Genomic DNA, 57,671 nt, shown 5'->3' with positions numbered 1-57,671 from the left:
AAAGCATGGGCCCCTGCCTTGTACGCTTGAAACGCTGGCAAATACCCTGAAAAAGCAGGGGCTCACCTATAAACGCACCCGTCTATCGCTTAAAAAAAGCGCAACGAAACGGAGTTTGCTAACAAATCCGCCTTGCTGAATAAAATTAAGGCTGGAGCACAGTTAGGCCATTACCGTTTGGTCTATTTTGATGAGGCGGGTTTTGCCGCATCTCCTCCGGTGCAATATGGATGGAGTCCACGGGGTAAGCCCCATGAAACTGAGCCTCAAGAGCATGACAGGCGGTCAGTTCTGGGGGCGTTAAATTACACGGATAACACGCTGTTTTACCAGACAACGTCAGGCAGTATCACGCGAGATGACGTGATTGATTTTTTAGAGCAGCTCGCCCAACAAGGGGACAACCGCCTGACATTTTTAGTGTTGGATAATGCGCGTATCCATCACGGGATTGAAGAAAAAATCAGAAATAGCTGGTTACGAGAACACAACCTGTTTTTATTCTACCTTCCCGCCTACAGCCCAGAGCTGAATTTGATTGAAATCGTCTGGAAACAAGCCAAATACCATTGGCGACGTTTTATCACTTGGACTCAGGAGACAATGGAGAATGAATTAAATACGTTATTGGGCGGTTATGGTAACCAATTTGCAATTAATTTCTCTTGAGTACTTAATAATGAATATTCAAGAAAGATTAAAAAACAAAATACAAACACAATTTATGGAAGCACATAATGGATTAAGTGCAAAAATTGTCGAACAGGCTGGCTTTGAAGCTATTTGGGCATCGGGACTTTCTATTAGCGCTTCAATGGGGCTTTCTGATCGTAATGAAGCATCGTGGACGCAAGTGCTCAGCGCATTGGAGCAAATGTCAGACAATGTTGATATTCCAATATTAGTCGACGGTGATTCAGGGTTTGGTAATTACCTAAATGTAATACGCCTTGTAAAAAAACTCAATCAAATTTCTATTAATGCCCTGTGTATTGAAGATAAACTTTTCCCCAAAATAAATTCTTTCATCGGTGAAAAACAAGAACTAGCACCTATTGAGGAATTTTGCAACAAAATAAAAGCAGCCAAAGATACAGGGGGAAGTAATTTTACTCTGGTCGCTAGAGTAGAGGCGTTAATTTCTGGTAAACCTATGACAGAAGCTTTGGAGAGAGCTGAAGCATACAGGCAAGCAGGTGCTGATGCTATTCTTATTCACTCAAAGAAAAATACTGCAACTGAAGTATTTGAATTTTCTCAACATTGGAAAGGAAAATTACCTCTATTTGCAGTTCCAACAAAATATTACAACACAAAATATTCAGAATTTATTTATTATGGTATTGACAATTTAATCTGGGCCAATCATCTTATAAGAAGCTCTATTTATAGCATGAAAAGAACCGCAGAAAGAATCTACAATGAAAAATCTCTTATAAATGTCGAACACAATGTTTCAACATTAGAGGAGTTATTTGAATTAACTAACGAAAGGAATATAAATAAATTGGAAAAATTATATAACCCTTCAAATTAAAAACAGAAATAGATTTAAAAAATCATTCACATTACATATCCTTTTTATCATGGGTATAACTTCTACACTCAACTAAAATATGGAAAATTAAATGACTAGAATTGCAATAATCGGTGGTGGTCCTAATAGTATGTACCTTCTTAATGGTCTATTAGGCGTACTAAGTGAAAATCCAAAACAAAGACTAAATATAACACTATTTGATAAATATGGTGACTTTGGTTCTGGTTGGGCTCATTCCCCACGGCAGCCTAAAACCAGCATGCTAAACCGTATCGTTGGCCAGCTTGCTTACGCTCCCGATAAATCTAATAATATATGTGGATTTTTTCCAAAATCAACCAATATAACGTTCAATGAGTGGTGTAAAAGAAAATATACTCTTACACAGGATGAAAGATATAATAAAAATCCAGATGAATTCCCTACGCGTGAATTATATGGAGAATCATTAAAAGAAATTTTCTATGCACTAGTCAATGAATTATTGGCGACTGGGGCTGATATAAAACTTATAAAAGATGAAGTCAATGGTATAAAAAAAGAATCCGGTAGTCTATACAAACTCAGTACAATGACCAACTCAAAAACTCACATTTTTGATATTGTAATTCTAGCCACTGGACATCAAGAATTGAAGGACAACCTAGTTCTGTCCAAGCAATTAAAAACATGCACAGAGTATTACAATTTTGCTTATCCTCTATTTGATGTGCCACAATGGCAAGAAAAACGAATTGGTATTATAGGAATGGGGCTTACGGCCATTGATATAATGCTTTACTATACCGAAAATAAAGGAGGGAAGTTTATCCGTGAAAATAATCAACTAAAATATAAGCCGTCAGGAGAAGAACCCAAAAAGATCTTCGCACTTAGCCGATCAGGATACTTCACCTACAGCCGTCCACATAATTTCAAAGAAATTGATTTACAAAAATATGAACACAACGGTTATTTTTACACGCGTCAACTTGTGGACAAACTTCGTGAACAATTAGGTGCTCCTTCCCACTCGGATAGTTCTCCCGTCAACCATTCGAAGCAGCTAGATTTTGATCGCCATATTTTTCCCGTACTGCTACTGGAACTCAAACTATGTTATTACCGAATTCTATTTGGTCAGGAAATATTAGAGCTCATGCTCGAACAAACTCGGCCATTAGTGGATAATTTTAGTTCTAGCCATAACCAACACAACATGCAAAAAGATACGGCAATTGAATTCTTAACTAAAGCTGTCGATATTTTGGCTAGAGAGACTGTTTTCAAGATTAGACGTTATCTTAATGATCAAACCACTACTTTTATCCAACATGTCACCATAGAATCCGCAGTTAAACGATTTGTCCATGTTGTTTATGGTCAGCAAGTTGCAGAAAGTGGCAATATTATTCAGGTAGTTCAACAACTCCCATCAATGGGCAGCCCTTGGGGACATAGTACCGAACCTGAAGCACATTTGTTCAATTGGGATTTCATTGTCGATCCCATTACACATATGAATTTTAGTCCGAATACACCGTACCGTGACAGACTTCTTCAGTTCATGGAATTAGATCGTCTACAGTCAGAACAAGGTAATCTAGATAATCCATATAAAGGCGCTTGTGATGACGTTTTCCGAGATTTGCGTCAATGTGTTGTTTATGCTGTTGACTTTGGGGGAATTACCCCTGCTTCTTATCACTGGATGCTGAAAGATTTCTATGCTGTACATAACCGTGCGGCCAACGGTAATTGCATTGAACTCATGGAAAAAATTGAAGCTCTTATTGAAGCAAATATTGTCGATGTCACTTATGCCAAATCAAATATCCAGATCGATGATAATATCGTCTATCTTCATAGCCTGAGTGATCCTGGAAATTTAACGACACTTGACACCATGATCGATGCTAAATTACATAATTTCGATGTCAAAAAAGCCAAAGGCCAACTATTTACCAATCTCCTTAACGAAGGCATAGCATCCTGCTGGATTCATAAGGATCAGAATGGCGTTGAATATCCCATATCAAGTTTTAATATCACACGTGAATTCCAGTTTATTAATTGTCATGGAGAAAAAGAGCTGGTGTTCTGTATAGGCCAACCCTCAGAAGGAATTATGTTCTTTCAAAATGGCTCTATTCGTCCAAATGTTAATCACCATGTCGCTAATGACGTGTTAGCCTGTATCAATGCAGTGAAACGGGAATTGAGCAATACCAACAAATTTGGTACAGAATCATCACTGAATAAGCAAAAAATAATCCCTTAACATAAAACCAAAATGTAAGCCTAGGCTACAGCTTTACAAGTGACAACATTATCCCATTGCCAACGTAGCGATGGGTATTTAACACTGAGGTTTATTATGAGCTATATGTACCCGTTTAAAGGATTTTCCCCAGATTTACCTAAAGTAGTTTCAGGAAAAGGAATATGGTTATTTGATGAAAATGGCAAGGGATACATTGATTCCTCGTCTGGCCCAATGACTGTCAACTTGGGCCATTGCCACCCAACAGTGATTGAAGCAATAAAAAATCAAGTTGAACGTCTTCATTTTGCATATCGTTTTCATTTTCGCAGTAATGAACCAGAAACTCTATCATTACGTTTAATCCTATTATCAGATGACAACAAACGCTATGCTTTTTTTCTCAACGGAGGTTCAGAAGCATCAGAAGCGGCATATCGTATTGCATTAGATTATTTTCGTTATAAAGGGCAAGAAGGCAAAATTTATGCACTGGGACGAGAAATAACCAATCATGGTAACACAATCCAATCTCTTAGCTATGGAGATGACCGAGCTCGCAGACATAATTTATTGGGCAATTCTCTTGACCCAGTAACCAGTAGCGTAAAATTGACACCCTGCTATTGCTTCCAATGCCCATTGAATAAGTTACCTGACAGCTGCCAACTTGAATGTGTTACTGAATCACTAAATACTATTGATAAATTCGGATCTGAACGTATTGCGTGTGTTTTTATTGAACCAATTACTGCATCATCCGGTGGAGCCTTGGTTCCACATAAAAAATATATGCAAGCACTGAAGAATGGCCTTCAAGAACGAAACATTCTCCTAATAGCTGATGAAATTGTCACTGGCTTGGGACGTACCGGAGAATGGTTTAATATGAAAACATGGGGCGTTGAATCAGATATTACGGTGATCGGGAAAGGCCTTGGCGCAGGTTTCTCCCCCATTTCAGGGCTATTGATCTCAGAAGAAATAGGCCACTTGCTAGCATCTCAATCAACTCCACATTTTATCGGTCATACCTATTCTGGTAACCCACTATCAACTGGTGTAGCTCTATCGGTTTTAGACGTATTAACAAACGAAATTGGCATGCATGATATCAAAACCAAAGGTGAATATTTCGGCTTATTACTGAATGAGATGTTATCCGATATTCCTTGTATTGTAGATATCCGTGGACAAGGGTTACTTTGGGCAATTGAAACAAACCTCCATCAAAGTATGAGCGCAAAATTCATACCATCAGGACACAAGCATAGCATTAACCTCTATGCTTGCCGCTCTTCTGGAAAACATAAAGATTCACTCACCTTACTGTTCACCCCACCATTTATCATTACCCAACATGAACTATACGAATTAGTATCCCGAGTTAGAAAAGTATTCAGAGATAACCTATGAAAAATAGAAACGTGATTTTGTATAGCGCTGGAATCAATATTGATGAAGGAGTGACATCTCATCCTCGCATTGATGAAGAAGTTAACTCTTTATTACCTTTATTAAATACAAATAAAGCTATTTCCCTCCTAAACCATCAAGGAGATTTTAAAAAAAATAGTGCTAAACAAACACCTTATATAGCCCAAATACTTTCCCAGAGGCTGCAACGAAAAGTTGACTATTTTGAACATTGCGTCGGCGAAGAGGCAATAAAACGTGCTAACCAGATGCAACCAGGAGATATTATCTTATTCAGCAATACCCGACTATATCCAGAAGAACAAGACAACAATATAAATTTCGCAAAACAATTATCTCAATTAGGTAATGAACTTATCATTGGTGGTTTTTGCAAGTTACACCGTGAAAACGCGTCAAATACCGCAATTAAAAATTTTTTACCCTGGAGTTACTCAGAAGGAATCCAGCAGGAGTTAAAAGGTTTGCAAACATGGCGTAAAAAACTTTTTTCTAACCAGAAAACGTTATTAATTCTAGGAGGAAATAAAATAGAAAAGGTTAAGTTCCTACTTTCTCATAAAGGTATTTCAAGCGTGTATAAGATTATTATTGGTGGCTTGGTTCTCAATAGTGTGTTAAAAACCATAGGGATAAATATTGGCAGATCCGCTTATTTTAATATTCAATTTCCTGCTACTTTATTGTCTAAAATATATATCCCAAGAAAACTAATTGTAGAAGATATGGAAGGAAGACGAAATTTACGCAATTTTACTGATATTAAATTACAAGAGAAAATTATAGATTTTATCTTTGAAAAAGAGTTTCTAAACAGTGTCTTTTTATCGCCTAACGATTATTCCTTCTTTGCCGCAGGTCCATTAAGTGTTGCTGATAGCTACTATGCAAGAGAATGTTACGATTCACTTCATAAAGCAGGTGTAGAAGGGTTATTTATGGGAGGCGATACACTAACCGAAATAGATACATTCTCCAACACCTCATCTGGTGGTGGAGCATCCCTCAAATTTTTTTCTACAGGATACCAGTAACTATAAAAAACGACTAGGAAATTTTTATTTGGTCGATTAGACTATTCTATGTGCGGTTCTTTCACAAAGAGTTAGACAGCATCGGGCTTTATGCTTGTAGCCTGATGCTTTCTATATATATCGGCATTAATTAGCAATGAATACCTGAGGAAACTATGTCTGAAGATCCAATATTAAAATTCAAGACTTGGTGGGATGAAGTCAAAAACAACCTGAATTTGAAACATCCCAATGCAGTTTGTGTATCTACTCTCGATGAAAAAGGCTTTCCTTCAGGACGTTTTGTTGACTTAAAAGCAGTAAACAATGGGGGGTTTATTTTCTGTACCTATTTGGATTCAAAAAAAGGGCAAGAACTGCAACGTAATCCAAAAATCTCCCTAACATTTTGGTGGGAAGGTGTTGGTTACCAAGTCCGAGTTACAGGCCTCGCCTTTGAAATATCAGAATCAGACGCAGAAAAATATTGGTACTCTCGTACCCGAGATGCCCAAATAACCACTCTAAGCTGTCAGCAAAGTCAATTATTATCCTCAGAGCAAAAATTACGTAAGCAAGTTGTTCAAGTTATAGGAACATTAAGTGATAATCCCATTCCAAAACCAAAAAATTGGGGAGGATATCGAGTAGAACCTAATACAATCGAGTTTTTAACTTTCAAAGAAGATCGGTTACATCTACGAGAACTCTATTTAGAGAAAAATGGTACTTGGCAAAAATATTTGTTACAACCTTAAAAATTTAGATACGATGCTGTAACTGATAAATGTTCACAACATGTTTATACTTTGTATTTATAGAACTTGGATTCGCATATTAAGCGCAACACCGTAATGAACGAAGTAAATGAGTTGGGGTTCCTGTAAATAACTCATTCGGTGTTTTATAATCTCGTGTCTTACGTGGTCGATTATTTAGTCGGTTTGCCACAAGGTTAACCTCCCGCTCTGATACCTTATTAAAATCGGTTCCTTTTGGGAAGTAATCTCTGATTAATCCATTTATGTTCTCATTTATCCCTCTTTCCCAAGGGGAATACGGATGAGCAAAATAAATTTTTGTCTCTAAATTTTTACCGATCCGTTCGTGTTCGGCAAATTCGAGTCCGTTATCAAAGGTAATTGTTTTAACTTTATGTTTTATCATCGATAAATGTCTTGTCGCCGCTTTGGCAACACCTTCTGCTGTTTTATCTTCAAGTTTAATGATGATCGTAAATAACGATTTTCGTTCAACTAAAGTCAATAAGGCACTTTTACGATCTTTGCCAACGATAGTATCCCCTTCCCAATCCCCAATACGCTGCTTTTTATCAACAATTTTTGGGCGCTTATCAATACTGACTCTGTTTTTAATTTTTCCTCTGTGCTCATGGCTTCCATAGCGTTTACGATACGGTTTTTTCGCTATCCTAAGATGTTGCCATAAATCACCGCCATTTATTTTATCTTTATAAATCAATCGATAAATTGTTTCATGATGTAAAGAGATTTTCGCTTCCCGCTTGAGATAACCCACAACTTGTTCCGGACTTAAATCTTGCCAAATTAACTGTTTTATCCACTTTGTTATCTCTGGCGTGATTTTTACGGCTTTTACCTTAGAATGACGGCGTTCTAATGCTTTACGCTGAGCTTGTTCAGGTTCATATTTCTCGGCTTCCCGGTTTCGTCTCAATTCCCGGCTAATTGTTGATGGGGCCCGATTAAGCGACGTTGCAATAAAACGTTGTGTAAAACCGGCTTCTTTTAAGCCGAAAATCTGGTATCTTTCTGTTTCGGTCAGTTGCGTATAGGCCATAGTGCATTTTCCTTTGGCGAGAAAGATGCCTACTATAGCAACTGACCGCCTTTCTTAGAAATTGCACTTACTATGCGAATCCAAGGAATAAAATTAATTAGTTAGTAAAATTTTTTCTAAAAGCCATTTAAAACATGTATGACTGTTAATTAAAAATATATAATCAACATGGATAAATTATTTATGATAGATACTAAAAAAAATGAAATTCTTGAAAAGAACTCCATGCATAACATTCTAAATATGTTAAAAATAGTTTTGTTTCGAAATAATAAACAGGTGATATTTTGAATATTTTCGGATTTATTCTTACCATATTACCTATTGCCTTATCCCCTGGTGCGAGTTTTACTCTCGGCATGACCAATGTGATGAATAGAGGAATAAAAGGTCTGCTTTCCATCATAATAGGGACATCCTTGGGGATTTACACTCACGCATTACTGGTTGGCTTAGGCGTTACAGGCATAGTGACAAAATATCCATTCATTATAAATATCATACAGATAATAGGAACTATCTATTTAATCTATCTCTCTTATACATTAATAAAAAATGGAATATACTCAGAAAAAAACAGTGCAAAAAAAGTAACAAAAAAAAATGCAACAATAAAAGATGCCTATATCGCTAATATTATGAATATAAAAGCAATTATACTATATCTTACTGTAGCTCCAAGTTATCTAACATCAAACCATATTAATGTGTCAAACTTCATTATTCTTGCTTCTATTCATATTATTATAATGACAATATGGTTATTAGTTTTTGGCTATGTAATTATATTTACTACAAAAAAAATGAATTTCAGTTCGGTAAGTCGTTTTATTAACATTATGGGTGGGGTCTGTTTATTATACTTTTCTCTTTCTCCGTACTTTTTATGATGTTCCTTTCCAGAATGAGAGACGAATGCTTGAATTATATCCAGATAGAGTTTTAATCAAACTTCATCGATATTACACTCATTGTTTTGTTTGAAAAACAATCTGCATTGGGGTGATTTTTAAACCACTGGTTTGTGAAAAGTTCACATTCAAGCCTTGGATAATAAACAAATACTCATGCTCTCGTCCTGTATCTCCTTTCAATCTATAACTGAGTTAGCTTTTCTAGTTTACTACAGCGATACCATACAAATCACTTTCACATTCCACAAAAAAATCTAATATATAGATTTTAGTAATGATACATGATAGCAAGCCATCTTCTATGACTCTCATCAGTAAATAACAAGTTAATTTTGGTTTAATGTTAATCAATTTGGTTTATTTGCAAGCATACAACCCCCATATTAATAATTTTTGATATTCATTTAGTGAATATTATGCCAAATATGGTATTACTTTTTTCGTTAGTGTGATCCACCGTTGAGAAGCTAGCATACTAGTATATTAACCTCCCTCGCTTCACGATCACCTTGAATAAATAAACAAAATCACAACCCGCGCGATACATTGTGTTACAGATATGTTAACAACAGTACAATCATCTGGATGTATTGCCAGCGAAATAATAGCTATATAGAGGCATTTATTATGAGTAAAACCGCTCCGGTCGGTTTATGGGATCAACCCAGACCCTTTTTTATGATCTTTTTTGTGGAATTATGGGAAAGATTTGGCTACTACGGTGTTCAAGGCATTCTTGCTGTTTACTTCGTTCAACAACTTGGATTTTCAGAAACACAATCATTTATTACTTTCGGTGCATTTACGGCACTGGTTTACGGCCTGATTTCCATCGGTGGCTATGTTGGTGATCACTTATTGGGGACAAAACGAACCATTGTTCTGGGCGCCATTGTACTGGCAATCGGCTATTTCATGATTGGACTTTCCATCATGGAGCCTGAGCTGATTTTTTATGCTTTGGGAACCGTTGCTGTCGGTAATGGCCTTTTCAAAGCTAATCCGGCCAGCCTGCTGGCAAAATGTTACCCGCCGCAAGACCCGCGTTTAGATGGCGCATTTACGCTGTTTTATATGTCCATCAACCTGGGTTCTCTGGTTTCTCTTTCGTTTGCCCCCGTCATTGCTGAAAAATATGGTTATGCCATCACCTATAATATCTGCGGGATTGGCTTGATTATCGCCCTGCTGGTTTATATTGCCTGCCGCCGCATGATACATAATATTGGTTCTGAACCCGACCATGCCCCTCTTAACTACGCAACCTTGTTTTTGGTTCTGATTGGTGCAGTGGTGATGATTGGTATCTGTGCATGGCTATTACACAACATCAAAATTGCTAATATTGCCCTGATGGCGATTTCGGTTATTGTAGTGATGATTTTCTTCTGGCAGGCATTCAAACAGGATAAGGTCGGCCGCAATAAGATGTTTGTGGCATTTATTTTGATGCTGCAAGCCATCGTGTTCTATATCCTGTATAACCAGATGCCGACTTCCCTCAACTTCTTTGCCATCAACAACGTTCACCATCAGATTCTGGGTTTTAATATCAATCCCATCAGTTTTCAGGCTCTGAACCCATTCTGGATCATTATCGTCAGCCCGATCTTGGCCGTGGTTTACACCAAACTGGGTGCCAAAGGTAAAGATTTTTCCATGCCAACCAAATTCACCTTCGGCATGTTTCTGTGCTCGCTGGGCTTCCTGACTGCTGCTGCCTCTGGTTTATTTGCTGATGAGCAGGGTATAACATCCCCGTGGTTTATCGTGCTGGTCTATCTGTTCCAGAGCGTCGGGGAGTTGATGATCAGTGCATTAGGGCTGGCAATGGTCGCGACGTTTGTGCCTAGCTACCTGACGGGTTTTATCCTCGGTATGTGGTTCCTGTCACAAGCCGCCGCATCCGTATTAGGTAGCTATGTGGCAACCTTTACTGCCGCACCAGAAGGCGTAACGAATCCACTGCAAACCCTGCCAATTTATATGGAAGTCTTTGGTAAAATCGGGATTGCCACTCTGATTGTCGCCGTGATTATGGCCTTTATGGTGCCGTGGCTGAACAGGATTATGAAAGCGTAAGTATCATTATCCTAATTCTGTTTGATTAAATAAATTTTCCGCTCGTTGGTAATTCAAATAACGGGCGGAAATTTTGCCTTTTTAAATTATAGAATATGATTCTTTATATAGGCGATAAATAACGATGGATTCGCATAAATAATACGTATAATGCCAATGTAAGAAGGAAATTATCCAATTTGTAGATAGAGAATTAGTGGTAGAATAGTATGAAAAAACTTATTGCACTTGCAATACTCTTTGTTCCCGGTATTTCCTTATCGTCAACAAACGACGATTTAGATTATTGTGCCACATCCCAATCCTGGATTGCTCAATATGTGATAAATAGATCTTTCGAGAAAAATAAACAGCTTGATCGAATGAAAGCAACCTCTTCCTTAATTGAAAGAAGAAAGTTAATAAAAGGAAAGAAACCCATCGTATTTAACGAGTGGGGGCAGTTGTATACTCAGACAACGGAAATTTCTATTCCTTATATCGATAATCACAAAAAACCAGTTATTTTAATTGCTTCATCGATTATATCAGCAGAAGAGTGTTCATTAACAGAACCCACTTATTTTGATATAACCCCAGAAAACGATTAGTTTTATTTTTTAGATCAAACTGGCTAATTCAAAAAGAATGTAGCCAGCTTTTACATTAGCTCAATAACGGCTTTCTGAATAACAACTTGTTATTACAGTACGTCAACCGCATTCAGTTCTTTGAAAGCCTGTTCCAGACGAACAATCATCGTCGCCTGACCCGCACGCAGCCAAACACGTGGATCATAGTATTTCTTGTTAGGCTTGTCCGCACCTTCCGGGTTACCCAACTGGCCTTGCAGGTAGCCTTCGTTCTTTTTGTAGTAGTTCAGAATACCTTCCCAAGTTGCCCACTGGGTATCGGTATCAATATTCATTTTTACTACACCGTAGCTAACCGCTTCCTGAATCTCTTCTGCGGTAGAACCGGAACCGCCGTGGAAGACAAAATCCAGGCTGTTGTGTGGCAGGTTGAATTTCTCAGACACGTACTCCTGCGAGTTGTGCAGGATTTTTGGCGTCAGTTTAACGTTACCGGGTTTGTAGACACCGTGAACATTACCGAAAGAAGCTGCGATGGTGAAACGTGGACTGATAGCATTGAGTTTCTCATACGCATAAGCCACGTCTTCCGGCTGAGTATACAGGGAAGAACTGTCCAGATGGCTGTTATCAACGCCGTCTTCCTCCCCACCCGTACAACCCAGTTCGATTTCCAGCGTCATGTCGATTTTCGCCATGCGTGCCAGATATTGGCTGCAAATTTCGATATTTTCTTCCAGCGATTCTTCTGACAGGTCGATCATATGGGAAGAGAACAGTGGCTTGCCGGTTTGCGCGTAGTGTTTCTCACCCGCGTCCAGCAGGCCGTCGATCCACGGCAGCAGTTTACGTGCACAGTGGTCGGTATGCAGAATAACCGGCACACCGTAATGTTCTGCCATTTGGTGAACGTGGTGAGCACCGGAAATAGCACCGATAATCGCGGCTTGCTGACCTTCTGCTTTCAGCCCCTTACCTGCAATGAAAGACGCACCGCCGTTAGAAAACTGGATAATGACCGGAGCACGTACTTTTGCCGCCGTTTCCAACACTGCGTTGATGGAATCAGTACCGACGCAGTTAACCGCAGGTAATGCGAAGTTATTTTCTTTAGCGACGGCAAAGACTTTTTGAACATCATCACCAGTGATGACACCCGGTTTTACGAAATCAAAAATTTTAGACATGTTACGTGGTCCTGTATTGACATTGAACAGGCAGTCAGTGCTGCCTGTTATCACAACTTAGTTACTGTTAGCACGTTCTTCCAGCATCACAACGGCGGGCAGCTTTTTGCCTTCAACAAACTCAAGGAAAGCACCACCACCCGTAGAGATGTAAGAGATCTTGTCAGCAATTTCGAACAAATCGATGGCTGCCAAGGTATCACCGCCACCTGCGATTGAGAAAGCCTCGCTCTCAGCAATGGCACGGGCAACAATTTCGGTTCCTTTACGGAAGTTAGGGAATTCAAAAACGCCTACCGGCCCATTCCACAGAATGGTCTTGGCGCTTTTCAGGATTTCAGCCAGACGTTCAGCAGACGCATCGCCCAAATCAAGGATCTGCTCTTCGTCTTTAATTTCGCTGGTGGATTTCAGTGTGGCATGTGCAGTTTCAGAAAATTCTGTCGCCACACGCACATCGGTAGGAACCGGGATATCACAGCTTTCCAGCAGTTTTTTCGCTTCTGGGATCAAATCATCTTCGTACAGTGAACGGCCAACGTTGTGCCCTTCCGCAGCAACGAAGGTATTGGCAATCCCGCCCCCCACGATCAGTTGATCGGCAATTTTAGACAGGGAATCAAGCACCGTCAGTTTGGTTGAAACCTTAGAACCACCCACAATCGCCACCATTGGACGAGCAGGCTTGTGCAGTGCCTTGGCCAAAGCCTCCAGTTCACCGGACAGCAGCGGACCCGCACAGGCAATTGGCGCGAATTTGGCAACGCCGTGGGTTGACGCTTGCGCACGGTGCGCTGTACCAAACGCATCCATTACGTACACATCACACAGTGCAGCATACTGCTTGGATAACGTTTCATCGTCTTTTTTCTCACCTTTGTTGAAGCGAACGTTTTCCAGAACCACTAATTCGCCTTCCGCCGCTTCAACACCCTCCAGGTAGTCTTTTTCCAGACGAACAGGAGAAGAAAGGGCTTCTTTCAGATAATCAACGACAGGTTGCAGTGAGAACTCTTCGTTGTATTCTCCCTCAGTCGGGCGTCCCAGGTGAGAAGTAACCATGACCTTGGCTCCCTGACTCAACGCAGCCTCAATCGTCGGCAAGGACGCACGGATACGTGCATCAGAGGTAACTTTGCCATCTTTTACCGGCACATTCAGATCAGCACGGATCAATACGCGTTTACCCGCCAGATTTAAATCAGTCATCTTAATTACAGACATGGTGAATCCTCTCATTGATTCTTTATAAATTACTCAATCTTCCGCTGTGTGCTGTTTGTGACACAACAAATGATTATTTGAAACCCGTTGCGGCCATTGCCAGTGTCGTATCAAGCATACGGTTGGCAAAGCCCCACTCATTATCACACCACACAAGCGTCTTAATCAGGTGATTACCGCTCACCCGCGTTTGTGTGCCATCCACAATAGCACTGTGGGGATCGTGGTTAAAATCCGTTGAAACCAACGGCAAATCGGTATAATCCACTATACCATGAAACTCTCTGACCGCTGATTTTTGCAGGATCTGGTTAACATCGTTAACATTCACTGACGTGCGGACTGTCACGCTCAAGTCAATGGCTGTCACATTGATAGTGGGTACTCGAACAGAAATCGCCTCAAACCGATCATTGAATTTCGGGAAAATACGTGTGATCCCCGCCGCCAGTTTTGTATCAACCGGAATGATGGATTGACTGGCCGCTCGGGTGCGACGTAAATCACGGTGATAAGCGTCAATCACAGGTTGATCATTCATTGATGCGTGAATGGTTGTCACTGTACCCGATTCAATATTGAACGCATCATCCAACACTTTAATGATGGGAATGATGCAGTTTGTGGTACAGGAGGCATTGGAAACAATGCAATCTTCGGCAACCAATTCATGATGATTGACACCATAGACCACGGTGGCATCCAGATCATTGCCTCCCGGATGCGCAAACAGGACTTTTTTGGCTCCGCTGGCAATATGAGACTCTCCGTCTGCCCGCTCACCATACTTGCCCGTACAGTCAAGCACGATATCAATACCCAGTTCTTTCCACGGCAGAGCTGAAATTTCCGGTTGATGGAACAGCCGGATACTGTCGTCTCCTACTTGCAATAAATCATTGTTCAGGCGTACATCCCATGCAAAACGCCCATGACTGGAATCGTATTTCAATAAGTGGGCAATGCCTTGTGCATCCGCCAACTCATTAATAGCGATCACTGAAATTTCAGCCCGACGCCCGGATTCGTAAAGGGCACGCAAGACGCTGCGCCCTATTCTCCCGAAACCGTTAATCGCTACCCTGATAGTCATGTTACTCCCTGAATGTCTCTGTAGTCATGCAACCGCTTAGAATAACTGAGCAACGTCGGCTTGTACGGATAATTCATCATAAAATTAATCAGATTGTGACAGACAAGACATTTTATTGTCTCATTTACGCATCAAACTGAAACGGTTCAGCTTTAATGAGAGCAGGTTACGAGAAAACAAACGTGATGGCAAGCGCCATTCGTCACATCATAGAGGAAAAGTTGAACAAAAAAAGAGCGCATTCGCTCTAAAATTGATGCGAATGCGCTTATCAGGATAATTTGTTGATTATTTCAGCAGAGCGGATGCCTTGGCGACAACATTTTCAACCGTGAAACCAAACGCTTTGAATAGCTCATCAGCCGGTGCAGATTCACCGAACGTATTCATGCCGACAACAGCGCCGTTAATACCTACGTATTTGAACCAGTAATCAGCAATACCTGCTTCGATGGCAACACGGGCAGAAACTGCCGCTGGCAGCACCGCTTCACGGTATGCCGCATCCTGCTTATCGAAAGCATCGGTGGATGGCATGGAAACCACGCGAACCTGACGACCTTCGGCAGTCAGTTGTTCAGCCGCTTTCACCGCCAGTTCGACTTCGGAACCTGTTGCAATCAAGATCAACTCAGGCTGACCGGCACAATCTTTCAGGATGTAAGCGCCTTTCTCGATATTCGCCAATTGTTCAGCCGTACGCGCCTGCTGTGCCAGATTTTGGCGGGAGAAGATCAGTGAAGTTGGGCCATCTTTGCGCTCAATGGCATATTTCCACGCCACCGCAGATTCAACCTGGTCACATGGGCGCCATGTGCTCATGTTTGGCGTGACGCGCAGGCTGGCAATCTGTTCTACTGGCTGGTGGGTCGGGCCATCTTCACCCAGGCCGATGGAATCGTGGGTATAAACGAAGATGCTGCGCACTTTCATCAGCGCCGCCATACGCACCGCGTTACGGGCATATTCGACGAACATTAGGAAGGTTGCGCCATAAGGTACAAAACCACCGTGCAGTGCGATACCGTTCATGATGGCAGACATGCCGAACTCACGTACACCATAGTGAATATAGTTACCGTCCTGAACGTCGTTCAGTGGCTTGGAGCCAGACCACATGGTCAGGTTACTCGGTGCTAAGTCAGCGGAGCCGCCCATAAATTCCGGCAGAACTTTACCGAATGCTTCCAGTGCATTTTGTGATGCTTTGCGGCTGGCAATGGAGGCGGGATTTTGTTGCAGGTTTTCAATGAATGCCTTGGATTCGGCTTCCCAGTTTGCCGGCAGTTCACCGTGGGTACGGCGAGTGAATTCAGCGGCCAGTTCTGGGTAAGCATTCGCATAGGCCGCAAATTTCTCGTCCCAAGCAGCTTCTTTAGTCTTACCTGATTCTTGCGCGTTCCAGCCAGCGTAAATGTCCTGAGGAATGTCAAACGCAGGATGTTCCCAACCCAGCGCCTTGCGGGTTGCTTCGATTTCAGCATCCCCCAGCGGAGCACCGTGACACTCTTCTTTACCGGCTTTGTTTGGTGAGCCAAAACCGATGATGGTTTTGCACATCAACAGGGAGGGTTTGCCTGTCTCTTGACGTGCGGCTTCAATCGCTGCTGCAATCGCCCCAGAGTCATGGCCATCTACGCCACGGATAACATGCCAGCCATAGGCTTCAAAGCGTGCTGCGGTGTCATCGGTGAACCAACCTTCTACTTCACCATCGATAGAGATGCCGTTGTCATCATAGAATGCAATTAATTTGCCCAGTTTCAGCGTACCGGCCAAAGAGCAAACTTCATGGGAGATCCCTTCCATCATGCAGCCGTCACCCATAAACACATAAGTGAAGTGATCGACGATATCATGGCCGGGACGGTTGAACTGCGCTGCCAGTGTGCGTTCTGCAATCGCAAAACCGACTGCATTGGCAATACCCTGCCCCAATGGGCCAGTGGTGGTTTCTACGCCTGGAGTATAGCCATATTCTGGATGGCCCGGCGTTTTAGAGTGCAATTGACGGAAATTTTTCAAATCATCAATAGAAACATCATAACCCGTCAGATGCAGAAGGCTGTATATCAGCATGGAGCCATGACCATTGGATAACACAAAACGGTCACGATCAACCCAGCTTGGATTAGAAGGGTTATGGTTCAAATAATCGCGCCACAGCACTTCGGCAATGTCGGCCATTCCCATTGGTGCGCCGGGATGCCCTGATTTTGCTTTCTGCACAGCGTCCATGCTCAAAAAGCGGATAGCATTAGCAAGGGTTTTACGAGTGGTCATTCTTTACTCCAAGTCGGATAAAAGCGTTTAGTGAACTAAGGACTAATTTTCGCAGCGCAGTATACAAACCGCAATCATTAATGTCAGATAATTAACGTCAGTTTAAGGAGGACTATCTTAATTTCTCCTTGGCAATAATTCTTTGATTTACCCCGTTGTTTTGCTGCTTTCTTGTGGCAATGCGTACAATCAGGGTATTTTTGCGCAAATAGGGAGTCATTTCCTAGCGTGATTTGCGCAATAGAAAGCCACGTATTAAACACGATACCCAATAGGTTAATCAAGGCCGAAAAGCCGCGTTTTTATGCCAAGTTATGAAGATGCGATAAACGTGATAACCTTCTTTGACTGGAAAAATTTACTGATTTAGAGAAAGGTAGATGTCAGAATTTTCATACTCAAAACACTTAAGATTCACTTGTAATATATTTTGACTAACGGATAAACCTGTACGAATTACAGCCAATCTAATTTCAGAAACCAATTGTTTCAGAGTAAGGTAGATACCTGAGCTAATATTGGAAAAAATAATATCGCTATAAAAAAGAAAAATCAAAATAAAATTTTTTTAATAAACCATTTATGACCAACTATCATTATTCTATTTTTGCCTCCAATAAATTATCACTAAATATAAAAATAACTCATAAAAACATGCCACAAACTCAATAAAATTTAATTATTAGATGATAAAAAAAAGGAATTTGAATTAATGATATAAAAAAGTGAACTTATAAGCTCAGCATCATTTAAATAGCGTTTAAAAATGATAGAAGTCAATCTTCTCCCGCGCATCGCGCGGGAGAAGATTGCAGATTATCACTATTATTAAATTTATTCAACTACATTCAAAAATTATTAAGGAAATAACATGAAAAGAATAATTATTTTTATTTCATTATATTTATTAGGGTTACAAATAGCTTTTGCTGACGTTAATTCAATAAATACACAGTCTGGTTACGATCTTGCGACAGAATTAACTCAGAGATACAACGATACTAGAAATGATTGTGGCGATGAAAATCGTCCTGCATTTTTATGTTCCGGAATTATGTTGAGAGGAACAGTTCCTTCAGATAATTATTATTCTTGGAATCCAAGTCCACATTCGCAACGTAGTGGTGGTGTTTCATTTTCTTACTTGAGAACAGATTCTAAGCTCATTACATTAGATGCTGGCTACACAAATGGGTTTATTTTTTCTCCTTATTTATCAACCTCAGCAAATAATAAAGAGCACCCTGAAGCGCTTTGCTATTTCCCCATCAATGCCGTTTCTGCAGACAGAAATGACAAAGGATGTGGTGCTATTCCCGGCATTCCTGGAAGTGCGCCTTGTCAACAACAAGGCATTACAACCGCCCAACAGTGGATAAACAATGGAAGCGATGAGGAGAATCAGTGTGGTTTTGATGTCAGCATTAAACCAGGGGCAAATCATGCTGATGCCTTTATACAGGGAATTAAAGCTCGTTTACAGCTCCCGTTGACAGTAAATAATGAATTAATATTAGCTACTTGGCCCCAAAATATTCCCCATGAATTACCTATCGAAGCCTTTTTTTATCTTCAGGAAGGGCTGGCAGGAGCACAACATGATCAACGAGATTTTCTTAACTCTACAGGGAAAATAATACCAATTGTACGGATAGAGCTTCCTTCTGACTACAGTCAAGATGCGACTTTCACTTATAACCCAGAGGATCAAATTATTCGCGATTAAAATAATAATCAGAAAATAAATCTAAAAACAGAAATTAGCTCCATAAAATATTACAACTAAGATTCAACAATAAGTGGAATGTGGCTATTTACGAAAAAATAAAGTTTCAAGCGTAAATAGCCACAATATAAAACGAAATCAAAAAACATCACAAGCCATAATAATATAATTACAAGGGGAGTTTTAGTTGACATTTTTATATACTAAATATTAAACTATCTATATTTTTTAAACCCTATTTTATTCTAACTCTTACTACAAATGACAAAATCCCTCCCTACATCTGCCCCAATATCCGCCCCAACCATCATGCAATTAAATTCCATCAAGCCAAAACGCGATGGGCTTATTCACTTACTGCATGATTGCGTCGAAAGTGATGCCTCCATCGGCTTTATTGCACCACTGGAAAAGAACGAAGCGGAGCAATATTGGCAGGATGTCGAAACAGATCTCACATCCGGTCATCGATTGCTGCTGGTCGCGCTAGAGGGTGAAAACATCGCAGGTTCAGTGCAACTTTCCCTCTGCAAGAAAAAGAACGGCCTGCATCGTGCTGATGTCGAAAAATTGATAGTACATACCGCTTATCGCCAGCGTGGGATTGGCAGGATGCTAATGAATGAACTGGAACGGCTGGCAAAGCAGCATCAACGCCGTTTGCTGGTCTTAGATACACGCACTCATGATCCAGCTTCAGCCCTGTATCGAAAATGTGGCTTTATTGAAGCCGGGCAGATCCCGAACTTTGCGCTTAATTCCACTGGGGAATTTTCAGGGACAACCTATTTTTATAAGTTGATTTGAATTCTTTAGAAAAAGAAAAAACCCTGAGTCAAAAACTCAGGGCTTATAGATTCTGGCGGTGCGGACGGGACTCGAACCCGCGACCCCCGGCGTGACAGGCCGGTATTCTAACCAACTGAACTACCGCACCGCATGGCGTTCTGGTTAAGAACGGGGTGGATAATACGGGCTACGGTAAATTCCGTCAATCGCTTTTTATAACAAAACGGTTCGTTTGCACATTTTTTCACCTTAATCATGCAGTTATCTCCATTTTGCCACGGCTTTTCAATGTAACTGTTCAGGTTTGGAACGCCAAAGGCAACTGCCTCCTTTCTTTTCCACCAGATCCAAACGAGATTCATGCTGAACTAATTCGTCATCAGAAGCATAAACCACTCTCAGCCCGGCCTGCGGGCGAGTGATCTGCTGGATTTCTGTAACCTGAGTCGTGCCTGACGTTTCCCCTTCCATCGAGAACGCTAATGATGTCTGGCCACCGGTCATTGCCAGATAAACATCAGACAGAATTTCGGCATCGAGCAATGCCCCGTGGAGAGTTCGTTTTGAGTTGTCGATCTGGTAACGGTCACACAACGCATCAAGGTTATTACGCTTGCCGGGGAAAAGTTGCCTTGCCAGCGTCAAGCTATCGGTAATGGTACAAAACTCAGCGGTAGGTGGAATGCCTCGATTCAGTTTACTGAATTCATAATCCATAAAACCGATATCAAACGTTGCGTTATGAATAATCAACTCAGCACCACGGATAAATTCAATGAATTCATCCGCGATATCCGCAAATTTTGGTTTATCCTGCAAAAATTCATCACTGATGCCGTGAACTTCAAAGGCTTCGGGGTCAACCAAACGTTCTGGTTTGATATAAAGATGAAAATGGCGCCCTGTCAGGCGACGGTTGATCACCTCCACAGCACCAATCTCAATGATATTGTGTCCCTCATAGTGAACACCCAACTTGTTCATACCGGTTGTTTCGGTATCGAGGACGATTTGGCGGGTAATAGCAGTGCTCATAGTGTTTTTTTGTGTCAGACTTAGAGTTTTGATTAAAGATGATATAGGAAGAGTCTACCAAAGATGAACAAACAGGTAGAAATTTTCACCGATGGTTCTTGCCTCGGCAATCCCGGCCCCGGCGGATATGGCATTTTACTCCGCTACCAACAGCAAGAAAAAACCTTGAGTGGGGGTTATTTTCGCACCACCAATAACCGCATGGAGTTAATGGCCGCCATCATCGGACTGGAAGCGCTTAAACGACCCTGTACTGTGATCTTGACGACGGACAGCCAATATGTGCGCCAAGGGATCACCCAATGGATCCATAACTGGAAAAAGCGCGGCTGGAGAAAAGCGGATAAATCCCCCGTCGTCAATGTCGATCTGTGGCAGCGACTCGATAACGCTATCTCGCTGCATGATATTGATTGGCGTTGGGTCAAAGGCCACGCCGGACATCGGGAGAATGAACAGTGTGATGAATTGGCTCGCACAGCCGCTAATAGCCCTACTCAAGCAGATAATGGTTATATCGAAAGCGAAAATTAACCTGTCAATTAATATCGTCGGTGAACATTTTTCGCCGCTCCCAACGCATTACTGAATTTCGGTTTCAACAATGTCGCCCGCATAGAGTTTAATGTTAATGGTATTGTCCGCTTGCGGGCAATAATCACATTCAAACAACCCAATATTGACAGACAGGCGTTATCAAGACGCTTGCTGCTTTTTTGCCACGGTAAAATATGGAAGTTAGCATGGTGAATCACTTCATAATTAAGCAGACGCAACCAATCCAATTGGCGCAACATTGAAAACATCTGGGCTTGGCAAGATTGACGACGATATATCGGGGTAATCACTTTCCTTAACCCTAGCAGGCTTATTGGATTAAACCCACTGATAACCAACCAACCGTCGTCTATCATGATCCTATCGACTTCTCTCAAGAGCCAATGTGGATCAATACTATAAGTCAGCATATGCGCCAGCAAACAAGCATCAACAGATTTAGTTGCAAAAGGGAGGTAATGGGGATCAGCAATGACGTCCATATTTTGCCCTTGTGATCCGACATTGATTTGATGGCTGACCAAACAGGAACGAGTATCAATTTCGGCACTTAAGTTACCGACTTTCACTAAATGAAAACCAAAGATTTTTGGCCACCACGGTTCCAATTGACGTTCCAGGGCAACACGGTAATATTCTCCCCACGGTAACTCAGCCCAAGAAACCGGGAGGGTTATTTGCTTGATTGAACGTGCTGATCGCATGTCATCTTCCTTTCAACCTACTATAAACCTACTATGAAAATGAGGCATATAATGGAGCTTATCAGGATCCCAGCCCTTTCAGATAACTACATTTGGCTACTTTGTGATGAAAACAAGCATTGTGTCATTATCGATCCTGCTGAATCACAGCCTGTCATTGATATTCTAGCAGCAAACCCACTTATTCCCGCGGCGATCCTGTTGACACATCACCATTCTGATCACGTTGGCGGCGTTCCCGGACTACTCAAACACTACCCCGAACTCCCGGTATATGGCCCTGAAGAGACCCAAGACAAAGGCGCAACGCATATTGTCCATGAACATAACACCGTTGAGATAGGAAGTTTCTCTTTCCGTGTTATGGAACTGCCAGGGCATACACTGGGTCACATTGCATTCTATCAGGCTCCCTATCTGTTTTGTGGAGATACGCTATTTTCTGGCGGTTGTGGACGCCTGTTTGAAGGCACTGCCGAACAAATGTTTTCCTCGCTGGAGAAAATTTCATCATTACCCGATGATACCTTGATCTGCTGTGCTCACGAATACACTGCGGCAAATATGAAATTTGCAAAAGCAGTATTACCTGATAACCCGCTTATTCACGATTATTATCAAGACATTCTTAAACTACGTGAAAATAGCCAAGCAACAGTGCCCACAAATTTACAAACAGAGAAAAAAATCAATGTTTTCTTAAATTGTCACGATATTGATTTACAAAAAAATATCGGTATCAAACCTAATTCAATACCACTTTCTTCTGTTTTTCAGCAATTAAGGGCTTATAAAGATCGGTTTTAATTCTGTTGGGTTGTCTTCTGCGTAATAGGTCAGTATCATTGCTCACCTTTTATGCAAACATCAGAAAAGAACATGAAGACAAAAGCGATTTTGTTCGCCTCTGTTCTTCTTGCTGGGTGTCAATCGAGCCTGCAACCCAAGGCTCCTTCCCAGCAACAAGCACAGAAGAAGATGTCTTCAACGAATCAGAAAGCAGACGGTATTGCAGGATCAGGAGATTCTGCAAACTGGAAAGTGAGTCCGACAGCCCAACAAGATTTGTGGGGACATATTCACGATGAGTTGAAGATGGAGATTCCTGATAATAGCAGGGTGAGCGAGCAACAAAACTATTACTTAAAACACAAGAGCCATATCCAAAATGTAATATTGCGTGCCGAGCCGTATATTTATTGGATAGTTGAGCAACTTGATGAGCGACATATGCCAATGGAGCTGGTATTTCTGCCCATCGTGGAAAGTGCATTTAACCCCCATGCAACTTCTTACGCCAAGGCAGCCGGCTTATGGCAGATTATCCCAAGTACAGGCCGTCATTATGGCCTGACACAAGATAAATGGTACGATGCCCGTCGTGACGTTGCGGCATCAACGACCGTTGCCCTTGATATGCTGGAACACCTCAATGCACGATTTAATGGGGATTGGCTTTTGACGATTGCCGCTTACAACAGTGGTGAAGGCCGGGTTCTGCGTGCCATCAAGGACAATAAAGCCCAAGGGAAACCCACCGATTTCTGGTCGTTGTCACTGCCACGGGAAACCATGCATTATGTTCCCAAGATCTTGGCACTGAGTCATATCATTCGCCATAACGAAAAATTTAGTTTCAAACTTCCCAAGCCGAACAGCCAACAAGCACTGGCTAAAGTGGAAGTCGGGCAACAAATTATGTTATCACAGGCGGCTGAACTCTCCGGGCTATCGCTGACATCAATCAGGGCCTATAACTCTGGCTATAAACAAGGTATAACGTCTCCTCATGGGCCGCATTACATTATGCTGCCCAAAATGAACGCAGACCAATTTAAGACGTTCCTGGCAGATAAAAAAGTCTTGCAAGACATTCGCCTGGCTGTTGCGCACAGCAATCGCAAGTTACAGCAACAAAGCCACTATACGGTTCGTACCGGAGATACATTGTCAGCAATTGCGAAGCGCTTCAATACAACGCACCGCGAGTTGCAAAGGTTGAACAGCTTAAAAACCGCTGATCGGCTCAAGATCGGCCAAGTACTAAAAGTTGATAATAATGGCCCCGTCACCTACCAAGTGCGCAAAGGTGATTCATTTTTCAGCATTGCTAAACGCCACGGTGTAAACCTGAATGATCTGATGAATTGGAATAAAAACATTAAAATCAAAGATATTAAACCGGGTATTGCGCTGACCCTTTATCTTAATTAAGTGAGTTTATTTCCTCAAAATATATCCCCCTGTTCTTTTGGACAGGGGATTGTTTTATCTATCATAAAATGACAAGTTGACTTTATAAAATCCACCTAATTTAATGACAAAATAAATCATCATTATTGAGGGAATTTATCTTGTCATTATTAAAGCAAAACACAATATATTCAGGCAATTTCCCTGATATTTTCACCAAGATCAACGAATATCTGCTATTTCCCTCTGGACTCCAACTGAACACTGTCCCTTATCTCGAAACAGAAAGCCGTGATTATAGCGCCATGCGGTTTCAATTGAATGGTAAAGCGGTCATTTTTCGTCAGGCTAAAACAACGCCCAATAAACAAGGGCAATTTGTCACGCTTTGGAAAAGGCCAACGCCAGATTCAGAAATAATGCCTTTTGAAGAAAGTGATGACATTGATTTTTGTCTGATAGCCACTTTTTCAGAGCATCAAAAAGGTATTTTTCTGTTCAATTCACATATTCTGTTAAAAAAAGGCGTTTTCTCAAGTCAATCTAAAGAGGGTAAAAGAGCCATTCGGGTTTATCCTTCTTGGGTATCCCCGACCTCAAAGCAAGCAATCCAAACACAAAAATGGCAATCTTTGTATTTTATAAATCTCGATAAACAAGAAATTGCTATTGAGCAATTTAAGCGTGTTTTCTTAAATCATAATACTAATAATTAATTTGATTTATTATCACTTGTTTAAACTTCGCATCTGGGTGTAGATTGCTTTCTAGAGATTCTTGGATTCGCCTAATAAATGTTTATATTGAAGTTTAACCCTACCTTAGCAAAGGTATTTCATGAAAAAAATAGCAATTTTGATGGCATTAATTTCAGGAACCACATTCCATTCCATCGCAATGGCAGCAGAAAAAATGATTGAGGTGCAGAGTTTCACCGCCGTTAACGCACAAAAAGGGATTAATATCAGGATCAAATGCGCTGCAACTTCATCACTGAAAGTCAAAGGCATACAATCCTCCATAGACAAACTTGATATCACTCATAATGGCGATACACTGAGTTTGATTAATGACGCGGTCAAAAAAGATATCCCTCTTACTAAAGCGCTTGATATTACGCTATACACTGATAATCCGCTGAATACTTTGGCGACTAAAGCCGGCGTAAAAATGAAGGTAGACGCATGCGCCATAAATAATGAAAGGTTGGAAGTTTCAGGTGAAATGGGCAGTAAAATCGACGTTGCGGGTAAAACCAAGCACTTAGATCTCAATCTGAATATGGGCGCGATATTTAACAAAACGTCTCAAAAATTCAGCGCCGATTCCGCCAAAGTATCTTTGAGCATGGGAGCAAATGCTTTTCTCTGCCATATTCCAAAAATCACCGGTAACCTGACCACAGGAACCCGTATTTCCGTCGATAAAAAAGCAATAGTCAAAACCACGGATAATTTCGCCAGCGAAATATCAACGGATTCTTGTTCGTAAAATATCTTTTAAATTGCACTCTAATTTATCAGGAATAGTTAATGAAAAATATTCTTAAAGCATCTGCTCTTGCCATTACCCTATCCTTCACTACAGCCATAACTTCAACAATACCAACAGCTTTTGCGCAACCCGCTAACCAACTCGTCAATCAGGCTCCTGGCTATTATCACCAAATGCTCGGTGATTTCATGGTCACTGCGATTTATGACGGATATATCTATCTTTCCCCCTCTTTATTAAAAGGCATTGAAAATAAAGACATCCAGACTCTGCTGGCCCGCATGTTCCAAATTGAAGAGAAAGATGGCGTTCAGACAGCGATAAATGCCTATCTTGTTAATACCAAAGAGGGATTGGTATTAATTGATACTGGCGGTGGTAAATGCTTTGGCCCAACCATGGGAAATATTGTTGATAATATCCGTGCCGCAGGGTATACACCGGAAGCAGTAAAAACAATATTACTGACACATATGCACCCAGATCACATTTGTGGTTTAAGTTCTGCAAATGGCAAAACAGCATTCCCTAATGCAACCGTTTATGCCGCGCAAGAAGAAAAAGATTTCTGGCTTAATCCAGAGATTGCCGCCTCTGCACCTAAAGAAAGTCGCTCTATGTTCAAAATGGCACAAGACGCTATCGCACCATATATTGCAAAAAAAGCATTCCACACTTTTAAAAGTGGAGATAACGTCACTCCAGGTATCGAAATAATATCCACTTTTGGCCATACTCCCGGCCATACATCATTCAAATTACACTCTGGCAACAATAGCATGCTAATTTGGGGTGATATTGTACACTCTCATTCAGTGCAATTTACGCGTCCAGAAGTTTCCATCGAATTTGATGTAGATAATGCTAAAGCAGTTGAAGCACGTAAATATATTTTCGAAAAAGCATCACAGGAAAAGTGGTTAATTAGTGCTGCACATTTACCCTTTCCTGGTATTGGCCACATTCGCAAAGATGAACAAGGATATTCTTGGGTGCCAGTAGAATATTCTGGCATGTTGAAAGCAGAGAATTAACGGGTCACGACATCAATTTATTAAATCATGTATAGATGCCTATCTTGAGAACATTCAGAAGGCGAAGATTGATATGATCTGCCCATCTTGTCTTACTATTAAAGGGGTCTATCATAATTGAGCGCCCCTTTTCTGCTCAGCAAGCGTTACACACAACGTATAGAGACATAGCCTGAACTTGCGTTAGATTTAGCCAGACTTGATCACAAAATATTTTCTTTTTATAACTTACCGTCAGCTTTCATTTGCAGTATGTCTCTTGTTATCTGGTTATTCATTTTTTCTATGTCAAGAAACCAAAAATCCCTTACGCCGAAATCCCTTCGTGCAAAGGCTTCAATGGAATGACACTCTTCTGCATCTATCGAATCACCTCTAGATGATATCTCGTCCAATATTCTGACGGTAATATCACCATTATCGGCGTTTTCCCCAAGAGCACGGCAAAGGCTGCTATTATTGAGTGATGTAAGATTATCTGTTGACACCCTTCCGACAGAACATCCGGCAATAGTAAGTGTTACAGACAACAATAGTAATTTTCTTATCATTTAAAACTAAGCCATAAAAACAGGACGTCAGTATACCCATGAGCAAAGAAAAAATACACAAAAACAAGGAAATGAGAGACAGAGTACAGAACCACAAAAGACCCGGTGTCTCATCCAAGCACTATGACCGTTACGACTACCTGAAAGAAAAACGGGAAATTATAAAGCAATGGGAAAATAAATTACTCTCACTATAGGGCAGGAAGCTGCCCTTTGAAATCCAGACAATAGTCTAACAAAATAGAGTTATTTGAATTAACTTAATCTTGATATTGCTAAATGAGCCAAATATTAATTTGTCCATTTCCAATTTAGGATGGATCTCACCGCAATATTGACCTCCATTTGAATAAATGGAGGTCATTGATATATTTAATGCAGGTGTATCATTTATTATTACGTTGTTTTTATTAAAAAAGACGGAAAGTAAAAAACCTCATTGCTAAAAACAGTTTTTTGTGACCAAAATCATAACTTGGATTCGCATAGTAAGTGCAATTTCTAAGAAAGGCGGTCAGTTGCTATAGTAGGCATCTTTCTCGCCAAAGGAAAATGCACTATGGCCTATACGCAACTGACCGAAACAGAAAGATACCAGATTTTCGGCTTAAAAGAAGCCGGTTTTACACAACGTTTTATTGCAACGTCGCTTAATCGGGCCCCATCAACAATTAGCCGGGAATTGAGACGAAACCGGGAAGCCGAGAAATATGAACCTGAACAAGCTCAGCGTAAAGCATTAGAACGCCGTCATTCTAAGGTAAAAGCCGTAAAAATCACGCCAGAGATAACAAAGTGGATAAAACAGTTAATTTGGCAAGATTTAAGTCCGGAACAAGTTGTGGGTTATCTCAAGCGGGAAGCGAAAATCTCTTTACATCATGAAACAATTTATCGATTGATTTATAAAGATAAAATAAATGGCGGTGATTTATGGCAACATCTTAGGATAGCGAAAAAACCGTATCGTAAACGCTATGGAAGCCATGAGCACAGAGGAAAAATTAAAAACAGAGTCAGTATTGATAAGCGCCCAAAAATTGTTGATAAAAAGCAGCGTATTGGGGATTGGGAAGGGGATACTATCGTTGGCAAAGATCGTAAAAGTGCCTTATTGACTTTAGTTGAACGAAAATCGTTATTTACGATCATCATTAAACTTGAAGATAAAACAGCAGAAGGTGTTGCCAAAGCGGCGACAAGACATTTATCGATGATAAAACATAAAGTTAAAACAATTACCTTTGATAACGGACTCGAATTTGCCGAACACGAACGGATCGGTAAAAATTTAGAGACAAAAATTTATTTTGCTCATCCGTATTCCCCTTGGGAAAGAGGGATAAATGAGAACATAAATGGATTAATCAGAGATTACTTCCCAAAAGGAACCGATTTTAATAAGGTATCAGAGCGGGAGGTTAACCTTGTGGCAAACCGACTAAATAATCGACCACGTAAGACACGAGATTATAAAACACCGAATGAGTTATTTACAGGAACCCCAACTCATTTACTTCGTTCATTACGGTGTTGCGCTTAATATGCGAATCCAAGTAAAATTAAAATGATCATGATTTTGCCAAAGCCATTATCTATTTTTTATTTTTATTTCATATCGTTACAAAAAAAACACCTTTTATGGATAAATATTAAGTGGTTCTATACACTAATCAAATACACCATTTCAGAATATTATTTCTCAACGGCAATCATTTTAACTTTTTACACGGTCATTGTCGGAGTCCGTTTTTTATTTCACTTGATTTAATTTGGTCTTTACTCCTTCGTTATTTATTATTACCCCCATTTTGTTTATCACGGATCAGCCGATATATTCGAACAACAGAGTCTCTGCAAATTATCGAAAAACAACGTATTACGTCCTTAATTAACAAATTTGTCGGAGACAATGTGCGTTAGATTTGAATCTTGTACCCGAATGTTATGGCCTGCGTTGCTATCAGGTGGGATAGCCTATTACATAACGTTCCATCATCTCAGGGAGACACACCATGTCAATAAAGAAGAACCTCGATAAATTGAAGAAAGGACAAGCCCTTGTTCAGCAGGGGCAGGGCGCTGTTCAGAAAGCGAAACAGGTTGCAGGAAAATTGGGCGGCGGCCTGTCAGGGACAGAGGGTTTAATTCCGGGTGGGGGTTTTACCGGGGGAATAGGCGGAAGTTCAGGCAGCGGTATTTCAGGATCGGCGAGTTTAATTCCAGGCGGCGGCTTTACCGGTGGACAAGGATTGTCACAACGCGCAGCCGGGGGGCAGAATGCGGCCACCAAAGTGCTGGAAAAAGTCGGCCAGATGCTGATGGGCGGGCGTGACCCAAGTGGCCTGCAATTTACCCTGACCGCAGGCGGTTTACCGCCGCAGACGTTTGTCGTGACCGATTTCACCCTGAACGAAAGTTTTTCCCAGCCGTTTAGCCTGAGTGTGGGGCTGGCCAGTGCCGACCCGGCCATTGACTTTCCGGCAGTACTGGATCGCACCGCCACGCTGACCATTCTGCAAAACGGTGTCGAACAGCGCAGCGTCACCGGCATCGCCACCCGCTTTGAACAGGGCAACACCGGCCTGCACCAAACGACCTACCGGATGAGTATCCGCCCGGATCTGTGGCGCACCACCCTGAGACAAAACTCGCGCATTTTCCAGCAACAGGATATCGCTACCATCATCACCACCCTCCTGAAAGAACATAAAATCCGCGATGTGATCTTCAGCCTGCGCCACCCTCACCCGGCGCGCGAATTCTGCGTACAGTATCAGGAAAGCGACTTCGATTTCCTGCAACGGCTGACGGCCGAAGAAGGCATTTTCTACTTCTTCGAATGCAGTAACGGGCGCAACACGCTGGTCTTCGCCGACGACTGCGGTTCAGTGCCGCCGGGCATACGCCTGCCCTATCAGCCGGGTGAAAGCAGTACGCTGGGCGAACCGGCTGTCAACAGCCTGACCAGCAGCGCACAAATACGGCCGGCTCAGGTCCAGCTTAAGGATTACACCTTCAAGAACCCGGCGTGGCCGGCGGAATTTAGCCAGAAGATACGGGATGAAAATATGCAACAACTGTACTACGAGCACTACGATTACCCCGGTCGCTTCAAAGACGAAGCGCATGGCAAGGACTTTACCCGCTACCGGCTGGAGGCATTGCGCAGCGATGCGATGATGGGACAGGGCAGCGGCAATGCGATAGCCCTGCAGCCGGGCAAACTGTTTATCCTTACTAACCATCCACGGGCAGACCTGAATCAGTCATGGCAAACCGTTTCCACCAGCCACAGCGGCAGCCAGCCGGGTGCGCTGGAAACGGCAAGCGGCGGCGAGAGCGGCACCACGCTGCACAGCTACTTCTACTTTATCCGCCAGAATCAGAACTGGCGTCCGGCACTGCTGGCCAAACCGGTGATGGATGGCCCACAAATCGCTAAGGTGGTCGGCCCGGTCGGCGAAGAAATCTTCTGTGACCAGTATGGGCGTGTACGCCTGCAATTCCCGTGGGACCGATACGGCAAGAGCGACGACCAAAGCTCCTGCTGGATACGGGTCAGCCAGCCATGGGCAGGTCAGGGCTGGGGGATGCTGGCCATCCCGCGCATCGGCCAGGAAGTGGTGGTGGATTTCCTGCACGGCGACCCGGACCAGCCCATCGTCACCGGCAGAACCTACCATGCCAGCAATATCCCGCCGGGCAAACTGCCGGGCAGCAAAACCCAGATGGCACTGCGCTCCAAGACCCACAAGGGCGAGGGGTATAACGAACTGCTGTTTGAGGATGCCAAGGGCAGTGAAAAGCTGTCGCTGCACGCACAGAAAGACATGTACACCAAGGTGCTCAACAACCGCGATACCCATGTGATCGCCAATCACACTGAGACCGTGGAGAAAAACCAGATCATCAAGATCAATGAGAACAAAGAGGAAACGGTCACGCTCAACAGCACGGAAACGGTGAAGGAGATGCGTAAACTGATCACCGGCAAGAACTACATTATCGAGGTCGGTGCACACAAGGCAGAGACCATCACCAATACCCTTTCCATCACCACCGGCGATGTGATTGAACTGAAATGTGGCGCAAGTGTCCTGCGCATGGACAGCAGCGGCAAAATTACCCTCAAGGGCAGTGAGTTCAAATTTGAGGCCAGCGGCCCGGTACAAATCACGGGTAAAGATATCGACCTGAACTAGAAAGGACGGATTGAGATGGAATTTCGTAACCTGACTCCCTTTGCGGTGATGAACTATGCCATGCTGGATGTTGAGGATGTGGAGCACCACGTGGCCGTGATGAAAATCGGCTACCAGTTACTGCCTGCCGGACAAGGGGAATACAGCGCTGAATTACTGCCCGCGCCGCCCCTGTGTTTACAGGATGAATACCGGGGGCAGATGAATGCCTCTCAGGTGTTGCAGGAAAGTGACCTTGCCCCGTTTAAACCGCGCTGTGACGTGATTGTTAACGGCACGGCTTATGCCCCTGATGGCCGCCCCTGTACGGAGTTTCCTGTACGGCTGCATGTTCAAAGCAAGCAGGGCCGAACCTTGCTCGACAAAACCCTGACTGTGACTGGTGAACGGGAATTTACCCGTGATGCTGGTGGTCATTGGCAACTGACGACACCAAAACTCTTTACGACCCTGCCGCTGGATTATCGCTATGCCTATGGGGGCGAATGCAAAATTCAGGCGGATGATAAAGCAGGTGCACAGCTTCAGGAAAGTGATCGTCTGACACCGGAACAACGCCAGCAACATCCAGACGGGGAAAAAGCCCCAGTTGCCCATGCCACCTGTGAAACCAATCCGCTGGGCACCGGGTTTGTCACGCCGTGGTATGCCAACGCCAAACAACTGACCCGCTACCCGGCCCCGCGCATTATCCGGCCGGATGCGCCGTTCACTGCGCAACATTTTTCTGCTCAACTGGCGGGCACCTTATCGCCCGATACCCCGGCCTGCCAGCCGCAAGGGTTGGGCTTTATCGGCCGGGCGTGGCTGCCCCGCCGTCAGCTTGCCGGCACTTACGATGCCGACTGGCTGGCGCACCGCCATCCCTATCTGCCGAAAGATTTTGACTTTGGCTACTGGAACGGCGCACCAGTTGACCAACAGATTGACTGGCCGGAAACCAATATTGCCATCACGTTAAGCGGCCTGACACCTGATGGTGACCTGCATGTCACCCTGCCGGGGCACCGCCCGTTTATCCTGCTGCGGATGCAGAACGGCATTCTGCTGCCTGTTCCTATGCGTATGGACACGTTAATTATCGACAGCGAGGCAAGGACGCTGCATATGACCTGCCGACTGAGCTTCAAAACCTCCCTGCCCGTGCGGGTCGCTGAAGCGCGGTTTGAAATCAACCCGGATGCGCCCTTGCTCAAACTGGCACCACTGGAAGAGGAGAAAAAGGATGGCTGATAACCACATTGCCCGCACGGCGGGAAGCTGGATGATCGTCGGCATGTTGCCGGACGTGTGCAAAACCCCGATGGGATCTTCCACCCCGCCGATCCCCTATCCGGTCGTCGCAAAACTGGCAGACAGTTCCGTCCCGGAGAAAACCGTGCGCGCCAACGGCCAGCCAGTGGTGGTATTTGCCCGCAGCTTTGTGCCCACAACACTCGGCGACCAGCCGGGCGTGGCCAATGGTGTTAAGAGTGGCACGGTGGGCGCGAAGTGCCACCCACAGGAGCATACCAAGACAGTGCGGGCGGGCAATAAACTGGTCCTGCGTCACGGGGATAAATTCTGGATGAACGGAGCATAAGGACGGAAACCATGGCAGAAAACAACGGGGCCGGAACAGACAACAAAGCCGTAGACAAGGCAGAAGAACCGGCCAACACAAAGGATATTGTCCCCCCTAAACCGAATTCCCCGTTACCCCAAAAGGTTCGGGATGACAGTCCGACCGGGGAAGGCAATACCATCGGTAAAATTATCGGACAGGCACCACAGGCAACTAATCCTCCCCATGAGGCCAATACAGTGGTACTACCAGAAACTAAAGAAGAAAAAGGGGTTTGGGAGCAGATAAGAGATTACTTTGACACGGGCATGGTCAATTCTATAGATGCAGATGCAGAAGAACGTGCTGCCATATTGGAAATGACTGGACAGAAAAAAGCAGCAGAAAACCTACGTGCTGTGGCAGATAATACCCGCCAGAATGTCGATAAGTTTCGTGCGACTGATTTCGCTATCGGCGCAGCAAAACGTGCCAATAATCTGGCTGTCGATGCCGCAGAAGCGGTGACAAAATTGCAAGGGAATGCCTCTGCGTTGGACGCCCAAGCCCGTGCTGCTGAACTGGAAGCTTTCGGGCAGAAACGCCCCGCCGAAAGTGTACGCAACACGGGTACCGCCATATCTCAAAATATCCAAGAATTTAATCTGGACTCAAAACGAAAAAGTTTTGATAACCCGATGCAGAAAGGCGGGGAAATGGCATTTGATACAGGTATGACTGTATCTTTGGTGGGCGAAATACCCGGTATACTTAAAGGCATTGGCTCCTTTTTTAAACTCGGTAAACAGGCCACCAAACAAGAAGTTAAAATCACGGCGAAAACTGAAACGCAGGCTGCGGGGGACACTAAAGGTGCCAGTATTGAGGGGAAATCGACAGAGACAGCAGAGACAGCCGCCCCCACCAAACCCCAAAACAACAAACAAGATTCCGTTGACAACAAGTCCAATAGCAAAGAAGGGCAAAATAACAACAAAACCACGCCAGAAGGTGATCCTGTCGATATGGCCACCGGGGACTTCCTGCAAGTCTGGCCGGTTATCGTCATTCCCGGATTGTTACCCATCACCCTGACCCGCACCTATCGTTCCACCGCTAAGTTCAGCGGCCTGTTTGGATCGAAATGGGCGGATGACTGGTCACGTCAGTTGGAACTGGCCGATGGTAAGGTAAATTTTACTGATGCCGACGGCGTGATTTACGATTTCAGCACGCCGGATAACACGGTGCTCGCCCGTAACCAGCATATTCCTCATTACGTGCTGACGGGGGAACTGAATGGCGAATTGCAACTGACTGATCGCCGCGCCCAGCTTAGCTACCATTTCAACCAAGCTGTCGGCAATATCCGCAGACTGTCCGCGATCACCGATCGCCGTCAGAACACAATTCAGTTTATCTACGATAAACAGTCGCAACTGATTGAAGTCACACGCACGGATGGTTTCCGGCTGGTGTTGGGCTATCAGGGCCAGCAACTCCAGACAGTGGATTATCTTGAACCACAGAAACAGCAGCGGTTAGTGACCTGTCACTATGATCCGCAAGGCTACCTGCATGAATGTGACGCCTTCCAGCACAACCACTTGTGGCATGAATATGATGTGCAGGGGCGGATGATCCGCTGGCACGACACTGACCAGACCGATTTAAGCCTGACTTATGATGAACAAGGACGCGTACTCAGCACAACTTCCCCCAGCGGTTATTGGTGTGACCATTTCCACTATGATGATCAGGCACGCATCACTACCTATCGGGATGGTGAAGGCGGTGAAACCCAATACCATTACGATCACAATGGGTTGATTGTCCGTGAAGTCGATCCATTAGGGCGGATCACCCGCCGCCAATGGCGCTATAGCCAGATTGTCTGGGAAGCCGATCGGGCTGGCGGGATAACCACCTTCGATTACAACCCTGATGGTGCGCTGACCGAAGTCAAACTGCCGACGGGCGACACCTTTGCTTACGGTTATGACGAACACGGCCAGCTTATCGAAAGTGTGCTGCCCACCGGCGAGCGCTGGCAATTTCACTATGATGAGCAGGGCAACCTGACCGCGCTGACTAACCCGCTGGGGCACAAAGAAGAATACCAATACGGTCTCCACGGTGAATTACGCCAACGCCTGCTGCCGGATGGACGCCAGTGGCACTATGCCTATGATAAGCAACAACGGCTGGCCGCCGTGATGACACCGGATGGCGAAACCACGAGCCTGCAACTGGATGAACTGGGCCGCCTGCGCCAATTCACCGATGCCCTCAAACAGCAGACCCACTACCGTTATAGCAACGACCATGCCAGCCTTAACGGCAGCCTGACTGAAGTTGAGTTGCCGGATGGCGTTACCCAGCAACTGGAATATGACAGCGAGCGGCGTGTGGTGGCGGTCACGGACGGCGAAGGCCGTACCACTCGTTACACTTACGGCGCGTTTGACCTGCTGACCACCGTCCTCCGCCCCGACGGCACCACCCTGCACTTTGGCTATGACAAGCTCACCTGTCTGAGTAGCGTCACCGCCTCCACCGGGGAGGTGTACCGCTATGAGCGGGATGCGGCGGGGCAGATTATCCGGGAAACCGATTTTACCGGCCGTACCCTTGAATATCAGTACGATAAACTGGGACGCCGGGTACTGACTCAATACCCTGATGGTCAGCAACTTCGCTGGCACTATTCCGCCGCAGGCTTGTTGGTCAAGCAGGAAAGCTGGCAGCCGGAAGAAAATCAACGGGTGCTTAAAGACACCACCACTTACGAATACAACAAACGGCATCAATTGGTGAAAGCCACCAATGCCGATGCCATTGTCGAGTATGAGTATGATAAGACCACTGGCCTGCCGACCTGTGAGCGTATCAACGGGCGGGAAATCACGCGCCAATGGGATAACCTGACCGGACGTCCTGTCAGTGAAAGTGTGGATGGCCATACCCTGCACTTCGGCTATAACCCGATGGGGGCACTGAACCACTTTCAGCTCAACCAGCATACGCCGCTGACCTTCCGGCATGATGCATTAGGCAGGGAAACAGTACGCGAAAGTGCCAACGGCTTTATTCTTGCCAGCCGCTACACGGCGATCGGCTTGCTGGCACATCAGTCGGCGGGACAGGCCACCCCCTTTTTCAGGGAAACACTGGCTCAAAATGACCCGCACTTTCCGCCACAAGCCTCTGCGGTCAACCGGAGCTGGCAATACGACCGTGCCCATAATGTGCGGGTGATTGACGATAGCCGCTGGGGGCAAACCCGCTACCGCTACAACACCAACGACCAAATCCTGCATACCCTGTTCGAGGGCACGCGCCCGCATGAAGAGCAATTCCGCTATGACACTAACGGTAACCTGAGCCAACATTTGCCGGTCGATGCCTACGGTGCGATGGAACAAATGACGCAGCGTCAGAAAGCCGGGCGGGTGGTGCAGCAAGGCGATATCCGCTATCGCTATGATGACACTGGGCGTCTGGTGGAAAAAACCGAACAACGTGACGGCTTCCGCCCACAGGTCTGGCGCTACCGCTGGGATACGCAAAACCAGCTTACCCACTTCGAAACCCCGGACGGTTCGCGCTGGCGCTATGCCTATGATCCGTTTGGCAGACGAATACGTAAGCTCAAGGTTCACGACGGAAAACTCACCGCCACCAACCTGCAAAGGTGGTTAGCTGGAAAACCGGATTTAGCGCCAAGAGCCGATGCCATCATGGGGCAGGATTACCTGTGGAGCGGCGACCGACTTATCGAAGAAACGCCGATTTACGCCGATGGTACGCCGGTAGACGATCAGCGTGTCCGCTGGCTCTACGAACCGGGTGCCCTCACGCCGTCAGCACGCTTTGAAAAAGGCAAGCTACACTATATTGTCAGTGACCATCAGGGTACTGTGCGCGAGATGTTGTCCGAGGAAGGGGTACTGGTTTGGGCACAACGACTAAAAACGTGGGGCAAAGCGGAACGTTTTCAGGTCATCGCTTCCAATAATCCGGATTATCATGTTAACTGTAACCTGCGGTTCTGCGGGCAATATGAGGATGAAGAGAGCGGGTTGTATTATAACCGCTTTCGTTATTATTCACCGGAGACCGCGCAGTACATCTCAGCAGACCCCCTGAATTTGGCAGGCGGGTTTAATCCGTACGGGTATGTGCACAATCCATCAAAATGGATAGATCCGTATGGGCTGAGTGGGACGTCACAGGTTGCAAATAAGCCTGATTTTTATGTCGGGCCAGATGGACCTAGTGCAACATTGCCATCCACAGGATATCGCCATATGAAATACCTAGAGAAAGACGGCTCTGTGAATGAATGGGTTACTCCAACTATAAACAACAAATCTGCTCCTGCTACTTATATTGCATTTGATAAATTTCCTTCTGGAAGTGTGGCAAGAGATAAGTTGCAAATATCTCCAGAATGGAGTGATGCCCGACTTATAGGCAAATTCGATACCTTACAGTTATATGAAAAAGGTGTTCCGCAAGTTAGGGTGCCTTACTGGAAAGGTGATGACGTAAAAACTCGCTTAGAGCCATTTACAGAAGCTTACCCTGAGTTTGGAAAAGGCGGAGCAAGGCAGTTGCATGCAGATTGGCGAGTTATTAACTTTGATTCAGTTAAAATTTTACCGGAGTAATATAATGAATATGCTGGAAAGAAAAGATGCCGAAATAATGCTTCATCAGCTACTCAAAAGAACATTAATACACGAGAGTGATATTGATGATTTAATGCAGTCAGCAAAAAGTCATCCATATGGTATCCCAATGAAAGGAATACGCTACAGATATGATCATATGGAAAAAAGAGAATTAACAAAAGAAGACTGGCGTATTCTTGATACATTAATGCATTTTTATGGACCTTAACGCTACCGATGTGGGTTGATTGAATTATGACCTTAAAACATCAACAGACCCTAGGTATATCAATGAATAAAGAAGATCTGAGAACACGTTTGAGGGAAAATAAAGTCTCATCATCTTACTACTCACTTGAGGGGGGGGCTCCCGATGATAAAATTTGTCTCACTTATGAAGATGGATACTGGCTAGTCTATCATTCAGAAAGAGGTGCACGTAGTTGGGTAGAATCGTTTGAAAAAGAAGAAGATGCATGCCAACGTTTATGGATTTATGTTTCTGATATAAAAAGAATGTATGGATAAAATACAAGGCCGGAAAGATCCATGCGATCTTCCGGCTTTGTTGTTTTACCGTGCGGCGAACCCGAGCCATGCCAGCACTAATTGATGTGGCATGCTATTGATCCGAATAAAATCACTGTTTTTTCAACAAACTATAGTCAAAAACACTGCTATATGTACACCATGAAAACTAACCATGGTATAGATGCAAACAAGGCATTGGGTGAAAAATCGCCATTTTCTGGAGAGGTGTAAATTGTTATGCCTAGAGGGGTAAAATCTGAAAACAGATTAGGTGTAACTCCAGTGAGAGCAAATGAGAAAATGGGTAACTATAGTAGTTTAAATCCGAAAAGGTATGGAAAATGACAGACGTATATAAAAGAAAAGTCAAGATAATAATAAATGGGAAAATGGAGGAAGCTGAATTACATTTGATCACTTCTCCTGGTAGACATTGTTGCTTAAAAATATTTCATAATAATAATCAATTGGCAGAATCAAATGACACTGACTATTTTTCATGTTTCGCAGAATTAAGAAATCAATTAAAAGATATAATTTTTCTTTGTAAAGGAGCAAAAATAAACGTGTTTCCATCTGCAATGCAGAGAGATATGGGTTTAGGTAGGGTAGCCTATGAAACTACATTAGGTCAACGTGGTTTGCCTGAAAATCAGGTTCATATATTTGATTTCGAAGATAAAGATGTTGACGTTTCTCCAGAAGAGCAAGAAAAATTTCATTATGAATGGTTTGAATCATTTCGACAAAACAACTGATTTATTAGCTAAAATAAAATCAGGAAGATCCCCGTGATCTTCCGGCTTTCTTCTTTTTTTAGAGCCGCTCACATCGGCAAAAAATCTCAAAAATGCATATTGGTGTTTTAAATTCGCGGGGGTGAGCGGAACAGGTAAAAACAGTTCTTTAATAAACTAATATTAAAAGAAAAAATCCCGTCTAAAAAGTATGGTCGTGTCGGTGCAATCCCGAAGATCCTTATGGATTGAGTTCAACATCTGAGGTTAAAGCAGCGTCTACTCAGTCACCATCAGAGTTTGCAAGAAGTTGGCAAGGGCAGGGAGAATATCCTGGTGTTGATCGCTTTAAAGATATCACGGTTAAAAAAGGCACAATATTAATGGCTGGTGCTCCGGGGCAAGGTAATTTTTATACTACAGTTCGGGCTATAGAAAGAAGTGGATTCTCTCAAGAAGGTGTATTTAAAGGCTTACAAGTAATGCCTCATCCACAATTCGGATATAGACCCGGTATGACTGCTTATAGAGTTTTAGAAGATACACCAGCGGCATTCGGTATAGTTAGGGCTAATCCTCAACATGGGGCCGGCGGATTACCTCAAATTGTTATTAAAGATTATGAGGGAATTCTAGAACCTTTACACTCGGTGAAATTAATAAAATGATATATATTAATGGTGATATAAGTTTAAATGGAATAATAATAAATCCACTGATTACATTGGATAACTTTATAGCCCTAACATTAGATCTTAATCCTAGAAAAGTGTATGACTTTGAAGGTAGGGTCAGCTATTCAATAGATAACATGCTATTTTTAAATATAAATTACATTGTCAGTGTTGTTTTCCAAGATGGGATTATTGATTTTATTAAGTTACTTCCATTTAACAAGAAGAAAGAGAATGAAATCAATGTCTTTACGAACGAAAACCAAATCAGAAACAAATTAATAAATGATAATTTATTAAAATCATTATTTGGTTCATCAGAGAAACTTTTTTTCCTGTGGGGAAATATTCAGTCTGTGGACGATAATAGATCAGGTATGTCATACATTATTATTTCATATAAACAACAATAATTGGTTAAGCTTAAAAGCAAAAGGCCGGAAAGATCCCCGTGATCTTCCGGCTTTGTTCTGTTAAGAGCGGCTCACTCCCTGCCCTTAGCGGCTTTTGTAATCCCCAATCAGCTCGCGCATCTGCAGCTTAATTTCACTGATTTGCACCCGCTAGAGCTGGTATTGCTGCCTGAGGCTGTTGGTCTCGTCACTGTCAGGGATCAACACCAGACAGCCGTCCATGATCTTCACCGTGACCGAGCCGCCAATCTCAAAGCCGGCAGCCTGACCGAAGTTGAATTGCCGGATGGCACCACCCTGCACTTTGGCTATGACAAGCTCACCCGTCTGAGTAGCGTCACCGCCTCCACCGGGGAGGTGTACCGCTATGAGCGGGATGCGGCGGGGCAGATTATCCGGGAGACCGATTTTACCGGCCGTACCCTTGAATACCAGTACGATAAGCTGGGACGCCGGGTACTGACTCAATACCCTGACGGTCAGCAACTTCGCTGGCACTATTCCGCCGCAGGCTTGCTGGTCAGGCAGGAAAGCTGGCAGCCGGAAGAAAATCAGAGGGTGCTTAAAGACACCACCACTTACGCCTACAACAAACGGCACCAATTGGTGAAAGCCACCAATGCCGATGCGGTTGTCGAGTATGAATATGACAACACCACTGGCCTGCTGACCTGTGAACGTATCAACGGGCGGGAAATCACACGCAAATGGGATAACCTGACCGGGCGTCCTGTCAGTGAAAGTGTGGATGGCCATACCCTGCACTTCGGCTATAACCCGATGCCTACGGTGCGATGGAACAAATGACGCAGCGTCAGAAAGCCGGGCGGGTGGTGCAGCAAGGCGATATCCGCTATCGCTATGATGACAATGGGCGTCTGGTGGAAAAAACCGAACAACGTGACGGCTTCCGCCCACAGGTCTGGCGCTACCGCTGGGATACGCAAAACCAGCTTACCCACTTCGAAACCCCGGACGGTTCGCGCTGGCGCTATGCCTATGATCCGTTTGGCAGACGAATACGTAAGCTCAAGGTTCACGACGGAAAACTCACCGCCACCAACCTGCAAAGGTGGTTAGCTGGAAAACCGGATTTAGCGCCAAGAGCCGATGCCATCATGGGGCAGGATTACCTGTGGAGCGGCGACCGACTTATCGAAGAAACGCCGATTTACGCCGATGGTACGCCGGTAGACGATCAGCGTGTCCGCTGGCTCTACGAACCGGGTGCCCTCACGCCGTCAGCACGCTTTGAAAAAGGCAAGCTACACTATATTGTCAGTGACCATCAGGGTACTGTGCGCGAGATGTTGTCCGAGGAAGGGGTACTGGTTTGGGCACAACGACTAAAAACGTGGGGCAAAGCGGAACGTTTTCAGGTCATCGCTTCCAATAATCCGGATTATCATGTTAACTGTAACCTGCGGTTCTGCGGGCAATATGAGGATGAAGAGAGCGGGTTGTATTATAACCGCTTTCGTTATTATTCACCGGAGACCGCGCAGTACATCTCAGCAGACCCCCTGAATTTGGCAGGCGGGTTTAATCCGTACGGGTATGTGCACAATCCATCAAAATGGATTGATCCGTTCGGGTTGGCGGGATGTTGCTTAGCTAAAGTTGATGCTGTTGATCATGATTATGTTTTGACATTGAAACGTTCTGAATATCCTCAAACTTTTGGGCATATATCTGATGCAATAGGTAATGGACATGCTGATATTGTGACCATAAAAAGAGATATGACCAAAACAAATAGAAAGCTTAGTTTGAAAGGTATACCAACAGTAAAAGGAAAAGATCGGGATGAGTGGCCAATGGCAATGTTTAAAGAAGGTGGTAAAAACGCTAGTGTAAGGTATATAGATCCTAGTGATAATAGAGGGGCAGATTCAAGTATCGGCAGTATATTATCAGATTTACCAAATGGTACTAGAATTAAAATAAAGGTAATAGAATGAAAAGTAATAAACAAGTAATCGATTTATTGATATCACATAGCCAAATTCAGGTTCGCTCAAGGTCATTTGATGAAACATTATGTCAATGGGGAAATGAAAATATAAAACAAGGAGCTATTCTTCATAAAGATTATGTTGTATTCGATCCTTTACCAGATGACACTTTTGGTGCAAATATATACTTGACTTTGGAAGAAAATTTCAACATGGACCCTTTAGTTCAGCGGTGTATGGTTGTTCCTTTTTATGTCACAGATAAAAATAAACTGGAGATAGCATCAGCAACTGAAAAATTTAATATAGATTTAGGCCTTAAAGAAACTTTTTATAGCTTATACTATGAAGTATGTGAAGGAGATGAGGTTTTTTATAAATTAACTTTCATTCCATCTGAAATTAAGATTGATGCTAAATATATGTTAGATGACCCATGGGGAGGAGAAAAAAACAAATCTCTTCACGAAGGAACCGTCTAAGCAATCCAAGCCTGTATTGCATTTTTTATAATGCAATACAGGCTAGATTCATGATGTAATTTACCAATAGAGAAAATTAAGATGCTATTTTTCTTTCTATAAAGATTATTTATGTTGAAAAACAAGGCGGGATCTCATATTTTTATATGGTTATTATGGGTAAAAATCACTCTTTTGAGTTTAATATACGAACCCAAGAAGCATACAAAATTGAATGTATAAAATTATCAACATTCATACAGTAATTGATTTTTACACAAAGCAGAATCCCACCTAGATAGCCATAGAGGTGATATTATCACTTCAATAATCAAAAAAGGAATCACATGATAACAGTATATCAATATCTTTATGACAAAATGATAAAAAAAAGAGAAGAGATACGTAGCTATTTACTGGGTCCGTTGAGTGATAGTTTACCCGAAGAATATAAACCGATACGTGAGCTTTATTATCATGGTTCAGCCAAAGGAAAATCCTATGTGGAGAAAATGATCATAAAAACAGCAGATGATCTTCTTCTTTTCCAATTTGAAAAAATGGATAGAATGCGGTTATTAGAAAATGGTAAGGACATGTTTTCAATGGTGTTGAAACCTAATGAATATAATAGCGTTGTTTATGTTCCCGAAAACCTCAGTTTCTGCTCAATTATAAAAGAGTTGATTGAGGAGGAAAACAACAGCCATACTTCGCGGTTTGTTTATTGAATGACCTTGTTAAAAAACTTGGATTCGCATATTAAGCGAATCCAAGTCGAGACTAATACAGATTAAGCTCCAGTGAAATGCAGTTTCAAACCCAGTGCTTTTGATATTTTGTATACCGTATTAAATGATGGGTTGCCTTCGTCGGATAACGCCTTATATATCCCCTCTCGACTTATTCCTGACTCTTTAGATAGTTGGCTGATATTTTTTATTCTGGCAATATTACCTAACGCTTTAAATAAATATTTTGTATCGTTCTCTTCGATAGCAGCATTTAAGTATGCCTGAATATCGTCTTCTGTTTCTAAAAACTCCACAACATCAAATTTTTTCGGTTCTGATTTCATTTTAAAATCCCCATTCTTTTGCAAGTTGTTTGGCTTTCTTTATATCTTCCTGCTGGCTGCTTTTATCTCCGCCACAGAGTAATAATATTATTTCATTATTTTTGTTAGCAAAGTAGACACGATAGCCTTGCCCGTCATGTATTTTGAGTTCCGAAACCCCGCTCCCCACAGGTTCAACATCGCCAAAATTTCCCTCTTCCATTCTTTCAACCCTGATTAAGATCTTGGTTTTTGCTATCCTGTCTTTTAAGGATTTTAACCATTTTTCAAAATCCTGAGTCCTCTCAATGGTTATCATGTTCACCTCTAAAGCTAATATCATTATTGTATATAAACAATACGACACGTCAACCATAGTTAACATATCAACGCCATCAGTAATAAAAACGCATTACACGACTCAGACGGGTATCAGGTCAGATTCTGTCATTAACATAATTTTGCCGTAGCCGAAGGCAACTTGAACGGGATTATCCAACAAACCAGTTTCCGTTAGCCAGTCGCCAGCCAGATACAGCTCACCATTATCGCGCACCCAATCAATGCCCTGATACGGATCATTTTCCGCCGCATGGGACAGGATCATCGCATCAGGCTCTGCCAACGTTAACATCAACCCGTTGTTATATTGCCGGATATGAAACAGGGTGTGCGGCGTAAATCCCATCTGTTGCATATCTTCACCGCTTAAGACACATTCCGGCAGTGCGGCGTTATCAGTAGAAAAATGAAGTTTCATCGGTTCCTTCTTTGTTTAATGAGTCAAATAAAATGCGAGCTGCTTCGCAAAAGAAAAATATTGCCATTTAAGCGCAAAAAGCAGCTCACGCAGAATCGTTCAACATGATGTTTTAATTGGTAAAAAATGGAATTATGCGTTTATCCCGGCAGCTTTTTACTTAATTTTCCGGGAAATTGCTGCAACCAGCGTGCCACGGCGATATCATCCCATTCGCCTTCATTCAGGCTTTTTAAGCAGTGCCACAGTTCATGAAAATTTTGGCTGGTGATGATCAGGCAACCGGGCATCACTCTGATTTTTAATGGATCGTTAATGGAAAACCCCGCTTCCAGCAACCATTTTCCGCTTAAGTTGATGGCAGGGATCGTGCGGTTAACCCCCTTGGGGCGGTAAACCACTTTCTGATAACGTTCAGGTTGGGAAATTTTGTAAATGCAGATGCCTGCAGTAGAATGTGCGTTAGCCATAATAACTACCTATCTTAGTTGTTGCGGTTAGCGGTTTTATCGTGTTGCACCACGGTAAAGCCGCGTCGAAATTTCACCGCCACTCTATCTCTCCCCCAAACAACATACCACTGACAAAAATTGCCTTTGCAAAGCGGCTCGCAAAATAGCGACAGATAGGTAACAACGTACAAAGTTTGCGCTATTATTCATATTGTAGTAATGTACCTATATAGTAAATTCAAACAGGAGATACCGCCATGGCTATCACGACCCTATCCAGCCGGGAGCTGAACCAGGATGTTACCCGCGCGAAGAAAGCGGCCAAGAACGGCCCCGTATTTATCACCGATCGCGGCAAGCCGGCTCATGTGCTGTTGAGCATTGAGGAATACCGGCTGCTGACAAAGCAACATCGCAACATTGCCGATTCGCTGGCAATGCCGGGCATTGCGGACATTGAGTTTGAACCGCAGCGCGTGACTATCGGAACCCGCCCGGCTGATTTCTCATGATGTACGTACTCGATACCAACGTGGTGTCCGAACTACGAAAAATTCGGGCAGGGAAGGCCGATCCGAAAGTGGCGGCATGGGCTGAAAGCGTCGAAGCCACCGATCTCTTTGTGTCTGCCATCACCATCATGGAGTTAGAACTTGGCGTTTTGTTGATTGAACGTAAGGACGCTACACAGGGGGGTATGCTGCGTGCGTGGCTGGAGCAGCATGTCTTGCCGGAGTTCGCCGGACGAACGTTGCCCGTTGATACCGCCGTGGCACAACGCTGCGCCCGGTTGCACGTGCCCGACAAGTGCAGTGAGCGTGATGCGCTGATTGCGGCGACAGCGCTTGTGCATGGTATGACGGTAGTCACGCGTAACGTCGCCGATTTTCGCTCCACCGGGGTGACGATCCTCAATCCGTGGGAGTCGAACCCATAATAATGCTGGTCAGAAAACTGTCGTTACCGGGTTATGGTGTACGCCGCTTAAGATCTTTCAGGAGGTCATGCAGTCTTTCAATGGCCTGCGCGTTTTCCGCAATGGCCTGCTTGTGACGGGCATCGGCCTTGGCCTGTTCATTGAGTTGCGCCTGTAAGCTCCGCCCGCTTTCTGCGTCCAGAAAATGATCCCGACTGGCCTCCACTATCCAGCCGGTATCATTGGACGCAGCACCACTGACCAGTGACGTCCACTCTGAGGTGTTACCCGATTTATCCACCAGCCGTGCCCGGAAGTAGAGCTTCTCCCCCGCCGACAGCCCCTGCAAGGTGTGGGTTCGTTGCGGATAGGAAATATCGGCGAACTGCAGCGTATCATCATCCTCTCCGTTGTGGTTATAGCAAATTTCCGTTTTCAGCAGAACATCCGTTGGGTTGGCAAAGTCCCAGTCCAGCCGGATACCAAAAAGTAGCGACGTGGTTTGGAGGGATTGCGGTGCCGACGGAGCCACTTTGCGATTTCCTACCAAGGTATCCTGTGTGTTCATCCAAATACTGGATATTGCTGCGGCATTAGTCGCCCTGACCCGCGCCTGATAGCGCCCGTCGTCAACGTTCGGCACCTCAAGACTCCGTGCGGTAGTCCGGGGAGCCGTTATCCAGTTGCTGTTGTCTTTGCGCCATTCGGCTTCATAGGCCACGGCATTGTCGGCTGCGTCCCATGTGATCCGCAACGTGGTAGCGATGATGCCCTGATTCAGTGAATAATAACTGTCGATAAGGACATTCTTCGGTGCCGGCTGAACGCTGGGCGGAATCACGGTGACGGGGCGTTCGTCAATACGGATGTTCCTGTCGATAAGCGCATATTTGTCGGGATTGTGCTCAACCGCCGTGATCTCAAATGACACGCCATCCTCCCCCGCTTTGATACCCATCACCCGAAAGGGTTGCTCCGCGATATAGCGGGATTCAATGGCCCAGACTGCGCCCACTTCCGGTGATTCTGAATAGGCATAGCCACTGCCCCACACGGAGACCTTCTGTCCGTTGATCGCTGAAATAAGATCCCTGCCGGCCTTACCGGAAGGCAGGTTGATGACAAGCCAGTCCCCCACTTTTGCCGACGGCACCCGATCCAAGATAATCAGGTATCGCCTCGGTACGGCCTGAATACGCCCGCTTCTTCCCGACCTCGACAACAGATTATCCGATATGCCAATAAGGTAACCCGGCCGGGGAATGTGTCCCTCCAGTCCGACGGTGAAGGTGACTGTCCGGTCATATTCGTTGGTGTGCAGCACCCATTTGCCACGCCGGATGGCTTCACTCTGGCTGGTACAACCAATGGCGGTGATGTCAGCCTGCCGGATACCATAGCGGCGTATCAATCGGTGTTCAAACACCGGTTCGATAGCATCCTGATAGCCGTTCTGCGGATCGGACCAACTGACCATGGCCGTGGAGTAATGGGTTTTCTCGCTGGTACTGGAGTAGGTGAATTTACCGTCACGCACATTGGCACAAGTAAAGAGATAATCCATGTCACGGGGCATGTCCGCCAGCACGTTCATGTTGTTATTGGACCAGAAAGTCATCCCCCGGAAGATCCCTGCAATGTCACGCAACACGGCCCAGGCATCTTCCTGTGACTGAATATAAACATTGCAGGTGAAACGCGGCTCTTCGCCGCCTTCACCATCCGGCACAGTCTGATCACAATATTGCGCGATGCTATACAGATCCCACTTTGCCAGATTCAGATTTTCCGCTTTCACCCGGGTACCGATGCTGAACCGATCATTGATCATCAGGTCATACAGCACCCATGCCGGATTGTCGCTCCATGCCCATTTGAAGGTGCCATCCCAGCTGCCATAATAACGGCGGCGGCGCTCCGGGTAATAATTGCTTGGCACTCGGATGATGCGCATCTTGGGTTCGCAAGTGATTTGCGGGATATTGCGGAATTGTTTGGCATCAAACTGAACAAATAACAGGGCCGTTTCCGGGTAGCTTAATTTGGCGTCGATCACCTCAGTGATGGCCTCCACTACCATGGCATCAGCGATTCGGTTGCTGTTCTGTTTGGGTGTCAACCGCCGAAGGCGCACCTGCCAGCCCGAATGGGCGTTGGGTAAATCCACCCGGTGGGAGCGTTCGTATTTAGTGGTGGTTTTACCATCAACGGCAGTTTTCAGGATTTCCTTAAAAGCGCCGCCATCGGTGGCGAGGTCAATGGCATATTCAATGCGATAGCCCACGGTATCCCCGTTATCTTTTTGCCTCTGCAACTGGGGCCACGATAACCGCAAGCGGACCGCTGACAGTTGAGTATTGGTGACCGTCGTCACCCACGAACTGACCAGTTCGGCGCTGACGGTTCGGGCATTTTCGACCGCCGGCATACCGGGGATATACGCCTGATGGGGAGTACCGGGGCGGAATTCCCATTTGACCCCTTCAAAATTTGGCCGGCCGTCGGAACCAATCAACGGCGTGTTATCCAGAAAAATACGCCTGCCATCCAGCTCTCCCGCAAATTCCCCTTCACCGAGGGCAAGGAGGATCTTGGTATAGGAGGTGGATTGCAGGGAATCCGGTGCTTCCACCGGGGTGCGCGGATGCTGGCTGCCGCCTTTATGCCCCTGAATGAATTGCTTTTCCATATTTCATCCTAAGAACGTTATTGTTGGTCTTCCGCGTAAATACCCGCTGAAATGATGGCACCACCAATACGCCGTCTGCCGTAGCCGATGGGCACAGGGTTACAGTAAGCTAATCAACATCCACATGTTCATCTCGGATTCATCCAAAACGCCAAGCCTCATCAACCACCGGCGGGAGTTTATTCATGGTCTTTGGCTTCAGGCGGCGGGAAAACTTTAGGCAGATCAGGACGCAGTTCATGAGCCTGGACTGTCCCGTTCGAAAAAACCACAATATCGGGTACCAACGACACCGAAACCCGTTTTTTTCCGTATAACCATGCGCTAATGAGGGATTGTCTGCACCCAAGAACCTGAGCCAGCTTTGTTTGGCTGCCTGCGATTGTTATAACTTTTTTTATCACGTTGTTTTTCATTAATGCCTTCTCCAACACTACAGCAATAACACTATCACCATAGATTACAATAAATCACTATTGGTGTGTTTGTAAAGGTATCACTTTAGAGATAGAATGAGAAGCAGATGTTCCAAGACCGGGGTTCTTGGACTATATACCCTGTATTTCACGTAAATGTGGGAATAACAATCACGGTTCGCTGGTGTCTTTACCCAAGCTCACTGGCTCCCCGTAAGGGCGGGGATAACTCACAGACAGTTAGAGCCAATAATCCTTTTTAAATAGTTTCCTCATCGGTACAGAGATTGAACTGAAGAGATAAATTGATTTGCTCTCTGTAAATACGAAGGTAAACACTCATGAGGCACTTATGACTCTTGCTGATAGATTAAAAGAAGCCATGGCAGATAAAGGGCTTACCCAATCCGCCCTTGCCGAAAAAGCCGGCATGGCTCAATCCATGATATGGAAATTACTCTCCGGGAAAGCCGCCAAAACAGGTAAACTCGTTGATTTGGCCAAGGCGCTTGGCGTACGCCCGGAATGGCTCAGTGATGGCAGTGGTAATAAATATCAAACTGATAATGCGGATTTTGCTGTCAGGCATGACAACCGTTATGTGCCTGTAAAAATTTATGAAGGAGAACAAGGAACCCATGAATCCTTCATGGTTCCTGTTCTTTCTGAATTGCAAGCCCATTTTGATACATGCCGGGCTTATCGTATCACCCAAAATACAGGTTGCGCTGAAGCGCCGGAAGGGACTTTAATCGTTGTTGATAAAGATGAAGAAATGGCCAATGATGATTTAGTTTATGCCCGTATAGGAAATCATTATTCAGTTTATCGTTATAAACAAGGTGGTTCTGTCGGCTTTTTGTCTGTTGACGATACGCGCATCCCATTGATAACCGTCTCACCTGACATTGAAACCGTCGGAGTTATTGTCTATTTATTTCGTGACATGAAACGAAGACGATAATTTTCTCCCCAATCTTTGCTGCATAACTTCCCAGTTTCATACGAAATATTTCCCAACCATTCTTCTCTTTACGCCAAGACGCTGTTTTTTAATACAGTGTCTTGGGTGTTACTGAAATTATTGTGATTATCAAGCTAAAAAACAATTTAGACACCATCAAATTAAAATCATTTAATATCAATAAGATAATTAAATAACTCCGATTTTTATCACTATAAGCATGGATCTTAAAGAACTTAAGTGATAATGTTAGACGCGTCAAAGTGATAGGAATAATCACTAAAAGATTATGAGAGAGGATTTATGAGTACCTTTATTTCTGACACCATCGAGAAACCGGCTACAAAACAAAAAAATACCATAAACATTAAATGTATTATTGCAAATATCGCGCAAGCAAACATCCTGTATTCAGGAACAACATGTACTACCTTTTGGACAAACTCGTGCCTGAATTCATATAATAAATACAAAAATCAGAATGACTGCATGGGTGGAAAAAATAAAAATGAATTTAAATATCATATACTGACTACATATTTGGTCAACCAAACACATACAGAACCTGTTCCTTGCTATAATTTAGAAACCATTGTCGATTACGGTTATGCACTCTATAAGCGGAGAGGGCGTTATATGCATTTAGTTGATATCATTCCTCTTATTAAGACAAAAAATAAAATTCCATTGATAATAGAAAGTCGTTATACAACAGTCTAATAAAACAAAAAATAAAATAACTAAACTTTTATAAGTATAAAAAATTAATTACAGCGCCTGCGCTGGGGAATGTTTTTAATATAAATTCATAACAGTTATACACAATAAAAATATGGAATATATGTATTATACCCAATAAACTTGAAGATGCATGAGAGGATACAACCCATTTTATTGATTTTAAATTGTTAATTTAAAAGTCAAACCAGCACCTTGAAGTTAAATGAGTATATATGGCAACCACAATGCTGCATTGAAAATACATTTAAATAATGCCTAGACTACCTAATGAGAAAATAAAAGGATTAGGGAATAACTTATCCATAATGAAAACTCCATGAGGTACTCCTGCTGACATGATCAATACTGCAAGTGAAAACGGGAATAAATCTTCATACGGATGTAATGAACGGGGACCTGATGCGGTGACCTACAACGGAAGATCAAAAAAATTAAATGGTATCCCTCTGTATCGGGCGGGAATACACGATTTTTGGGTGACGGCTGGGAAGGTAGCCACTAAAAAGTTGTCAAGGTGGCTTTGGAGAACGATTCTCAGAAAGGAGGAAAGAATAGTGGCCATAAGGTATATCAAACGCGAAGAAATGCAAAAACTAACAGGGAAAAGCAAAACGACACTTTGGCGAATGTATGCAAAAAGGAATGAATTCCCTAAACCAGAGAGAACGGCAGGAGGGACTTTTCTTGGGTGGCCTGAAGAGGTTTATGAGGCTTGGGTGAGAGAAAAGAAGTTATAGTAACTTGACCCACTACTTGACCCGTTATTATGACGGGTTTTTCATTTTTTAGTGTAACTCATTGATTTTATGGTACGCCCTACAGGATTCGAACCTGTGACCTACGGCTTAGAAGGCCGTTGCTCTATCCAGCTGAGCTAAGGGCGCATTATGGTGTGTAAATAAGAAACATCATTAATGCGTTGATGTAGCACCGGATTATACGGGCATAATGGCGCGAGTCAATGCCCTTTGCGCTCGTATGCTCATTTTATGATTATCAATAAAACTGACAGGCGGTTCATGTTCTGACAAAATAGCCCCCATTCCTATATTTGATAGTGGAATCTTAAATACATGTCAGCAAAAATTATTGATGGGAAAACGATTGCGCAGACAATCAGAAGCGAAGTTGCAGAAAAAGTCCGGCAGCGCGTTGCCGCCGGAAAACGAGCGCCGGGTCTTGCAGTTGTTTTGGTGGGAGAAAACCCTGCTTCTCAAATTTATGTCGCCAGCAAACGCCGCGCTTGTGAAGAAGTCGGGTTTATGTCCCGCTCTTATGACCTGCCTGATACGACCAGCGAAGCTGAGTTACTCTCTCTGATAGATGACCTGAACGCCGATGCGCAAATCGATGGTATTTTGGTTCAACTCCCTTTACCTGCCGGCATTGATAATGTCAAAGTACTGGAACGCATTCGTCCCGATAAGGATGTGGATGGCTTCCATCCTTATAATATCGGCCGCCTGTGTCAACGCGCCCCAAGATTGCGCCCTTGTACTCCCCGTGGGATTGTGACCCTGCTTGAACGCTGCAATATCAATACCTATGGGCTGAATGCAGTGATTATCGGTGCCTCCAATATCGTTGGCCGTCCGATGAGCCTTGAATTGTTGTTGGCAGGTTGTACAACGACAGTCACGCATCGTTTTACCAAAAACTTACGCCAGCATGTGGAACAGGCTGATTTACTGGTTGTTGCTGTCGGTAAGCCGAATTTTATTCCTGGCGAGTGGATTAAGCCTGGCGCAATCGTGATTGATGTCGGCATCAACCGGCTGGAAAATGGCAAAGTCATTGGTGATGTGGATTTCGATAAAGCGTCTGAACGCGCAAGTTGGATCTCCCCGGTGCCCGGTGGTGTCGGCCCAATGACCGTTGCAACTTTGATTCAAAATACCTTGCAAGCCTGCGAGGAATATCATGATGTAGATACAACTGAAGGTTATTGATGGAAATTTTTTATTTAGACGGCCACCCTCATGTCGAATTGTGTGATTTGCTCAAGTTTCAGGGATGGTGTGAAAGTGGAGCAGCGGCGAAAGCGGTGATTGCAGAAGGTTTGGTGCAGGTTGATCATCAACCCGAAACCCGTAAACGTTGCAAAATTATCGCCGGTAAAGTTGTAACGTTTAATGGTGATTCCGTTCGCGTTGAAGAATAAATTAGCGGGTAAACATAACCACTAATCCTTTTCGAAAAGACAGTATCTTATGTATTTATATATGTATGGTGCTGTCTTTTTATTTTACAAATAGAAACTCATTATTTTTTATCAACAAATTGGGGATCTCTTTATCCGGTTTTATCCGCAGAACCTGTGACATTGACGATATATTGAGAAACAATCCTGTCCGTCATGTTTTGATTTTCTAATAAGTTGCTATACTGGGGAACTTATGTACAACTGAAACGGAGTTAATTATGTTAAGTAATAGAGCTGCAAGAAGGTTGTTGGGTTTGCCTTATAAATTAAGTCATTCTAAACGCAGAGTGACAATTTCTCTTCTCAATCTTGCTTCCAGTGATAGCACACATCAAGTCCCTGAGCCTCTAAGTCATTCTTCTTTTGTTGCCATGAAACGGGACGCGGTTTCTGGCAAAGTCACGTATCACGCTGGAAATGCTTTCTATCCTGAGCATACAAAGACTCATCAATAAATCGGTGAAAGCGTAAATGCGATAGAAACTGAACCGCCCATCTCAGGGGCGGTTTTGGATATAACAACGTCAGCAAAGCAAAAAGCGATTATTTACGGCGCCATGTTGTACCTTGTGGGCCATCTTCCAACTCAATGCCCATTTCATTCAACTGGTCACGTGCCGCATCAGCCAATGCCCACTCTTTATTTTTACGCGCATCGTTACGCTGTTTAATCAGCGCTTCGATTTGAGCCACATCGTCTTCCGCCTGTGCCCCGCCTTGCAAAAAGTGTTCTGGATCTTGTTCCAGCAGACCGAGAATTCCCGCCAAGTTACGCAGTTCGGCCGCCAGACCGTTAGCCGCCGCCATGTCTTCTGTTTTCAGACGATTAAGCTCACGCACCATATCAAACAAGACTGAATACGCTTCCGGTGTGTTGAAATCATCATTCATGGCTGCAACGAAACGGGCGGTGAATGCTTCTCCGCCCGCAGGTTGCACCGATTTATCCGTTCCACGCAAGGAAGTATACAGACGCTCAAGGGAAGTTCGTGCCTGTTTCAAATTTTCTTCTGTGTAATTCAACTGGCTGCGATAGTGCCCAGATAACAAGAAATAGCGCACGGTCTCAGCATCGTAATATTCCAGCACGTCACGGATGGTAAAGAAGTTGTTCAATGACTTGGACATCTTCTCTTTATCCACCATCACCATGCCGGAGTGCATCCAATAATTGACGTAAGGGCCGTCATGGGCACAGGTGGATTGGGCAATCTCATTTTCATGATGCGGGAACATCAAATCAGAACCGCCACCGTGGATATCAAAGTGGTGACCCAGCGTCTTGCCGTTCATGGCGGAACATTCAATATGCCAACCCGGACGGCCTGCTCCCCACGGAGATTCCCAGCTAGGTTCACCGGGTTTGGACATTTTCCATAAAACAAAATCCATTGGGTTACGTTTGACATCGGCCACTTCAACACGGGCACCAGCCTGCAATTGTTCCAAATCCTGGCGGGAAAGCAGGCCATAATCAGGATTAGTCTCAATGGAGAACATCACATCGCCATTAGCGGCAACATAAGCGTGCCCGCGTTCAATCAGTTCTTCTGTGATCTCAATGATCTCTGGGATATGTTGTGTTGCATGAGGCTCTAAATCTGGGCGCAAGATATTCAAGGCATCAAAGTCGCTGTGCATTTCCGCCAACATGCGGGCGGTCAAATCGTCACAGCTTTCATTATTTTCGATCGCGCGCTTGATAATTTTGTCATCCACGTCAGTCACGTTACGGACGTAGGTCAAATCGTATCCCAAATAACGCAGGTAACGCGCAATCGCGTCAAATGCCACAAATGTTCTGCCATGACCGATATGACACAAGTCATAAATGGTAATGCCACACACGTACATGCCCACTTTTCCTTCGTGAATCGGCTTAAATTCTTCTTTTTGACGGCTGAGAGTGTTGAAAATTTTTAGCATCAGTGGGTTTTCCGTAAAAATTAATGTACGTGTAATATAATTAAGTGAATTGGCTGATTATAGGCTTTTTATCAGCAATATAAATAGAAGCCAAGCGAGGTATTTCACCTTGATATGCCCGGCTTTGCAAGTGCCGTTGACCGCCTTGCCCTGTTGTGGTCAATAAAAATTGGTCACCACATGGGAGTTTTCCCAAAATAATCTTTCTGATTCTTTCGGCTATTTCATAATTAAAGAGTATTGGCATGCAGGGCAGAATCTCACATTTTTAATAAGGTTATTGTGGGCCTCAAAGGCAATCAAAAAACGCGCCATGAGTTTGTCAAATCGCATTTTGCTGCGCATTATAGCCTTCAATACAGAGTGTATTGGTTAATGGTATGTCGGTGAGTAGTTGCCTCGGAGTAAGTATGCAAACAAAGAATAATTTTTTTTACTTTAAGGAGATTGTAAAGCTAGCTACACCAATTTTAAGTGTACGCATTCTCTATATCGCTGTGGGCTTTATCGGTATGTTGTTTATTGCTCATCTTGGCAAGCAAGAGCTGGCTGCTAGTGCATTAGTAGCTGCATTGAGTAACACTATAATGGTTGTTGCCATGTCGCCGTTGCTAGCTGTCGGTATTACTGTTAGTCGTTATTATGGACAGAATGAGCTTCGCGAGATTGGCATGGAAATCCGGCAGGCTTGGTTGATTAGTATCATTCTCGGTGTTATTGGTTCGTTGGTATTCTGGAACTTAACGAAATTGTTGGTATGGTTGCATCAGCCTATTGAGCTAGTGCCGCTGATTGACCCTTATTTTCGCGCAATGGCATGGGGTGTAATTCCTTCTTTACTATTGGCAAGTTGTCATCAAATGTTTTTTCCTCTTAAGAAGGGATATCTTGTCGTAGTATTAAGTGCACTAAACTTGGGTTTCACGATATTGCTTGGCTATGCTTTAATTCATGGTTACGCGGGTTTGCCTACATTGGGCATGGCTGGCTGGGCCTATAGCATATCAATTGCCAACTGGACTCTAGCGATTAGTGTTTTTATTTATTTATACTTTTCCAAAAATTTCACTAATTACCACTTGTTTGATTTCAAGGTGCTATGGGATCCAGCACGATTGGTGGCTTTTTTTCAGATTAGTTTCCCTATTACAATACAGTTTGCCAGTGAATTACTGATTTTTAGTACGATTAACATTATGGTTGGTTGGCTCGGTGTGGGTGCTTTGAGCGTTCAACAGATATTGATCCAGTGTTCTACCGTAGCTCTAATGATCCCTATGGGAATCGGCCAGGCGTGCACGATTTTGGTCAGTTACACGGTTGGCAATGGTGAATATAATCTGATAAGAAAGATTGGTCATGTCGGTCTGGTACTAGTATTCGGCTGCATGATAGCTATCGCAGTTGTATATTTGCTAAATCCACTTGCGATTATCGGTTTGTATCTCAATCTGGGGGCAGAAGAAAATGCGGCTCTGATAGAGCTGGCGAAAGTCATGCTGGTTATCGTTGCTTTTTCCCAAATTGCTGATGCTGTGCGTAACTTACTGATGGCAGTGTTACGTGGTTTGCGTGACGTCTGGTATCCGATGTGGGTTAATATGGGATTGCTCTGGATATTCGGCCTTCCTGTTTCTTATTTGCTGGCTTTTCCTTTAAAACAAGGTCAGCAAGGTATCAATATTGGCTTCCTTATTACATTCTTACTCGGGGCAATCCTGATGATGGTGCGATTTTTTCGTAAAACTGCCGATATGGCGCATGGCAAAACATCCGGCAAATCGATCAATAATTAAACTCATCAAATGCCTTGACATATCATAACAGTGAAACTCTTATATTTCTCATAGAGGGTGAGATACGGGCAAGTTTACCCTGCCCTGATACCGCCCAGAGTACTGACTCAAAATCTGAGATATGATATAACAGCGGTTGTTCCGAACCCCCTAAATACAGGGTCATTCAAAACTATTATTGGGATTTTTATTATGGTGACTTTCCACACCAATTTTGGCGATATCGTAATCAAGACATTCGCTGATAAAGCGCCGGTAACGGTTGAAAACTTCTTGGGTTATTGCTCGGAAGGTTTTTATGACAACACCATTTTTCACCGTGTTATCAATGGCTTCATGATCCAAGGCGGTGGCTTTGAACCGGGCATGAAACAGAAGATCACGAAAGACCCAATCAAAAACGAAGCCAACAATGGCCTGAAAAACAGCCGTGGCACCCTCGCTATGGCGCGTACCAATGATCCACACTCGGCCACTGCCCAATTCTTCATTAACGTGGTCGATAACGATTTCCTGAACTTCCGTTCAGAGCGCCCTGACGGATGGGGTTATTGCGTATTTGCCGAAGTCGTTGAAGGCATGGACGTGGTTGATAAAATCAAAGGTGTTTCCACTGGCCGCAGCGGTATGCACCAGGATGTACCGCATGAAGATGTGATCATTGAACGTGTCACTGTTAGCGAATAAAGACCATTTTAGCAGTTAATCGAAATAGTTAATCGCAACATGAGTACACTGTTTATTGCAGATTTACACCTCAGTGAACAAGAACCGGCAATTACTGCCGGTTTTCTGCGTTTTTTACGTGAGGATGCCATTCACGCTGAGAGTCTTTATATCCTCGGTGATTTTTTTGATTACTGGATTGGTGATGATGACCCCAACCCGTTACACGCTAAAATTGCCCAAGCCCTGAATGAACTGAAACAAAAAGGGATTGCCTGTTATTTTATTCATGGCAATCGTGATTTTTTGCTGGGTTCCCGTTTTGCCAGCGAGAGCGGTTTGATCCTACTTCCGCAGGAAAAGGTACTGGAATTGTATGGCAAACGTATTCTGATCCT

Annotated in this window: 54 protein-coding genes, 2 tRNA genes and 5 pseudogenes (2 of these 61 running past the window's edge); 43 read left to right on the top strand and 18 right to left on the bottom strand. The window is 43.8% G+C overall.

The annotated features are described in order from the left end of the window. The 7 genes from XDD1_RS04655 to XDD1_RS04625 all read left to right on the top strand — a co-directional run. On the top strand, positions 1-139 hold the 3' portion of the coding sequence (locus XDD1_RS04655; protein WP_045968011.1) for a helix-turn-helix domain-containing protein. Its footprint begins 335 nt before the window's first position; only the last 139 of its 474 coding nucleotides appear in the window; its start codon lies off the left edge, out of view; it ends in the stop codon at positions 137-139. Next, positions 133-669: an IS630 family transposase gene (locus tag XDD1_RS04650; protein ID WP_084720900.1), complete on the top strand. Its 537-nt coding sequence runs from the start codon at positions 133-135 to the stop codon at positions 667-669. The genes XDD1_RS04655 and XDD1_RS04650 overlap by 7 nt, the downstream gene beginning before the upstream one ends. A gap of 10 nt (positions 670-679) precedes the next feature. Continuing rightward, positions 680-1,537, top strand: a complete 858-nt coding sequence (aepX, locus tag XDD1_RS04645; protein WP_045973335.1) for a phosphoenolpyruvate mutase — start codon at positions 680-682, stop codon at positions 1,535-1,537. A gap of 91 nt (positions 1,538-1,628) precedes the next feature. After that, entirely contained in the window at positions 1,629-3,800 is a 2,172-nt protein-coding gene (locus tag XDD1_RS04640; protein ID WP_045969123.1) for an FAD/NAD(P)-binding protein, read from the top strand. Positions 3,801-3,896: 96 nt separating this feature from the next. Continuing rightward, on the top strand, positions 3,897-5,198 hold the full coding sequence (locus XDD1_RS04635) for an aminotransferase family protein (RefSeq protein ID WP_045969121.1): 1,302 nt from the start codon (positions 3,897-3,899) through the stop codon (positions 5,196-5,198). Further along, positions 5,195-6,253, top strand: a complete 1,059-nt coding sequence (gene pgk / locus XDD1_RS04630; RefSeq protein ID WP_045969119.1) for a phosphoglycerate kinase — start codon at positions 5,195-5,197, stop codon at positions 6,251-6,253. The genes XDD1_RS04635 and pgk (XDD1_RS04630) overlap by 4 nt, the downstream gene beginning before the upstream one ends. 155 nt (positions 6,254-6,408) lie before the next feature. Then, a complete protein-coding gene (locus XDD1_RS04625; RefSeq protein WP_045969117.1) occupies positions 6,409-6,990 on the top strand; it encodes a pyridoxine/pyridoxamine 5'-phosphate oxidase in 582 nt (193 codons plus the stop codon). 79 nt (positions 6,991-7,069) lie between these two features. On the opposite strand, the gene XDD1_RS04620 is transcribed toward XDD1_RS04625, so the two are convergent. Then, on the bottom strand, positions 7,070-8,053 hold the full coding sequence (locus tag XDD1_RS04620) for an IS30 family transposase (RefSeq protein ID WP_045968417.1): 984 nt from the start codon (positions 8,051-8,053) through the stop codon (positions 7,070-7,072). 287 nt (positions 8,054-8,340) lie between these two features. Here XDD1_RS04620 and XDD1_RS04615 point away from each other — a divergent pair, with 287 nt between their 5' ends. From XDD1_RS04615 to XDD1_RS18380, 3 genes are all read left to right on the top strand, one after another. After that, the gene (locus XDD1_RS04615; protein ID WP_045969115.1) at positions 8,341-8,943 is read left to right on the top strand and encodes a LysE family translocator; all 603 of its coding nucleotides are present in this window, start codon (positions 8,341-8,343) and stop codon (positions 8,941-8,943) included. Positions 8,944-9,594: 651 nt separating this feature from the next. Next, on the top strand, positions 9,595-11,049 hold the full coding sequence (dtpB, locus tag XDD1_RS04610) for a dipeptide/tripeptide permease DtpB (protein WP_045969113.1): 1,455 nt from the start codon (positions 9,595-9,597) through the stop codon (positions 11,047-11,049). A 209-nt stretch (positions 11,050-11,258) separates the two neighbouring features. After that, on the top strand, positions 11,259-11,639 hold the full coding sequence (locus XDD1_RS18380; RefSeq protein ID WP_052705641.1) for a hypothetical protein: 381 nt from the start codon (positions 11,259-11,261) through the stop codon (positions 11,637-11,639). A 92-nt stretch (positions 11,640-11,731) separates the two neighbouring features. Here the strand turns inward: XDD1_RS18380 and fbaA are convergent, their stop codons facing one another. From fbaA to tkt, 4 genes are all read right to left on the bottom strand, one after another. Further along, positions 11,732-12,808 (bottom strand): class II fructose-bisphosphate aldolase, encoded by a 1,077-nt coding sequence (gene fbaA / locus XDD1_RS04600; protein WP_045969111.1) that lies wholly within the window; start codon positions 12,806-12,808, stop codon positions 11,732-11,734. A 57-nt stretch (positions 12,809-12,865) separates the two neighbouring features. Beyond that, the gene (gene pgk, locus XDD1_RS04595; protein ID WP_045969109.1) at positions 12,866-14,032 is read right to left on the bottom strand and encodes a phosphoglycerate kinase; all 1,167 of its coding nucleotides are present in this window, start codon (positions 14,030-14,032) and stop codon (positions 12,866-12,868) included. A gap of 73 nt (positions 14,033-14,105) precedes the next feature. Beyond that, complete coding sequence (epd, locus tag XDD1_RS04590; RefSeq protein ID WP_045969108.1) at positions 14,106-15,125, bottom strand: erythrose-4-phosphate dehydrogenase; 1,020 nt, start codon at positions 15,123-15,125, stop codon at positions 14,106-14,108. A gap of 288 nt (positions 15,126-15,413) precedes the next feature. Then, positions 15,414-17,408 carry a transketolase gene (tkt, locus tag XDD1_RS04585; RefSeq protein ID WP_045969106.1) on the bottom strand — a complete coding sequence of 665 codons (1,995 nt, stop codon included), beginning with the start codon at positions 17,406-17,408 and terminating at the stop codon, positions 15,414-15,416. Between the two features lie 871 nt (positions 17,409-18,279). Here tkt and XDD1_RS04580 point away from each other — a divergent pair. Next, a complete protein-coding gene (locus XDD1_RS04580) occupies positions 18,280-19,134 on the top strand; it encodes a hypothetical protein (protein WP_052705640.1) in 855 nt (284 codons plus the stop codon). Positions 19,135-19,443: 309 nt separating this feature from the next. Beyond that, positions 19,444-19,941 carry a GNAT family N-acetyltransferase gene (locus XDD1_RS04575; RefSeq protein WP_148886175.1) on the top strand — a complete coding sequence of 166 codons (498 nt, stop codon included), beginning with the start codon at positions 19,444-19,446 and terminating at the stop codon, positions 19,939-19,941. Between the two features lie 53 nt (positions 19,942-19,994). Here the strand turns inward: XDD1_RS04575 and XDD1_RS04570 are convergent. Next, positions 19,995-20,071 (bottom strand) — tRNA-Asp (locus tag XDD1_RS04570). Positions 20,072-20,208: 137 nt separating this feature from the next. Beyond that, positions 20,209-20,958 carry a DNA polymerase III subunit epsilon gene (gene dnaQ / locus XDD1_RS04565; protein WP_045969104.1) on the bottom strand — a complete coding sequence of 250 codons (750 nt, stop codon included), beginning with the start codon at positions 20,956-20,958 and terminating at the stop codon, positions 20,209-20,211. On the opposite strand from dnaQ, the pseudogene rnhA reads away from it, so the two are divergent. Beyond that, a pseudogene (rnhA, locus tag XDD1_RS04560) lies at positions 20,906-21,492 on the top strand (ribonuclease HI). The gene dnaQ and the pseudogene rnhA sit on opposite strands and share 53 nt — an antisense overlap. Before the next feature lie 8 nt (positions 21,493-21,500). Here rnhA and XDD1_RS04555 read toward each other — a convergent pair. Further along, positions 21,501-22,220: a class I SAM-dependent methyltransferase gene (locus tag XDD1_RS04555; protein WP_045969100.1), complete on the bottom strand. Its 720-nt coding sequence runs from the start codon at positions 22,218-22,220 to the stop codon at positions 21,501-21,503. 51 nt (positions 22,221-22,271) lie between these two features. Between XDD1_RS04555 and gloB the strand changes: the two genes are divergently transcribed. The 5 genes from gloB (at position 22,272) to XDD1_RS04530 (ending at position 26,941) form a co-directional block, all read left to right on the top strand. Beyond that, positions 22,272-23,027 carry a hydroxyacylglutathione hydrolase gene (gene gloB / locus XDD1_RS04550; protein ID WP_045969098.1) on the top strand — a complete coding sequence of 252 codons (756 nt, stop codon included), beginning with the start codon at positions 22,272-22,274 and terminating at the stop codon, positions 23,025-23,027. 72 nt (positions 23,028-23,099) lie between these two features. Beyond that, positions 23,100-24,434, top strand: a complete 1,335-nt coding sequence (gene mltD, locus XDD1_RS04545) for a murein transglycosylase D (protein ID WP_045973331.1) — start codon at positions 23,100-23,102, stop codon at positions 24,432-24,434. A gap of 140 nt (positions 24,435-24,574) precedes the next feature. Then, positions 24,575-25,129 carry a MepB family protein gene (locus XDD1_RS04540; protein WP_052705639.1) on the top strand — a complete coding sequence of 185 codons (555 nt, stop codon included), beginning with the start codon at positions 24,575-24,577 and terminating at the stop codon, positions 25,127-25,129. A 121-nt stretch (positions 25,130-25,250) separates the two neighbouring features. Then, on the top strand, positions 25,251-25,904 hold the full coding sequence (locus XDD1_RS04535; RefSeq protein ID WP_045969094.1) for a GIN domain-containing protein: 654 nt from the start codon (positions 25,251-25,253) through the stop codon (positions 25,902-25,904). A gap of 41 nt (positions 25,905-25,945) precedes the next feature. After that, positions 25,946-26,941, top strand: a complete 996-nt coding sequence (locus XDD1_RS04530) for an MBL fold metallo-hydrolase (RefSeq protein WP_084720938.1) — start codon at positions 25,946-25,948, stop codon at positions 26,939-26,941. A 221-nt stretch (positions 26,942-27,162) separates the two neighbouring features. Here XDD1_RS04530 and XDD1_RS04525 read toward each other — a convergent pair whose 3' ends face one another. Continuing rightward, complete coding sequence (locus XDD1_RS04525; protein WP_045969092.1) at positions 27,163-27,492, bottom strand: hypothetical protein; 330 nt, start codon at positions 27,490-27,492, stop codon at positions 27,163-27,165. 62 nt (positions 27,493-27,554) lie between these two features. Between XDD1_RS04525 and XDD1_RS19840 the strand changes: the two are divergent. The 14 genes and pseudogenes from XDD1_RS19840 to XDD1_RS04455 all read left to right on the top strand — a co-directional run. Beyond that, positions 27,555-27,689 (top strand): annotated as a pseudogene (locus tag XDD1_RS19840) (integrase); the annotation flags it as partial. Between the two features lie 362 nt (positions 27,690-28,051). Continuing rightward, the gene (locus XDD1_RS04520; RefSeq protein WP_045968417.1) at positions 28,052-29,035 is read left to right on the top strand and encodes an IS30 family transposase; all 984 of its coding nucleotides are present in this window, start codon (positions 28,052-28,054) and stop codon (positions 29,033-29,035) included. 472 nt (positions 29,036-29,507) lie between these two features. Next, the gene (gene tssI / locus XDD1_RS04515) at positions 29,508-31,697 is read left to right on the top strand and encodes a type VI secretion system Vgr family protein (RefSeq protein WP_045969090.1); all 2,190 of its coding nucleotides are present in this window, start codon (positions 29,508-29,510) and stop codon (positions 31,695-31,697) included. Between the two features lie 15 nt (positions 31,698-31,712). Further along, positions 31,713-32,930 (top strand): DUF2169 family type VI secretion system accessory protein, encoded by a 1,218-nt coding sequence (locus tag XDD1_RS04510; protein WP_045969088.1) that lies wholly within the window; start codon positions 31,713-31,715, stop codon positions 32,928-32,930. Further along, positions 32,923-33,279, top strand: a complete 357-nt coding sequence (locus XDD1_RS04505) for a DUF4150 domain-containing protein (RefSeq protein WP_045969086.1) — start codon at positions 32,923-32,925, stop codon at positions 33,277-33,279. The genes XDD1_RS04510 and XDD1_RS04505 overlap by 8 nt, the downstream gene beginning before the upstream one ends. An 11-nt stretch (positions 33,280-33,290) precedes the next feature. Then, entirely contained in the window at positions 33,291-37,913 is a 4,623-nt protein-coding gene (locus XDD1_RS04500; RefSeq protein ID WP_045969084.1) for an RHS repeat-associated core domain-containing protein, read from the top strand. Between the two features lie 4 nt (positions 37,914-37,917). After that, a complete protein-coding gene (locus XDD1_RS04495; RefSeq protein ID WP_045969082.1) occupies positions 37,918-38,145 on the top strand; it encodes a hypothetical protein in 228 nt (75 codons plus the stop codon). 62 nt (positions 38,146-38,207) lie between these two features. Beyond that, positions 38,208-38,444 carry a hypothetical protein gene (locus XDD1_RS04490; RefSeq protein WP_045969080.1) on the top strand — a complete coding sequence of 79 codons (237 nt, stop codon included), beginning with the start codon at positions 38,208-38,210 and terminating at the stop codon, positions 38,442-38,444. Positions 38,445-38,788: 344 nt separating this feature from the next. Next, complete coding sequence (locus tag XDD1_RS19835; protein ID WP_052705637.1) at positions 38,789-39,205, top strand: hypothetical protein; 417 nt, start codon at positions 38,789-38,791, stop codon at positions 39,203-39,205. Positions 39,206-39,432: 227 nt separating this feature from the next. Next, positions 39,433-39,852 carry a hypothetical protein gene (locus XDD1_RS04480; RefSeq protein ID WP_045969078.1) on the top strand — a complete coding sequence of 140 codons (420 nt, stop codon included), beginning with the start codon at positions 39,433-39,435 and terminating at the stop codon, positions 39,850-39,852. Continuing rightward, positions 39,849-40,271, top strand: coding sequence for a hypothetical protein (locus tag XDD1_RS04475; protein WP_045969076.1), 423 nt, complete (start codon positions 39,849-39,851; stop codon positions 40,269-40,271). The genes XDD1_RS04480 and XDD1_RS04475 overlap by 4 nt, the downstream gene beginning before the upstream one ends. A gap of 270 nt (positions 40,272-40,541) precedes the next feature. Further along, positions 40,542-41,875 (top strand): annotated as a pseudogene (locus XDD1_RS20335) (RHS repeat domain-containing protein); the annotation flags it as partial. Positions 41,876-42,228: 353 nt separating this feature from the next. Then, positions 42,229-42,708 carry a competence protein ComJ gene (gene comJ, locus XDD1_RS04460; RefSeq protein ID WP_045969072.1) on the top strand — a complete coding sequence of 160 codons (480 nt, stop codon included), beginning with the start codon at positions 42,229-42,231 and terminating at the stop codon, positions 42,706-42,708. Between the two features lie 326 nt (positions 42,709-43,034). Continuing rightward, complete coding sequence (locus tag XDD1_RS04455) at positions 43,035-43,418, top strand: hypothetical protein (protein ID WP_045969070.1); 384 nt, start codon at positions 43,035-43,037, stop codon at positions 43,416-43,418. Positions 43,419-43,480: 62 nt separating this feature from the next. On the opposite strand, the gene XDD1_RS04450 is transcribed toward XDD1_RS04455, so the two are convergent. From XDD1_RS04450 to XDD1_RS04435, 4 genes are all read right to left on the bottom strand, one after another. Next, the gene (locus XDD1_RS04450; RefSeq protein ID WP_045969068.1) at positions 43,481-43,765 is read right to left on the bottom strand and encodes an addiction module antidote protein; all 285 of its coding nucleotides are present in this window, start codon (positions 43,763-43,765) and stop codon (positions 43,481-43,483) included. A gap of 1 nt (position 43,766) precedes the next feature. Then, positions 43,767-44,063: a type II toxin-antitoxin system RelE/ParE family toxin gene (locus XDD1_RS04445; protein WP_045973327.1), complete on the bottom strand. Its 297-nt coding sequence runs from the start codon at positions 44,061-44,063 to the stop codon at positions 43,767-43,769. Positions 44,064-44,165: 102 nt separating this feature from the next. Continuing rightward, the gene (locus tag XDD1_RS04440) at positions 44,166-44,504 is read right to left on the bottom strand and encodes a SymE family type I addiction module toxin (RefSeq protein WP_045969066.1); all 339 of its coding nucleotides are present in this window, start codon (positions 44,502-44,504) and stop codon (positions 44,166-44,168) included. 140 nt (positions 44,505-44,644) lie between these two features. Further along, the gene (locus tag XDD1_RS04435) at positions 44,645-44,974 is read right to left on the bottom strand and encodes a SymE family type I addiction module toxin (protein WP_038262604.1); all 330 of its coding nucleotides are present in this window, start codon (positions 44,972-44,974) and stop codon (positions 44,645-44,647) included. Positions 44,975-45,213: 239 nt separating this feature from the next. Here XDD1_RS04435 and XDD1_RS04430 point away from each other — a divergent pair, with 239 nt between their 5' ends. Together XDD1_RS04430 and XDD1_RS04425 are read left to right on the top strand one after the other, a co-directional pair. Next, complete coding sequence (locus XDD1_RS04430) at positions 45,214-45,468, top strand: type II toxin-antitoxin system Phd/YefM family antitoxin (RefSeq protein ID WP_038262601.1); 255 nt, start codon at positions 45,214-45,216, stop codon at positions 45,466-45,468. Continuing rightward, positions 45,468-45,893 (top strand): type II toxin-antitoxin system VapC family toxin, encoded by a 426-nt coding sequence (locus tag XDD1_RS04425; RefSeq protein ID WP_045969064.1) that lies wholly within the window; start codon positions 45,468-45,470, stop codon positions 45,891-45,893. The genes XDD1_RS04430 and XDD1_RS04425 overlap by 1 nt, the downstream gene beginning before the upstream one ends. A 127-nt stretch (positions 45,894-46,020) precedes the next feature. Here the strand turns inward: XDD1_RS04425 and XDD1_RS04420 are convergent. The 3 genes and pseudogenes from XDD1_RS04420 to XDD1_RS04415 form a co-directional block, all read right to left on the bottom strand. Then, positions 46,021-48,561: pseudogene (locus XDD1_RS04420) on the bottom strand (host specificity protein J); the annotation flags it as partial. Between the two features lie 17 nt (positions 48,562-48,578). Further along, a pseudogene (locus XDD1_RS19820) lies at positions 48,579-48,674 on the bottom strand (tail assembly protein); the annotation flags it as partial. Between the two features lie 66 nt (positions 48,675-48,740). Further along, on the bottom strand, positions 48,741-48,977 hold the full coding sequence (locus tag XDD1_RS04415; RefSeq protein WP_045969060.1) for a transcriptional regulator: 237 nt from the start codon (positions 48,975-48,977) through the stop codon (positions 48,741-48,743). A 352-nt stretch (positions 48,978-49,329) separates the two neighbouring features. Here XDD1_RS04415 and XDD1_RS04410 point away from each other — a divergent pair, with 352 nt between their 5' ends. The 3 genes from XDD1_RS04410 (at position 49,330) to XDD1_RS04400 (ending at position 51,419) form a co-directional block, all read left to right on the top strand. Beyond that, a complete protein-coding gene (locus XDD1_RS04410) occupies positions 49,330-49,941 on the top strand; it encodes an XRE family transcriptional regulator (protein WP_045969058.1) in 612 nt (203 codons plus the stop codon). A 303-nt stretch (positions 49,942-50,244) separates the two neighbouring features. Further along, entirely contained in the window at positions 50,245-50,661 is a 417-nt protein-coding gene (locus XDD1_RS04405) for a hypothetical protein (protein ID WP_045969056.1), read from the top strand. Positions 50,662-51,236: 575 nt separating this feature from the next. Next, entirely contained in the window at positions 51,237-51,419 is a 183-nt protein-coding gene (locus XDD1_RS04400; RefSeq protein WP_045973326.1) for a helix-turn-helix transcriptional regulator, read from the top strand. Positions 51,420-51,489: 70 nt separating this feature from the next. Here XDD1_RS04400 and XDD1_RS04395 read toward each other — a convergent pair. After that, a tRNA-Arg gene (locus XDD1_RS04395) sits at positions 51,490-51,566 on the bottom strand. Between the two features lie 189 nt (positions 51,567-51,755). Between XDD1_RS04395 and folD the strand changes: the two genes are divergently transcribed. The 3 genes from folD (at position 51,756) to sra (ending at position 53,340) form a co-directional block, all read left to right on the top strand. After that, on the top strand, positions 51,756-52,631 hold the full coding sequence (folD, locus tag XDD1_RS04390; RefSeq protein WP_045969054.1) for a bifunctional methylenetetrahydrofolate dehydrogenase/methenyltetrahydrofolate cyclohydrolase FolD: 876 nt from the start codon (positions 51,756-51,758) through the stop codon (positions 52,629-52,631). After that, the gene (gene ybcJ / locus XDD1_RS04385; RefSeq protein ID WP_045969052.1) at positions 52,631-52,843 is read left to right on the top strand and encodes a ribosome-associated protein YbcJ; all 213 of its coding nucleotides are present in this window, start codon (positions 52,631-52,633) and stop codon (positions 52,841-52,843) included. Before folD ends, ybcJ begins: the two co-directional genes overlap by 1 nt. 260 nt (positions 52,844-53,103) lie before the next feature. Next, the gene (gene sra / locus XDD1_RS18755; RefSeq protein ID WP_071827242.1) at positions 53,104-53,340 is read left to right on the top strand and encodes a stationary-phase-induced ribosome-associated protein; all 237 of its coding nucleotides are present in this window, start codon (positions 53,104-53,106) and stop codon (positions 53,338-53,340) included. Between the two features lie 88 nt (positions 53,341-53,428). Here the strand turns inward: sra and cysS are convergent, their stop codons facing one another. Continuing rightward, a complete protein-coding gene (gene cysS, locus XDD1_RS04380; protein ID WP_045969050.1) occupies positions 53,429-54,811 on the bottom strand; it encodes a cysteine--tRNA ligase in 1,383 nt (460 codons plus the stop codon). 410 nt (positions 54,812-55,221) lie between these two features. Between cysS and XDD1_RS04370 the strand changes: the two genes are divergently transcribed. The 3 genes from XDD1_RS04370 to lpxH form a co-directional block, all read left to right on the top strand. Further along, entirely contained in the window at positions 55,222-56,607 is a 1,386-nt protein-coding gene (locus XDD1_RS04370; protein WP_045969046.1) for an MATE family efflux transporter, read from the top strand. Between the two features lie 192 nt (positions 56,608-56,799). Beyond that, positions 56,800-57,294 carry a peptidylprolyl isomerase B gene (ppiB, locus tag XDD1_RS04365; protein WP_045969044.1) on the top strand — a complete coding sequence of 165 codons (495 nt, stop codon included), beginning with the start codon at positions 56,800-56,802 and terminating at the stop codon, positions 57,292-57,294. A 39-nt stretch (positions 57,295-57,333) separates the two neighbouring features. Then, positions 57,334-57,671, top strand: the 5' portion of a protein-coding gene (gene lpxH, locus XDD1_RS04360; protein WP_045969042.1) for a UDP-2,3-diacylglucosamine diphosphatase. The gene runs 385 nt beyond the window's last position; the window shows 338 of its 723 coding nt (coding positions 1-338); it begins with the start codon at positions 57,334-57,336; the stop codon falls past the right edge of the window.

It is taken from the genome of Xenorhabdus doucetiae (genome assembly GCF_000968195.1).
Classification (GTDB): Bacteria; Pseudomonadota; Gammaproteobacteria; order Enterobacterales; family Enterobacteriaceae; genus Xenorhabdus; species Xenorhabdus doucetiae.
The sequence above is the reverse complement of the archived record's forward strand: the minus strand, read 5'-3'. Positions and strand labels throughout refer to the sequence as shown.

Coding starts and splice junctions, on each gene's coding strand:
- aepX (WP_045973335.1), top strand. CDS start 680: ATGAATATTCAAGAAAGATTAAAAAACAAAATACAAACACAATTTATG.
- XDD1_RS04640 (WP_045969123.1), top strand. CDS start 1,629: ATGACTAGAATTGCAATAATCGGTGGTGGTCCTAATAGTATGTACCTT.
- XDD1_RS04635 (WP_045969121.1), top strand. CDS start 3,897: ATGAGCTATATGTACCCGTTTAAAGGATTTTCCCCAGATTTACCTAAA.
- pgk (WP_045969119.1), top strand. CDS start 5,195: ATGAAAAATAGAAACGTGATTTTGTATAGCGCTGGAATCAATATTGAT.
- XDD1_RS04625 (WP_045969117.1), top strand. CDS start 6,409: ATGTCTGAAGATCCAATATTAAAATTCAAGACTTGGTGGGATGAAGTC.
- XDD1_RS04620 (WP_045968417.1), bottom strand. CDS start 8,053: ATGGCCTATACGCAACTGACCGAAACAGAAAGATACCAGATTTTCGGC.
- dtpB (WP_045969113.1), top strand. CDS start 9,595: ATGAGTAAAACCGCTCCGGTCGGTTTATGGGATCAACCCAGACCCTTT.
- XDD1_RS18380 (WP_052705641.1), top strand. CDS start 11,259: ATGAAAAAACTTATTGCACTTGCAATACTCTTTGTTCCCGGTATTTCC.
- fbaA (WP_045969111.1), bottom strand. CDS start 12,808: ATGTCTAAAATTTTTGATTTCGTAAAACCGGGTGTCATCACTGGTGAT.
- pgk (WP_045969109.1), bottom strand. CDS start 14,032: ATGTCTGTAATTAAGATGACTGATTTAAATCTGGCGGGTAAACGCGTA.
- epd (WP_045969108.1), bottom strand. CDS start 15,125: ATGACTATCAGGGTAGCGATTAACGGTTTCGGGAGAATAGGGCGCAGC.
- tkt (WP_045969106.1), bottom strand. CDS start 17,408: ATGACCACTCGTAAAACCCTTGCTAATGCTATCCGCTTTTTGAGCATG.
- XDD1_RS04580 (WP_052705640.1), top strand. CDS start 18,280: ATGAAAAGAATAATTATTTTTATTTCATTATATTTATTAGGGTTACAA.
- XDD1_RS04575 (WP_148886175.1), top strand. CDS start 19,444: ATGCAATTAAATTCCATCAAGCCAAAACGCGATGGGCTTATTCACTTA.
- dnaQ (WP_045969104.1), bottom strand. CDS start 20,958: ATGAGCACTGCTATTACCCGCCAAATCGTCCTCGATACCGAAACAACC.
- XDD1_RS04555 (WP_045969100.1), bottom strand. CDS start 22,220: ATGCGATCAGCACGTTCAATCAAGCAAATAACCCTCCCGGTTTCTTGG.
- gloB (WP_045969098.1), top strand. CDS start 22,272: ATGGAGCTTATCAGGATCCCAGCCCTTTCAGATAACTACATTTGGCTA.
- mltD (WP_045973331.1), top strand. CDS start 23,100: ATGAAGACAAAAGCGATTTTGTTCGCCTCTGTTCTTCTTGCTGGGTGT.
- XDD1_RS04535 (WP_045969094.1), top strand. CDS start 25,251: ATGAAAAAAATAGCAATTTTGATGGCATTAATTTCAGGAACCACATTC.
- XDD1_RS04530 (WP_084720938.1), top strand. CDS start 25,946: ATGAAAAATATTCTTAAAGCATCTGCTCTTGCCATTACCCTATCCTTC.
- XDD1_RS04525 (WP_045969092.1), bottom strand. CDS start 27,492: ATGATAAGAAAATTACTATTGTTGTCTGTAACACTTACTATTGCCGGA.
- XDD1_RS04520 (WP_045968417.1), top strand. CDS start 28,052: ATGGCCTATACGCAACTGACCGAAACAGAAAGATACCAGATTTTCGGC.
- tssI (WP_045969090.1), top strand. CDS start 29,508: ATGTCAATAAAGAAGAACCTCGATAAATTGAAGAAAGGACAAGCCCTT.
- XDD1_RS04510 (WP_045969088.1), top strand. CDS start 31,713: ATGGAATTTCGTAACCTGACTCCCTTTGCGGTGATGAACTATGCCATG.
- XDD1_RS04505 (WP_045969086.1), top strand. CDS start 32,923: ATGGCTGATAACCACATTGCCCGCACGGCGGGAAGCTGGATGATCGTC.
- XDD1_RS04500 (WP_045969084.1), top strand. CDS start 33,291: ATGGCAGAAAACAACGGGGCCGGAACAGACAACAAAGCCGTAGACAAG.
- XDD1_RS04495 (WP_045969082.1), top strand. CDS start 37,918: ATGAATATGCTGGAAAGAAAAGATGCCGAAATAATGCTTCATCAGCTA.
- XDD1_RS04490 (WP_045969080.1), top strand. CDS start 38,208: ATGAATAAAGAAGATCTGAGAACACGTTTGAGGGAAAATAAAGTCTCA.
- XDD1_RS19835 (WP_052705637.1), top strand. CDS start 38,789: ATGACAGACGTATATAAAAGAAAAGTCAAGATAATAATAAATGGGAAA.
- XDD1_RS04475 (WP_045969076.1), top strand. CDS start 39,849: ATGATATATATTAATGGTGATATAAGTTTAAATGGAATAATAATAAAT.
- comJ (WP_045969072.1), top strand. CDS start 42,229: ATGAAAAGTAATAAACAAGTAATCGATTTATTGATATCACATAGCCAA.
- XDD1_RS04455 (WP_045969070.1), top strand. CDS start 43,035: ATGATAACAGTATATCAATATCTTTATGACAAAATGATAAAAAAAAGA.
- XDD1_RS04450 (WP_045969068.1), bottom strand. CDS start 43,765: ATGAAATCAGAACCGAAAAAATTTGATGTTGTGGAGTTTTTAGAAACA.
- XDD1_RS04445 (WP_045973327.1), bottom strand. CDS start 44,063: ATGATAACCATTGAGAGGACTCAGGATTTTGAAAAATGGTTAAAATCC.
- XDD1_RS04440 (WP_045969066.1), bottom strand. CDS start 44,504: ATGAAACTTCATTTTTCTACTGATAACGCCGCACTGCCGGAATGTGTC.
- XDD1_RS04435 (WP_038262604.1), bottom strand. CDS start 44,974: ATGGCTAACGCACATTCTACTGCAGGCATCTGCATTTACAAAATTTCC.
- XDD1_RS04430 (WP_038262601.1), top strand. CDS start 45,214: ATGGCTATCACGACCCTATCCAGCCGGGAGCTGAACCAGGATGTTACC.
- XDD1_RS04425 (WP_045969064.1), top strand. CDS start 45,468: ATGTACGTACTCGATACCAACGTGGTGTCCGAACTACGAAAAATTCGG.
- XDD1_RS04415 (WP_045969060.1), bottom strand. CDS start 48,977: ATGAAAAACAACGTGATAAAAAAAGTTATAACAATCGCAGGCAGCCAA.
- XDD1_RS04410 (WP_045969058.1), top strand. CDS start 49,330: ATGACTCTTGCTGATAGATTAAAAGAAGCCATGGCAGATAAAGGGCTT.
- XDD1_RS04405 (WP_045969056.1), top strand. CDS start 50,245: ATGAGTACCTTTATTTCTGACACCATCGAGAAACCGGCTACAAAACAA.
- folD (WP_045969054.1), top strand. CDS start 51,756: ATGTCAGCAAAAATTATTGATGGGAAAACGATTGCGCAGACAATCAGA.
- ybcJ (WP_045969052.1), top strand. CDS start 52,631: ATGGAAATTTTTTATTTAGACGGCCACCCTCATGTCGAATTGTGTGAT.
- sra (WP_071827242.1), top strand. CDS start 53,104: ATGTTAAGTAATAGAGCTGCAAGAAGGTTGTTGGGTTTGCCTTATAAA.
- cysS (WP_045969050.1), bottom strand. CDS start 54,811: ATGCTAAAAATTTTCAACACTCTCAGCCGTCAAAAAGAAGAATTTAAG.
- XDD1_RS04370 (WP_045969046.1), top strand. CDS start 55,222: ATGCAAACAAAGAATAATTTTTTTTACTTTAAGGAGATTGTAAAGCTA.
- ppiB (WP_045969044.1), top strand. CDS start 56,800: ATGGTGACTTTCCACACCAATTTTGGCGATATCGTAATCAAGACATTC.